Origin of the sequence: Halomonas sp. TP35, from assembly GCF_052375975.1 — a bacterium.
GTDB lineage: Bacteria > Pseudomonadota > Gammaproteobacteria > Pseudomonadales > Halomonadaceae > Vreelandella > Vreelandella citrativorans.
Window position 1 is genome coordinate 1 of sequence record NZ_JBQSUZ010000007.1, and the last position, 55,918, is coordinate 55,918.

Annotated in this window: 56 protein-coding genes and 1 pseudogene (1 of these 57 cut by a window edge); 45 read left to right on the forward strand and 12 right to left on the reverse strand. The window is 51.7% G+C overall.

All coding sequences use genetic code 11. The features are described from left to right. Positions 1 to 520 precede the first annotated feature (520 nt). The 21 genes from ACT3RU_RS10030 (at position 521) to ACT3RU_RS10130 (ending at position 23,621) form a co-directional block, all read left to right on the forward strand. Positions 521 to 994: an RpiB/LacA/LacB family sugar-phosphate isomerase gene (locus ACT3RU_RS10030; protein ID WP_087106447.1), complete on the forward strand. Its 474-nt coding sequence runs from the start codon at positions 521 to 523 to the stop codon at positions 992 to 994. A gap of 106 nt (positions 995 to 1,100) precedes the next feature. After that, the gene (locus ACT3RU_RS10035) at positions 1,101 to 2,831 is read left to right on the forward strand and encodes a dihydroxyacetone kinase family protein (RefSeq protein WP_192528510.1); all 1,731 of its coding nucleotides are present in this window, start codon (positions 1,101 to 1,103) and stop codon (positions 2,829 to 2,831) included. A gap of 87 nt (positions 2,832 to 2,918) precedes the next feature. Beyond that, positions 2,919 to 3,896, forward strand: coding sequence for a sugar-binding transcriptional regulator (locus tag ACT3RU_RS10040; protein WP_087106443.1), 978 nt, complete (start codon positions 2,919 to 2,921; stop codon positions 3,894 to 3,896). 429 nt (positions 3,897 to 4,325) lie between these two features. Continuing rightward, the gene (locus tag ACT3RU_RS10045) at positions 4,326 to 5,432 is read left to right on the forward strand and encodes an MDR/zinc-dependent alcohol dehydrogenase-like family protein (protein ID WP_192528511.1); all 1,107 of its coding nucleotides are present in this window, start codon (positions 4,326 to 4,328) and stop codon (positions 5,430 to 5,432) included. 46 nt (positions 5,433 to 5,478) lie between these two features. Next, positions 5,479 to 6,123, forward strand: a complete 645-nt coding sequence (locus ACT3RU_RS10050; protein WP_225733927.1) for a DUF2291 family protein — start codon at positions 5,479 to 5,481, stop codon at positions 6,121 to 6,123. A 9-nt stretch (positions 6,124 to 6,132) separates the two neighbouring features. After that, entirely contained in the window at positions 6,133 to 7,683 is a 1,551-nt protein-coding gene (locus tag ACT3RU_RS10055; protein ID WP_192528512.1) for a sugar ABC transporter ATP-binding protein, read from the forward strand. A gap of 25 nt (positions 7,684 to 7,708) precedes the next feature. Continuing rightward, positions 7,709 to 8,806, forward strand: a complete 1,098-nt coding sequence (locus ACT3RU_RS10060) for an ABC transporter permease (protein WP_192528513.1) — start codon at positions 7,709 to 7,711, stop codon at positions 8,804 to 8,806. Positions 8,807 to 8,880: 74 nt separating this feature from the next. After that, positions 8,881 to 9,837 (forward strand): D-ribose ABC transporter substrate-binding protein, encoded by a 957-nt coding sequence (locus tag ACT3RU_RS10065; RefSeq protein WP_192528514.1) that lies wholly within the window; start codon positions 8,881 to 8,883, stop codon positions 9,835 to 9,837. Between the two features lie 70 nt (positions 9,838 to 9,907). After that, entirely contained in the window at positions 9,908 to 10,810 is a 903-nt protein-coding gene (locus tag ACT3RU_RS10070; protein WP_192528515.1) for a ribokinase, read from the forward strand. A 509-nt stretch (positions 10,811 to 11,319) separates the two neighbouring features. Next, positions 11,320 to 12,192 carry a transketolase gene (locus tag ACT3RU_RS10075; protein ID WP_192528516.1) on the forward strand — a complete coding sequence of 291 codons (873 nt, stop codon included), beginning with the start codon at positions 11,320 to 11,322 and terminating at the stop codon, positions 12,190 to 12,192. A gap of 1 nt (position 12,193) precedes the next feature. Next, positions 12,194 to 13,189 (forward strand): transketolase family protein, encoded by a 996-nt coding sequence (locus ACT3RU_RS10080; protein WP_192528517.1) that lies wholly within the window; start codon positions 12,194 to 12,196, stop codon positions 13,187 to 13,189. 71 nt (positions 13,190 to 13,260) lie between these two features. Then, positions 13,261 to 14,241: a TRAP transporter substrate-binding protein gene (locus ACT3RU_RS10085; RefSeq protein ID WP_192528518.1), complete on the forward strand. Its 981-nt coding sequence runs from the start codon at positions 13,261 to 13,263 to the stop codon at positions 14,239 to 14,241. A 19-nt stretch (positions 14,242 to 14,260) separates the two neighbouring features. Next, positions 14,261 to 14,824, forward strand: a complete 564-nt coding sequence (locus tag ACT3RU_RS10090; RefSeq protein WP_087106420.1) for a TRAP transporter small permease — start codon at positions 14,261 to 14,263, stop codon at positions 14,822 to 14,824. Continuing rightward, positions 14,821 to 16,080, forward strand: coding sequence for a TRAP transporter large permease (locus tag ACT3RU_RS10095; RefSeq protein ID WP_087106418.1), 1,260 nt, complete (start codon positions 14,821 to 14,823; stop codon positions 16,078 to 16,080). The genes ACT3RU_RS10090 and ACT3RU_RS10095 overlap by 4 nt, the downstream gene beginning before the upstream one ends. A gap of 8 nt (positions 16,081 to 16,088) precedes the next feature. Next, a complete protein-coding gene (locus ACT3RU_RS10100; RefSeq protein WP_087106416.1) occupies positions 16,089 to 16,994 on the forward strand; it encodes an NAD(P)-dependent oxidoreductase in 906 nt (301 codons plus the stop codon). Between the two features lie 14 nt (positions 16,995 to 17,008). Next, a complete protein-coding gene (locus tag ACT3RU_RS10105) occupies positions 17,009 to 17,842 on the forward strand; it encodes a sugar phosphate isomerase/epimerase family protein (RefSeq protein WP_176372168.1) in 834 nt (277 codons plus the stop codon). Between the two features lie 15 nt (positions 17,843 to 17,857). Further along, positions 17,858 to 18,610 (forward strand): SDR family NAD(P)-dependent oxidoreductase, encoded by a 753-nt coding sequence (locus tag ACT3RU_RS10110; RefSeq protein ID WP_087106413.1) that lies wholly within the window; start codon positions 17,858 to 17,860, stop codon positions 18,608 to 18,610. Positions 18,611 to 18,669: 59 nt separating this feature from the next. After that, positions 18,670 to 19,389, forward strand: coding sequence for a FadR/GntR family transcriptional regulator (locus ACT3RU_RS10115; RefSeq protein ID WP_087106411.1), 720 nt, complete (start codon positions 18,670 to 18,672; stop codon positions 19,387 to 19,389). A gap of 225 nt (positions 19,390 to 19,614) precedes the next feature. Beyond that, the gene (locus tag ACT3RU_RS10120; RefSeq protein WP_192528520.1) at positions 19,615 to 20,670 is read left to right on the forward strand and encodes an AbrB family transcriptional regulator; all 1,056 of its coding nucleotides are present in this window, start codon (positions 19,615 to 19,617) and stop codon (positions 20,668 to 20,670) included. 18 nt (positions 20,671 to 20,688) lie between these two features. Continuing rightward, positions 20,689 to 22,557: an ABC transporter ATP-binding protein gene (locus ACT3RU_RS10125; protein ID WP_087106407.1), complete on the forward strand. Its 1,869-nt coding sequence runs from the start codon at positions 20,689 to 20,691 to the stop codon at positions 22,555 to 22,557. A gap of 56 nt (positions 22,558 to 22,613) precedes the next feature. Further along, entirely contained in the window at positions 22,614 to 23,621 is a 1,008-nt protein-coding gene (locus tag ACT3RU_RS10130) for a zinc-dependent alcohol dehydrogenase family protein (protein WP_192528521.1), read from the forward strand. A 62-nt stretch (positions 23,622 to 23,683) separates the two neighbouring features. On the opposite strand, the gene ACT3RU_RS10135 is transcribed toward ACT3RU_RS10130, so the two are convergent. Both ACT3RU_RS10135 and ACT3RU_RS10140 read right to left on the reverse strand, forming a co-directional pair. Then, positions 23,684 to 23,950: a hypothetical protein gene (locus ACT3RU_RS10135; RefSeq protein ID WP_087106403.1), complete on the reverse strand. Its 267-nt coding sequence runs from the start codon at positions 23,948 to 23,950 to the stop codon at positions 23,684 to 23,686. Between the two features lie 389 nt (positions 23,951 to 24,339). Next, positions 24,340 to 25,071, reverse strand: coding sequence for a YebC/PmpR family DNA-binding transcriptional regulator (locus ACT3RU_RS10140; protein ID WP_087106400.1), 732 nt, complete (start codon positions 25,069 to 25,071; stop codon positions 24,340 to 24,342). A gap of 201 nt (positions 25,072 to 25,272) precedes the next feature. On the opposite strand from ACT3RU_RS10140, the gene ACT3RU_RS10145 reads away from it, so the two are divergent. Continuing rightward, positions 25,273 to 25,896, forward strand: a complete 624-nt coding sequence (locus ACT3RU_RS10145; protein ID WP_192528522.1) for a LysE family translocator — start codon at positions 25,273 to 25,275, stop codon at positions 25,894 to 25,896. A 102-nt stretch (positions 25,897 to 25,998) separates the two neighbouring features. Next, positions 25,999 to 26,484 carry a glutathione peroxidase gene (locus ACT3RU_RS10150; RefSeq protein WP_087106396.1) on the forward strand — a complete coding sequence of 162 codons (486 nt, stop codon included), beginning with the start codon at positions 25,999 to 26,001 and terminating at the stop codon, positions 26,482 to 26,484. 38 nt (positions 26,485 to 26,522) lie between these two features. Here ACT3RU_RS10150 and ACT3RU_RS10155 read toward each other — a convergent pair whose 3' ends face one another. Then, on the reverse strand, positions 26,523 to 26,906 hold the full coding sequence (locus ACT3RU_RS10155) for a DUF7079 family protein (protein WP_087106394.1): 384 nt from the start codon (positions 26,904 to 26,906) through the stop codon (positions 26,523 to 26,525). 157 nt (positions 26,907 to 27,063) lie between these two features. Between ACT3RU_RS10155 and fabV the strand changes: the two genes are divergently transcribed. The 4 genes from fabV (at position 27,064) to ACT3RU_RS10175 (ending at position 30,729) form a co-directional block, all read left to right on the forward strand. Beyond that, entirely contained in the window at positions 27,064 to 28,272 is a 1,209-nt protein-coding gene (fabV, locus tag ACT3RU_RS10160) for an enoyl-ACP reductase FabV (RefSeq protein WP_192528523.1), read from the forward strand. Between the two features lie 378 nt (positions 28,273 to 28,650). Further along, the gene (locus ACT3RU_RS10165; protein ID WP_192528524.1) at positions 28,651 to 29,214 is read left to right on the forward strand and encodes a PRC-barrel domain-containing protein; all 564 of its coding nucleotides are present in this window, start codon (positions 28,651 to 28,653) and stop codon (positions 29,212 to 29,214) included. A gap of 229 nt (positions 29,215 to 29,443) precedes the next feature. Next, positions 29,444 to 29,791, forward strand: coding sequence for a hypothetical protein (locus ACT3RU_RS10170; RefSeq protein ID WP_192528525.1), 348 nt, complete (start codon positions 29,444 to 29,446; stop codon positions 29,789 to 29,791). Positions 29,792 to 29,943: 152 nt separating this feature from the next. Further along, a complete protein-coding gene (locus ACT3RU_RS10175) occupies positions 29,944 to 30,729 on the forward strand; it encodes a PRC-barrel domain-containing protein (protein ID WP_192528526.1) in 786 nt (261 codons plus the stop codon). 194 nt (positions 30,730 to 30,923) lie between these two features. Here ACT3RU_RS10175 and ACT3RU_RS10180 read toward each other — a convergent pair whose 3' ends face one another. Further along, positions 30,924 to 31,511 (reverse strand): bactofilin family protein, encoded by a 588-nt coding sequence (locus ACT3RU_RS10180; protein ID WP_192528527.1) that lies wholly within the window; start codon positions 31,509 to 31,511, stop codon positions 30,924 to 30,926. 200 nt (positions 31,512 to 31,711) lie between these two features. Between ACT3RU_RS10180 and ACT3RU_RS10185 the strand changes: the two genes are divergently transcribed. The 8 genes from ACT3RU_RS10185 (at position 31,712) to ACT3RU_RS10220 (ending at position 40,677) form a co-directional block, all read left to right on the forward strand. Next, positions 31,712 to 32,272 carry a bactofilin family protein gene (locus tag ACT3RU_RS10185; protein ID WP_192528528.1) on the forward strand — a complete coding sequence of 187 codons (561 nt, stop codon included), beginning with the start codon at positions 31,712 to 31,714 and terminating at the stop codon, positions 32,270 to 32,272. A 199-nt stretch (positions 32,273 to 32,471) separates the two neighbouring features. Continuing rightward, positions 32,472 to 33,446, forward strand: a complete 975-nt coding sequence (locus tag ACT3RU_RS10190) for a GlxA family transcriptional regulator (RefSeq protein ID WP_192528529.1) — start codon at positions 32,472 to 32,474, stop codon at positions 33,444 to 33,446. Between the two features lie 175 nt (positions 33,447 to 33,621). After that, a complete protein-coding gene (locus ACT3RU_RS10195) occupies positions 33,622 to 34,836 on the forward strand; it encodes an aspartate aminotransferase family protein (RefSeq protein WP_192528530.1) in 1,215 nt (404 codons plus the stop codon). Between the two features lie 37 nt (positions 34,837 to 34,873). Next, the gene (locus ACT3RU_RS10200; protein ID WP_192528540.1) at positions 34,874 to 35,956 is read left to right on the forward strand and encodes an arginine N-succinyltransferase; all 1,083 of its coding nucleotides are present in this window, start codon (positions 34,874 to 34,876) and stop codon (positions 35,954 to 35,956) included. Further along, positions 35,956 to 36,984 (forward strand): arginine N-succinyltransferase, encoded by a 1,029-nt coding sequence (gene astA, locus ACT3RU_RS10205; RefSeq protein WP_087106373.1) that lies wholly within the window; start codon positions 35,956 to 35,958, stop codon positions 36,982 to 36,984. The genes ACT3RU_RS10200 and astA overlap by 1 nt, the downstream gene beginning before the upstream one ends. A 17-nt stretch (positions 36,985 to 37,001) precedes the next feature. Continuing rightward, the gene (gene astD / locus ACT3RU_RS10210; protein ID WP_192528531.1) at positions 37,002 to 38,474 is read left to right on the forward strand and encodes a succinylglutamate-semialdehyde dehydrogenase; all 1,473 of its coding nucleotides are present in this window, start codon (positions 37,002 to 37,004) and stop codon (positions 38,472 to 38,474) included. Further along, positions 38,471 to 39,838 (forward strand): N-succinylarginine dihydrolase, encoded by a 1,368-nt coding sequence (gene astB, locus ACT3RU_RS10215; protein ID WP_318779708.1) that lies wholly within the window; start codon positions 38,471 to 38,473, stop codon positions 39,836 to 39,838. The genes astD and astB overlap by 4 nt, the downstream gene beginning before the upstream one ends. Positions 39,839 to 40,251: 413 nt before the next feature. Further along, positions 40,252 to 40,677 (forward strand): GNAT family N-acetyltransferase, encoded by a 426-nt coding sequence (locus ACT3RU_RS10220; RefSeq protein ID WP_192528532.1) that lies wholly within the window; start codon positions 40,252 to 40,254, stop codon positions 40,675 to 40,677. Between the two features lie 30 nt (positions 40,678 to 40,707). Here ACT3RU_RS10220 and ACT3RU_RS10225 read toward each other — a convergent pair whose 3' ends face one another. Further along, positions 40,708 to 41,634, reverse strand: coding sequence for a DMT family transporter (locus ACT3RU_RS10225; protein WP_192528533.1), 927 nt, complete (start codon positions 41,632 to 41,634; stop codon positions 40,708 to 40,710). A 100-nt stretch (positions 41,635 to 41,734) separates the two neighbouring features. On the opposite strand from ACT3RU_RS10225, the gene ACT3RU_RS10230 reads away from it, so the two are divergent. Beyond that, a complete protein-coding gene (locus ACT3RU_RS10230) occupies positions 41,735 to 42,232 on the forward strand; it encodes a MarR family winged helix-turn-helix transcriptional regulator (protein ID WP_225733928.1) in 498 nt (165 codons plus the stop codon). 18 nt (positions 42,233 to 42,250) lie between these two features. Here ACT3RU_RS10230 and ACT3RU_RS10235 read toward each other — a convergent pair whose 3' ends face one another. Next, positions 42,251 to 43,129, reverse strand: coding sequence for a LysR family transcriptional regulator (locus ACT3RU_RS10235; RefSeq protein ID WP_192528534.1), 879 nt, complete (start codon positions 43,127 to 43,129; stop codon positions 42,251 to 42,253). An 88-nt stretch (positions 43,130 to 43,217) separates the two neighbouring features. Here ACT3RU_RS10235 and ACT3RU_RS10240 point away from each other — a divergent pair, with 88 nt between their 5' ends. Together ACT3RU_RS10240 and ACT3RU_RS10245 are read left to right on the forward strand one after the other, a co-directional pair. Beyond that, positions 43,218 to 43,970 carry an NAD(P)H-dependent oxidoreductase gene (locus ACT3RU_RS10240; protein WP_192528535.1) on the forward strand — a complete coding sequence of 251 codons (753 nt, stop codon included), beginning with the start codon at positions 43,218 to 43,220 and terminating at the stop codon, positions 43,968 to 43,970. Positions 43,971 to 44,069: 99 nt separating this feature from the next. Beyond that, positions 44,070 to 44,519: a GNAT family N-acetyltransferase gene (locus tag ACT3RU_RS10245; RefSeq protein ID WP_192528536.1), complete on the forward strand. Its 450-nt coding sequence runs from the start codon at positions 44,070 to 44,072 to the stop codon at positions 44,517 to 44,519. A gap of 90 nt (positions 44,520 to 44,609) precedes the next feature. Here ACT3RU_RS10245 and ACT3RU_RS10250 read toward each other — a convergent pair whose 3' ends face one another. Continuing rightward, positions 44,610 to 45,452, reverse strand: a complete 843-nt coding sequence (locus ACT3RU_RS10250; RefSeq protein ID WP_192528537.1) for a PhzF family phenazine biosynthesis protein — start codon at positions 45,450 to 45,452, stop codon at positions 44,610 to 44,612. Between the two features lie 103 nt (positions 45,453 to 45,555). On the opposite strand from ACT3RU_RS10250, the gene ACT3RU_RS10255 reads away from it, so the two are divergent. After that, entirely contained in the window at positions 45,556 to 46,488 is a 933-nt protein-coding gene (locus ACT3RU_RS10255) for a LysR substrate-binding domain-containing protein (protein ID WP_483392667.1), read from the forward strand. Positions 46,489 to 46,619: 131 nt separating this feature from the next. Here ACT3RU_RS10255 and ACT3RU_RS10260 read toward each other — a convergent pair. Then, a pseudogene (locus ACT3RU_RS10260) lies at positions 46,620 to 47,313 on the reverse strand (transposase). Positions 47,314 to 47,648: 335 nt separating this feature from the next. On the opposite strand from ACT3RU_RS10260, the gene ACT3RU_RS10265 reads away from it, so the two are divergent. From ACT3RU_RS10265 to ACT3RU_RS10285, 5 genes are all read left to right on the forward strand, one after another. After that, complete coding sequence (locus ACT3RU_RS10265; RefSeq protein WP_225733848.1) at positions 47,649 to 47,921, forward strand: GNAT family N-acetyltransferase; 273 nt, start codon at positions 47,649 to 47,651, stop codon at positions 47,919 to 47,921. A 6-nt stretch (positions 47,922 to 47,927) separates the two neighbouring features. Further along, entirely contained in the window at positions 47,928 to 48,656 is a 729-nt protein-coding gene (gene bluB, locus ACT3RU_RS10270) for a 5,6-dimethylbenzimidazole synthase (RefSeq protein ID WP_192527846.1), read from the forward strand. Positions 48,657 to 48,748: 92 nt separating this feature from the next. Next, entirely contained in the window at positions 48,749 to 49,231 is a 483-nt protein-coding gene (locus tag ACT3RU_RS10275; protein WP_192527845.1) for a GNAT family N-acetyltransferase, read from the forward strand. 82 nt (positions 49,232 to 49,313) lie between these two features. Next, a complete protein-coding gene (locus ACT3RU_RS10280) occupies positions 49,314 to 49,541 on the forward strand; it encodes a hypothetical protein (RefSeq protein ID WP_192527844.1) in 228 nt (75 codons plus the stop codon). Next, positions 49,534 to 51,039 carry a sodium:solute symporter family protein gene (locus ACT3RU_RS10285; protein WP_192527843.1) on the forward strand — a complete coding sequence of 502 codons (1,506 nt, stop codon included), beginning with the start codon at positions 49,534 to 49,536 and terminating at the stop codon, positions 51,037 to 51,039. The genes ACT3RU_RS10280 and ACT3RU_RS10285 overlap by 8 nt, the downstream gene beginning before the upstream one ends. A 98-nt stretch (positions 51,040 to 51,137) precedes the next feature. Here the strand turns inward: ACT3RU_RS10285 and ACT3RU_RS10290 are convergent, their stop codons facing one another. From ACT3RU_RS10290 to ACT3RU_RS10300, 3 genes are all read right to left on the reverse strand, one after another. Then, the gene (locus tag ACT3RU_RS10290; protein ID WP_483392668.1) at positions 51,138 to 52,928 is read right to left on the reverse strand and encodes a GGDEF domain-containing protein; all 1,791 of its coding nucleotides are present in this window, start codon (positions 52,926 to 52,928) and stop codon (positions 51,138 to 51,140) included. Positions 52,929 to 53,287: 359 nt separating this feature from the next. Next, complete coding sequence (locus ACT3RU_RS10295; protein ID WP_172117243.1) at positions 53,288 to 54,346, reverse strand: SPFH domain-containing protein; 1,059 nt, start codon at positions 54,344 to 54,346, stop codon at positions 53,288 to 53,290. Between the two features lie 2 nt (positions 54,347 to 54,348). After that, the gene (locus ACT3RU_RS10300; protein WP_192527841.1) at positions 54,349 to 54,843 is read right to left on the reverse strand and encodes a nodulation efficiency, NfeD-like protein; all 495 of its coding nucleotides are present in this window, start codon (positions 54,841 to 54,843) and stop codon (positions 54,349 to 54,351) included. Positions 54,844 to 55,003: 160 nt separating this feature from the next. On the opposite strand from ACT3RU_RS10300, the gene ACT3RU_RS10305 reads away from it, so the two are divergent. Then, positions 55,004 to 55,717 carry a trimeric intracellular cation channel family protein gene (locus ACT3RU_RS10305; RefSeq protein WP_192527840.1) on the forward strand — a complete coding sequence of 238 codons (714 nt, stop codon included), beginning with the start codon at positions 55,004 to 55,006 and terminating at the stop codon, positions 55,715 to 55,717. On the opposite strand, the gene ACT3RU_RS10310 is transcribed toward ACT3RU_RS10305, so the two are convergent. Further along, positions 55,714 to 55,918 carry the 3' portion of a translocation/assembly module TamB domain-containing protein gene (locus ACT3RU_RS10310; RefSeq protein ID WP_192527839.1) on the reverse strand. The gene runs 2,750 nt beyond the window's last position, so only the last 205 of its 2,955 coding nucleotides appear in the window; the start codon falls outside the window, past its right edge — the gene reads right to left on this strand; it ends in the stop codon at positions 55,714 to 55,716. The two genes, ACT3RU_RS10305 and ACT3RU_RS10310, sit on opposite strands and share 4 nt — an antisense overlap.

The window sequence follows — 55,918 nt, forward strand, 5'->3', positions numbered from 1 at the left end:
GAGGGTAACGCGATTTTTCATAAGGATAATGCCTTGGTTTTGTTGATTAAATGATACTGCGAGTTATAAAGCGCTACGCGATTAATGACGCCAGGTTCTGTTAGTCGCTGTCAAAAGCCGAACGCCATCCGCCAGCGAGTGTTCGCAAAATCTATCTAAAACGTCATTTTTCGCTATTTTTTAAAATGAACAGTGATTGATCAAATGATTGGATAATTAAGCGCCTTTCGTCAAACATGGTGACGGGGTTTTTGAATGGATAGTTACTATACAAAAGTATAAATATTATGTTTTTACAGTTTTATTAGCTATAAATCTATATTATTCAATCGTTTATCATAGGTGTTTTTTATAATATTTTCATGATCTCTGAAATGTGCTTAATGCTCTTATGATCAAGCTATTTACAAATGATCGTCTAGTGGTAGATTGAAGGCATCAGTAGGCGGCTGGATAGAGTGTCTGGATATTTGTTGTTATCAGCCGCTGTGCTTCTATTGCTTGTACGGGGAGAACCTGAATGTCTAATAAAACGCCTGCTCTCAGAATCGCGATTGGTGGCGATGAGGCTGCTTACGACTTAAAAGAAATACTGATCAGCCATGTTCGTGAGCTAGGCTTCGAGGTTGAAGATTTTGGCACGTTTAATGCTGAGCCGGTGCTGTATCCCGACGTCGCCTTTGAGGTGGCAACGGCCATTAAGGAAGGACGTTTTGATCGTGGAGTACTGGTCTGTGGGACGGGTATCGGGGTGGCTATTTCTGCCAATAAAGTGCCAGGTATACGGGCTGCTCAAGCGCATGATGTTTATTCGGCCGCTAAAGCTCAAACCAGTAACAACGCACAAATTGTGACCCTTGGGGCGAGGGTTGTGGGACCAGAATTAGCCAAGTTAATTGTCTCCACTTTTTTGAATCATCATTTTTCTGGTGGTGCTTCCGAATTAAAAATAGCAAAAATTGAAGAGTACGAGTCTCGATTAACAACCCGCTAATCATAAGTTGATGGGATGACGAGACTGATTAATAGCCAGAAATTAACAATAACACCACCATGCAAGCTGTGATGACGCCGTACGTCTTCACTCCGGAGGTATAACAATGACACGCCTGTTTAATGATCCGAGTAATTTTCCTGAAGAAGCGCGCTTAGGGTTAGTAGCTGCTAATCGCGATAAGTTGATGGCTGTGCCCGGTGGTGTTGTGCGCAGTACGCGCAGTGAGCCCGGTACGGTAGCCGTTGTAATTGGAGGCGGGAGCGGCCATTACCCAACCTTTGCTGGTTTGGTGGGGCAAGGGTTAGCGCATGGTGCCGTCATGGGAAACCTGTTCTGCTCTCCTTCATCTCAGCAGGTTTACTCGGTGGCTAAAGCCGCCCATAACGGTGGGGGTGTGCTGCTTTCGTTTGGCAATTATGCGGGTGATGTGCTGCATTTTGGTGAGGCACGAGAGCGCCTCATTGCCGAGGGTATTCCCTGTGAAATCGTGCTGGTGACTGATGATGTAGCCAGTGCACCGCTAGAAGAGATAGATAAGCGTCGTGGCATTGCGGGGGACTTAACCGTTTTTAAGGCCGCTGCTGCCGCTGCTGAAAACGGCTTATCGCTTGAAGCAGTCGTCGTGGTGGCGAAAGAGGCAAACCGTTGCACGCGCTCTTTTGGTGTTGCCTTTGAGGGGTGCACGCTGCCAGGAGCGGATGATTCGCTCTTCCATGTGCCTGAGGGCAGGATGGCTATTGGGTTGGGGATTCATGGCGAGCCTGGCATTAGTGAGGCTGATATTCCCACTGCGGATGAGCTGGCAGACATGCTCGTTAATCGATTGCTGCAAGAGGTTCCTGAAGGTATTGAAATCAGCGGAGCCCGCGTGGCCGTGGTGCTTAATGGTTTAGGCACCGTAAAGTACGAAGAACTATTTGTCATTTATCGTAAAGTCGATGAGCTATTGCAGAGTGCAGGCATACACATTGTAGAGCCGGATGTGGGTGAGCTGGTGACTAGCCTGGATATGGCTGGGGTTTCACTGACATTTTTCTGGCTTGATCAGCAAATGGAACCGCTTTGGACCGCTGCGGCTGATGCGCCTGGTTATCGAAAAGGCAGTGTCAAGCCCGCTGAGGCGTTAGACCCGGCTGAGGTAGAGGTAGTGGTGCAAGATGCTATTCCTGAGGCCAGCGAGTCTTCTCGCAAGTTGGCGCGGGGCGTCATCGAGTCGCTGGAGGTTCTTGCCAATACCGTCAATAGGAATTGTGATTTATTGGGTCAGATTGATGCCGTCGCAGGTGACGGTGATCATGGCATCGGTATGCAGCGCGGTAGTAAAGCGGCGCTAGAAGGTGCTAACGAGGCTTTTAATAAAGGTGCGGGAGCGCAAACAGTGCTGCAATGGGCAGGGCAGCACTGGTCAGATAAAGCGGGCGGTACGTCAGGGGCTATCTGGCGAGTGATTCTGAAATCAATGGGAGAGTCGCTGGGCAATGATAGGCTGCTCTCAGGCCAGCGCCTTGCGGCAGGTGTGATAAATGCGCGTGACCAGGTAATGGCGTTTGGTAAGGCGGAGCTGGGCGATAAGACGCTCGTTGATGTGCTGGCCCCATTCGCCGATGCTTTATCCAGAGAGGTTGAGAAAGGCGGTGAGCTGGTGACTTGCTGGGAGGTTGCCGCACTCACTGCTAGTAAAGCAGCTGATGAAACGGCGAAGCTGTTGCCCCGAGTGGGGCGGGCACGCCCGTTGGCAGAAAAAAGCCTGGGCACGCGTGATGCAGGAGCGGTTTCGCTCGCGCTGATCATTCAAGCGCTTATCCCTGTATTGAAAAAGTGTGAGCCTAGCTGACATTATACGTTCTCGTGCGAGGTGCTTAAGTAGGAGTGCCTCGTTTTTAAGTACGTGCCATGCTTTTAAACAATTCCCGGATGCTGAATGAATAGTCAAGATGTTGCTGACATTGACTTAATGACAGAGATTTCGACTCTCTACTATGTACAGGGGGAAACCCAAGAAGCGATTGCTAATCGACTCGGTCATTCACGAGTACGAATAGGACGTCTGCTTAAAAAGGCGCAAGCAGAGGGAATTGTTGATGTTCGAGTACGAATGCATCCCGCTGTTAGTATTGAAATTGAGCAAGAGCTTAAGCGACGTTTTGGCCTCAAGAGGGCGCTAATTGCCTTGGATAACGCGGATCCGGATGCGCAGCGTTCAGGTGTGGCAAGCCTCGTGGCAGATCACTTATCGCGTAGCCTGATTGATGGCCAGATTGTCGCCGTTGGTATGGGGCGTAATGTAGCCGCCGTGGCAGATAACGTTTTTCAGGCAGAGGTATTAAAGGTTTCTTTTGTCTGTGCAATTGGCGGATCGCTGCGTGCAGGTGAGCATATGAACCCTGACCATATTTGTCGACGCTTGGCGAGCCGGTTTGGCGGCGATAGTGAGACACTTTACGCTCCTGCCTTGGTGCAAAATGGCGATGTAAGGGACGCATTGTACGAAAATTCCACTGTTCGCCAGACGCTGGATCGTGCTCGACGTGCTGATACTGCTTTAATTGGTGTGGGTGACGTAAGTGAAGATAGCAATATGGTGCGCATGGGGTGGTTTTCTGCTCAGGAGATAGCCGAAGCACGCCTGTCTGGAACGGTGGGGGATATGATGGGCTATGACTTTATCGATATCCACGGTCAGCCTTCTGATACACGCATGCAGGGGCGTGTAGTAGGCCTTAATATTCAGGACCTTACGCGAATTCCCGATGTTATTGCTATCGCTAGTGAGAATACCAAAGCTGTAGGTATTTTGGGTGCGCTCCGCACAGGCGTGATTGATACATTAGCGACCAGCGTCACCAATGCACACACTATTCTGCGCCTTGATGAGGCGACTCAGCGCAATGTGACATAAGCAGATGCCTGTCCATTGGCTTTTTGGCTGACCTGAACGCCCAATTTATTCAGGTGCTTGGCGGCTTTGGTTGTCTGCTTAATCCCTTTTTCAGTCTCTTCTTTTGTTTATCGCTTTGTCCATGGCATATGCATTTTGGTATGCCAAGGATGTCGTGAGTTAAGCAATGCATTTAATAAGGCTGTGATCATATGATCGAAGATAATTCATGTATTTCTGATATAGTCATCTTTTATGCCTGATTGATTTTTTGTTTTTTTATTGTTAATAATCAATTTGTTATTGCTTTAGTCTAAAGTATGAGTATGAAAAGTTACATTATAAATTGACTCGACTATCCTTAAAGTACTTAACTCATATGTACACGGTGATATCTTTTGTAATGTACGAAAGGTTGTAAACCATAATAAGAGACATTAGGAGTGAGCAATGCGTAATGCCGATAACAACAAGCACGCTGAATTACCACTAACCATGCAAGCTGTCGTGGCCTATGCTCCAGGTGATTATCGCCTTGAGGAGGTTGCTGTTCCAGAGGCGAAAGAGGGAGAAGTGGTGATTAAGGTCGAAGCATGCGGCATCTGCGCAGGTGACCTCAAGGCATACGAAGGCGCACCCAGCTTTTGGGGAGATGGTACTCAGCCCGCTTATATAAAGGCTCCTATGATTCCTGGGCATGAATTTATAGGTCATGTAATGGCATTGGGTGAAGGCGTTAAACACTTGGAAATTGGTGATCGCGTTATATCTGAGCAAATTGTGCCCTGCTGGGAATGCAGATTCTGTAACCGGGGTCAGTATTGGATGTGTGAAAAGCATGATGTCTATGGGTTTCAGAACAATGTAAATGGTGGTATGGCTGAATACATGGTCTTCCCCAAAGAAGCCATTAACCATAAGCTCCCCGATGAAATCCCGATGGAAAAAGCGGTTCTCATTGAGCCCTATGCTTGCTCACTGCATGCCGTTAAACGTGCACAGGTTGAGCTGGGTGATGTAGTGGTTCTCTCCGGTGCCGGTACGCTTGGACTAGGAATGATCGGCGCGATTAAAAAATCCGGCCCTTCAAAACTAGTGGTCCTGGATCTCAATAATAAACGACTAGAGCTGGCCAAAGAGTTTGGGGCGGATATCGTTCTGAATCCAGCTGAGGTTAATGTTGTCGACTATGTAAAAAGTATTACAGAGGGATACGGCTGCGATATTTATATTGAGGCTACCGGAGCAGTTAAGTCGGTAGAGCAGGGACTTTATATGATTCGTAAACTTGGGCGGTTTATTGAATTTAGTGTTTTTAAAGAACCTGTTACTGTTGATTGGAGTATTATTAGTGACCGTAAAGAGTTGGATATATTGGGTGCTCATTTAGGCCCCTATTGCTATCCATTAGTTATTGACGGTATTGGTAATGATGATTTTCCGACGAGCCGTGTAGTAACCCATAAGCTTCCATTGAATAAGTTTCATGAGGGGCTAGATCTTATGCGCAACGATCCCGATGCATTAAAAGTGGTGTTAATTCCAGACTGGAAGTAAGTCGTGAAAGATTTTTATCATAAGCATAATAATAACTGGAGTGGTCATGCCAGCGACATTAAATTCGTTGCCCGCTAACAAGCGTATGAAGGTTTATGTGGCAGGTGTTTGTGCCCTAGCGCTTATGGCACTAATGGCATTTGATACCAAAGTTTTAAGCCTTGCTGAGCTTGAAGGTGAAGTGGGTTTTTCACCAGAAAACTTTGCACAACAAAGTTTTCCTGAGATCAAAGAGTACATTGAAACCAATGCGGTAGAAGCAAACGTGTTGGCCCCAGAGGCTCTTGAGAGTGCCGGTGCGTCAGGCGAGAAATACGGTGTTCCATCAGGTATTGGCCATGTTATACCGGTGACACTAACAGGCGTGGTCGTAGACGAAAAGTCAGGCATTTACACCGTTAATGTCGCTGATATGTCCGATGAAATTGTTATTCGGGTGCAAGCCGGATCGGCGATTAATGGCACAACGCTTCGCGATACCACTGGTGATATTCAGTTTAGTGATTTTACCAACCAGATTGAGTATCAAAATGCAGGTGCTGCTTTAAATGAAGAAATGAAGCGTCAGATACTTTCGGAAATGGCAGGGCAGGATTTAACGGGAAAAACATTAGTAATCGCTGGCTCCTTTAACATGATTAATCCAAAGAACTGGCTAATTACTCCGGTGAGCATAGCGATCACTGACTAAGGAGTAGCTATGTATAACAATCAGAAATCGAAAGCTAAAACGACTTCACGTGAGGTGATCCTTTCTGCACGTAATGTTGAAAAACGTTTTGGTGCAGTGCAAGCCCTTAAAGAAGTCAATTTCGATATACACCGAGGGCTGGTGACTACGCTTTTTGGCGAAAATGGGGCGGGAAAATCTACACTGATGAAAATTTTGTCTGGCGTCATCCCTCAGACAGCTGGAGATATTGTTCTTGAAGGAAAAAATGTTTGCTTTTCTTCACCATCGGATGCGGAAGCATTAGGTATTACTATCATTCACCAAGAGCTAAGTTTGGCTCCTAATTTGAATGTCCGCGATAACATCTTCATGGGGCGTGAGCTTACTAAAATTAGTGGTAGCGTCGACTATAGCGAAGAGGCACGTCAGGCTGAGTTGTTAATGAAAGAGCTGGATGAGCCCATTCACCCCTTGACGCCGGTCGAAGATCTGCGTGTGGGTCAACAACAGATTGTTGAAATCGCTAGAGCGCTGTCCAAAAAATCCCGCATTCTCATCATGGATGAGCCGACTTCTGCATTAAGCGCGTCGGAGGTTGAGACACTATTCAAAGTAGTCCGGGATCTCAAAAGCAAGGGGGTATCGATTGTCTATATCTCACACCACTTAGAGGAAGCGCTGCAAATTACAGACCATGCTGTTGTTCTGCGTGATGGCGTTATGACCGCCTATGCCCCGCGCTGCGAAATCGATCTTCAATGGATTGTAAGGCACATGGTGGGCGAGAGTTTTGATCTTGGCTCACCCCCGGAAGGGTATGAGCAAGGAGACATAGCGCTTTCTATTCAGCACCTTTGCGTAAGTGACGATAATGTCGCAGATCGCTATGTGGTGGATGACTTGTCACTTGATGTTCGTGCGGGAGAAATAGTCTGTATTTATGGATTGATGGGGGCAGGAAGAACAGAGCTACTAGAGTGTGTTGCTGGGCGAGTAAGGCAGTCGGAAGGGAAAATATTGCTCCAGTCACAAGAGGTATCGCATTACAACATTGCACAGCGAATAGAAAGAGGTTTGGTGCTAGTACCGGAGGACCGCCAACGGGATGGATTGGTGGCAACCATGACAGTCGGGCGTAATTTGTCGCTGGCTAGCATCAATGCATTTACTCGCAAAGGACTTACTTCATCCAGCTTAGAGGAGGGAATGGTTGCTTCAGCCATCAATAAGGTACATATCAAAACAGATGGTGGTGAGGCTGAAATTGGCTCGTTGTCTGGAGGCAATCAGCAGAAAGTTGTTATCGGTAAAATGCTGGCAACCAATCCTGACGTCTTCATGCTTGATGAACCGAGCCGAGGTATTGATATTGGCGCGAAAGCAGAGGTCTTCAAGCTGCTCAGTGAAGGGGCACGCGAGGGCTTGGCAGTCGTTTTTACAACATCTGAAGTAAGCGAGTGCTTAAGCATACCGCATAGGGTTGTAGTGATGAGCAAGGGGCGAATCTCTGCTGAATTCGGACCTGGCGTATCAAAGGAAGAAATTATGGCCGCTTCAGGCGAATCAGTTGCCGCGTGAGTATTCAATCGGATAGGTGTTTAACATGTCTCATTACAACAACGGATCACAAGGCAAAAAGGGCGGCATTGATATCATCAAGATATTATTGGAAGGCAGGGCCTTTTTTGCATTGATCGCGATTATTATCGTCTTTTCTATTCTCTCGCCTGTTTATTTCTCGACGGGCAATTTTTTGACGATGTCCTCGCACGTAGCCGTTTTCGGTTTGCTAGGTATAGGAATGCTGTTTGTCATCCTAACAGGCGGTATAGATTTGTCGGTAGGCTCTACATTGGCGCTGTGCGGAGTATTTGCCGGCATGCTGCTAGAAGGGGTTGAGATTGAGGCGCTTAATTTAGCGTTCTTTCCCTCCGTGTGGGTTGTTGTAGTGCTTACGTGTTTACTAGGTGGGTTGGTCGGAAGTATTAACGGTGTTCTGGTTGCCTATTTTAAAGTGCCTGCTTTTGTTGCCACCTTGGGCATGTTGTATGTTGCCCGCGGCGCAGCATTGTTATTGACTGATGGCCTGACTTTTAATCGCTTGAGTGGCGATCCTGCATTAGGTAATACGGGATTCGAGTGGCTTGGTTTTAACAAATTATTGGGGATTCCTGTGGGAGTTCTGATCCTCTTTTTTGTGGCTATTGTATGCATGCTGGCGTTAAGTCGCACACCGTTTGGGCGCTGGATCTACTCAACGGGTGGTAATGCACGGGCGGCAGAGTTATCGGGTGTGCCTGTTAATAGAGTGAAGCTCTCTGTTTACATTATTTCCGGTGTATGTGCTGCCTTGGCTGGGATTGTTCTTGCCTCTCAATTAACGTCAGCAGGACCCACCGCCGGAACAACCTATGAATTAACGGCAATCGCTGCAGTCGTTATAGGGGGTGCTTCACTAATGGGTGGGCGCGGCTCAGTAAGAAATACTCTGCTGGGTGCATTTGTAATTGGCTTCTTGGCAGATGGCCTGGTAATCATTGGGGTTTCTGCCTACTGGCAAATGGTGTTTACAGGAAGTGTTATTGTTTTTGCCGTCATGCTTAATAACATTCAGTACAGTGCCAAAAATAAGTCTTCTAAAAAGTTAGAGACAAAACAAATTGATTCAAAAGATAAAAATTCTGAAGCAACAGCCGCTTAGCGTGGTTTTGCTTAGAAGTATGGCCTGCTAAGGGCTACGCAGAAGCTCTAATAATCATAACTATGAGGTGATGTATGTTTCCAAAAAGCAAAAAGCTAGCTCTAACAGCGCTTGCCAGCATATCAATGCTAGTAAGTGGCTCTATTGTGGCTCAGGATAAAGGGTTAATATCTATTATTGTGAATGATATGTCTAACCCCTACTGGCAAACAGAAGGAGCAATTGCTGAGCGCACCGCACAAGAATTAGGGTACACAGCAAATGTCAGTTCACATGTAGGTGATACTAATACGGAAAGCAATCAGGTGGACACGGCTATTACCAATGGGGCTGAGGCTATAATTTTGGATCCTGCTAATGCAGATGGCTCCATTGGCGCTGTCCGTAGGGCTGTCGACGCAGGAATTCCTGTATTTATAATTAATGCTGAAATAAATCAGCAAGGATTAGCTAAGGCGCAGCTAGTTTCAAACAATGCTCAAGGGGCTGCACTAGGAGCACAAGAATGGGCAATGCAGTTGAACGGGGAAGGGACCTATATAGAATTAGAAGGTCCGCCTTCAGATAATAATGCCGCAACCCGCTCTAATGGGTATGAGACTGTCTTGAGCCAGTACCCTGATCTAACCCAAGTAGCCTCTGATATTGCTAATTGGGATCGTACCCAAGGGCGTAATAAGATGCAGAGTATGCTGCGTTCTCACCCAGATATTAGTGGTGTCATCAGCGGTAACGATGAAATGGCGCTAGGGGCTATCGTGGCTCTCAAACAAGAGGGCCTGCTGGACGGTGTGTTGGTTGGCGGGTTCGATGGTTCTCCTGATGCCGTTGATGCAGTTCGTTCTGGTGAGTTGGCTTATACAGTCTTGCAGCCAGTAGCTGTCTTTGCAGAAGATGCCGTTAGAATTGCTGATAATTATATTAATACAGGTGAGACTGGCCTGGATAATGAAAAGCAACTTTATGACTGTATCCTTATTACACCAGATAATGTTGATGACTATATCGCACCCTTCGTACTAGAAGGATAAGTGGTCAGAAAGTGACCTAAAGGCCAGCCAGTTTTATACTGGCTGGCCTTTTTAATAAAGAGAAGAGTTGATGATTTATAATTATGGTTCGATTAATATCGATTATATCTATCACGTTCCATATTTTGTTCGGCCCGGAGAAACACAAAGGTGCGACGGGCACAGTGTTGGATTAGGCGGTAAGGGCGCAAATCAATCGCTGTCGATAGCATGCGCTAACGGTTTAGTAAGCCATTGGGGTAGAGTGTCTTCAAAAGATGCTTGGGCGGTTGAAGAGCTAAAAAGGGCGGGAGTAAATGTATGTGATATAGAGCTAACCCAGCAGCCTAGTGGGCATGCTGTTGTTCAGATTGATGAGCAAGGGGAGAACTCTATAATTTTGTTTCCTGGTGTTAATCACGGAGCTGAAAAAGAGCGATTGGCATTTTTGCTATCTAAAGTGAAGTCGGGAGATACGTTGCTTGTTCAAAACGAGTGTGATGGACTTGGCTATATTATTCCGCTTGCAGTTAGCCATGGTTGTAACGTTATATTTAATCCCGCACCCATGACCGCAGATGTATCAGAATTACCCCTGGATCAATGCAAGTTGCTTTTTTTTAATCGCACTGAAGCCGCTTCTTTATTAGAAATACCGATAGAGTCGAGTGCATCAGACTTGCTCCGAAAGTTAAGAAATAAACTGGGCAGTGCCGAGATAGTACTGACCTTGGGAAGCGAGGGTGCATGGTACTTATATAATAGTGAAACTTATTTTCAAGCTGCTTTACCGGTGAGAGCTATTGATACCACAGCGGCGGGTGATACCTTTGTGGGCTATTTTCTCGCAGCTCGCCAGGCGGGCGCTGAGCCATTTGAGTGCCTCAAAAGAGCAACGGCAGCTGCCGCGTTAGCCGTTCAATACCGGGGCGCTGCCAGCAGTATCCCAAAGGCAGAAGAGGTCGATCGGCTGATGCGACAAGAAGGGATGTAAAGTGCTTTTTTAATATTTTAATGGCTAAGGTTTATCCGCCCTGTGCACGCGTAGGGATGCGGTTGTTACGTGTATTGGTGACTAACATTCATTGGATGCGATGATATCTCGCTCGTTGGCTTTTTATTTTTTCGCTGATCTTCCGGCCTTTTTCTTCCTCTCAGTATTTCCACATCATGGGTTTGAGGATGTGTTTATCTCGTACATGCTCAGAACTTGAGAGCACCCTGGCTTTCTCTCTCTTTCGCTATTGGTTGACCATTTTTTTATAGTTTTATTTATATTGTCTGCGGTTGTTGATACGGCATTGATTTTGCGTGCCTGCCTTATATAACTAAGCGATATTTTTCATTCAGCTGGTTGTTTTTATTGTATTTTTTCATTTTTTTAATTATTTTAATTTTCTATATTTATTAAAGTTAATGTAATTTACCATAGACTAAAGTTCTGTTTCGAGGAATATAAATTGCCTATATCTTCAATTGGTCAACCAATTGGAGGTGACTTGCATGAGTCAAACAGCTACCGCATCGAAGGCCAGCACCGTAGAGGCGCTTCGGAAGCGGACTTACAATATTCGCCGTCACGCCCTACGTATGGGCGAGGTGCAAGGTCAGGGCTATGTGGGTCAAGCTCTGGGAATCGCCGATGTACTGGCCGTTTCCTACTTCCACGCTTTAAAAATCGATCCTAAAAATCCCGAGTGGGAAGAGCGGGATCGCTTTCTGCTGTCCATTGGCCACTATGCCATCGCTCTTTATGCCGCTCTGATTGAGGCAGGCGTTATCAGCGAAGACGAAATCGAAGACTACGGCAGCGATGACAGCATCCTGCCCATGTCCGGTATGGCTGCTTATACCCCGGGCATGGAAATCACCGGCGGTTCCTTGGGGCACGGTTTAGGTATCGGTGTTGGCATGGCGCTTGGCCTTAAGCGCAAACAGAGCACTTCACGGATTTTCAATCTGTTATCCGATGGCGAGTTGAACGAAGGCTCCACTTGGGAAGCGGTAGCCTCAGCGGCGCACTGGAAGCTGGATAACCTGATTGCCATCGTTGATGTTAACGACCAGCAAGCCGACGACAAGTCTTCAATGGTGCTTAATTACGAGCCCATCGCAGATAAGTGGACGGCGTTTGGCTGGGAAACCTACCGCGTTGATGGCAACGATCTTGAAGCCGTACTTGAAGCCTTCGATAGCGCCTTGGCAAGTAACTCCGACAAGCCTCGCGTGATTATCTGCGACACCTTGATGGGCTGCGGCGTACCCTTTTTGGAAAGGCGGGACAAGACTCACTTTATTCGTGTTGATGAGAACGAATGGAGCCTGGCGCTCAAAGAGCTTGATGACGTTTACGGTATTCAGTCAGGAGAGAAATAAAATGAGCGCCAAGAAGAAGCTAAAAACGTCGGCAATGATTGCCTCTATTGCCGGTGAAGGTCAAGCCACTACGTCAGCACCGTTTGGTCACGCGTTGGTAGAGGCTGCCGAGAAAAACGACAAAATTGTCGGCATGACGGCGGATCTGGGCAAGTACACCGATCTGCATATTTTTGCACAAGCCTACCCTGAGCGTTATTACCAAATGGGCATGGCGGAACAGCTGCTAATGATGGCAGGAGCGGGTATGGCACGCGAAGGCTTTATTCCCTTCGTGACTACCTACAGCGTGTTTGCTTCACGTCGCGCCTACGACTTTATCTGCTTGGCGATTGCTGAGGAGAACCTCAACGTCAAAATCATCAGTGCGCTGCCCGGCCTTACCACTGGTTACGGCCCAAGCCACCAGGCCACTGAAGATGTCGCTATCTTTCGCGGCATGCCGAATCTGACCATTCTTGACCCGTGCGATGCGGTGGATATCGAGCAGTCGGTACAGGCGATGGTTGATTTTAACGGGCCGGTATATCTGCGCTTGCTGCGTGGCAAGGTCCCTCGCGTTCTGGACCGCTTTGAAGGTTATCGTTTTGAAATTGGTAAAGCCAAACAACTGATCGACGGTAAAGACGCGTTGGTTATCGCTTCTGGCCTGATGACTATGCGTGCCATTGAAGCGTCCGACGAGCTGAAAGAGAAAGGCGTTGACGTTGGTGTGATGCACTGCGCGACGATCAAGCCACTGGATACTGCTGCGATACTTGAAGAAGTTCGCCGATATCCTGACCGCCCCGTTTTTGTCGCCGAAAACCACTCGGTAGTGGGTGGCTTGGGAGAAAGCATCGCTTCGCTGCTGATGAAAGAAGGCGTGTCCGTCAAGTTTTATCAGATCGGCCTGCCGGATGAGTTTTTAGATGCCGGCGCGCTACCCACTCTGCATGACCGCTACGGTATTTCTACCAAGGAGGTTGTCAAGACCATCAAGCAACACGTTGTTTGATACGTGAGTTTTCTCACTCGTTGATATGCCAGCCACAACCTACAACAATTAATTTAAATGAGACAAACGCCATGAAAAAAACTGTACTTGCTACTGCCATCGCCGGCGCTGTTTTCTTTGCAGGCAGTGCCACCGCCCAACAGACCCTTCAACTAACGCACAATGCGGCAGAGGGAAACCCCAAGTGGGAGGCATCCGAGCTTTTTGCCGAATTGGTTGAGGAAAAAACCGGTGGTGAGTTGAGAGTTGATGTTGGCGGTAACGCCCAGTACGGCGACGACATGGAAGCCTTGACGCTCATGCGTATGGGTACACTAGCGTTCAGTACCAATAGCCAAGGGGCAACCTCCAGCGTAGTGCCCCAGTTCTCTGTGCTGGGTCTACCTTTTCTCTTCGACTCGCTGCCCGCCGCTTGGGAGGTCATGGATGGAGAAGTGGGTGAGGAGCTGAAACGCTTGGCCGAAGAGCAGAACCTGGTACTGCTCGGGCTGTGGGATAATGGAATTCGTCACGTTAGCAATAACGTGCGGCCAATCGAAACGCCAGCCAACCTGCAAGGCCTCAAAATTCGTACGCCGCCGGATGAAATGACGGTGGATATTTTTGAGGCATTGGGTGCCAACCCTACCCCCATGAATTTCTCCGAGCTTTACATCGCGCTTGAACAGGGAGTGGTAGACGGTCAGGAAAATCCTTTGATGAATACCTACTCGTCAAGGCTCCACGAAGTTCAGGACTATATCTCGCTGACCGGACACAAGTATGAGTCTACTCCACTGCTCATGAGCAAGATGATGTGGGACATGCTCTCTGCTGAGCAGCAGCAGGCGGTTCAGGAAGCGGCTAACGAGGCAGGTGAATTCAATCGCCAAGCTTCTCTTGAAGCCGATGAACGGCTTCGTGGCTTGATCGAAGACGCCGGAGTGAGCATTAACGAGGTTGATAAGGCGCCTTTTGTCGAAGCGACCTCCTCGGTTTACGATCTGTGGCGGGAAGAATATCCCGAGCTTGTGGACATGGTAGTTAACGCCGCTCAAAACGGGCAGCAGTAACGAACCGGAGGGGCTTTTCATGACGCTCTCAGACGAGAGCCGCAACAGCGAAGCCGGTAAGCCGGTTTCGCTGTTAATCGGCTCGAAGAACTTGATTTATCAAGTATCCAAGTGGTTGGCGATCATTTCGATCGTGACCATTTTCGTGTCTCTGCTCTCTGGGGTGGTAGTTCGCTATCTTTTCTCGACAAACCTTGGCTGGGTGACGGAAATTCCCAACCTGTTCTTTCCTTGGTTAACCATGGGCGCCATCGTGGCGGCTGCGGCCAGAAACGAACATATCGGGATTGAGCTGGTGGTGGAGAAGCTACCAAGGCTACCCCGAAAAGTGGTGACACTCACTGTGAATGTGATCGCGCTGGTTGCTTTCAGCACTATGGCTTATCACGGCTTGAATGTGGTGGAGATTGCAGGCGGACAGCGTTTTCCCATTACTCGTCTTGGCATGTCTTGGGCGTATTGGTCGGTGGTTGCTGGGTTTGCAGGGCTCGCGCTTGTCTCGCTGATCAATAGTGCATTGGTGCTGGTGGGCGGTGAGGAGCAGTCAGGCCCGCAGGTATCGCACGGGGAGGAAGGAATATGACAGTTCAAATGCTAGTGGCGTTTGTTCTCTTCTTGCTGATGGCAATGCCCGTGGGGTATTCGCTAGTCATTAGCGGTTGGGCGGCATTGTCGGTCTTCGGGCCTATGCCTTCCAGCATGGCGCTGATGAAGATTTTTCAACCAACGCAGAGCTTCCCACTTCTGGCGATTCCTTTCTTTATTCTTTCCGGTAGTCTGATGATGTCGGGCAAGTTGGGTCAGAAGCTGGTCGGTCTAGCGTCAATGCTGGTGGGTAAGTATCACGGCGGGCTGGGGCAGGTAAGCGTGGTGGGCTCGACGGTGTTCGGGGGCGTATCCGGCTCGTCGGTGGCGGAAGCCTCGGCACTGGGTTCGATGCTCATTCCGTGGCAGAAAAGGGAAGGCTATCCTGGAGCATTTGGAGCCGCGGTCACATCGGCTTCCTCGGTCATTGCTGGTCTGATGCCGCCCTCGATTCCGCTGATTTTGTTTGCCACGGTATCCAACAGTTCCATTGCCTCGCTGTTTATCGCCGCCGTTATTCCCGCCCTGATGCTGGCGGCCGGTATGATGCTGGCCTGTTACTTTGTGGGCAAGCGCCGCGAGTTTCCTCGTCTTAAACTCAAGCACACGCGCGCCGAGATGCGCAGCACGCTGTTCACCGCGCTGCCTGCGCTGCTGATGCCGGTGTTTATCGTGGTACTGCTAAGAGCCGGTATTGCCACGCCCACTGAGGTCAGCATCATCGCCGTGGCCTACGCGCTGATGGTCAGCGGTATCATCTATCGCGATTTGACCGGCGAGCGGGTTATGGCGGCGCTGGTCAATACGGTCATCACCACGGGCATCGTGATGCTGATCATCGCAGCGGCCAATATCATCGCCTATATCTTGACCTCGGGTGGTGTGCCGCAAGCAGTTGCCCAGTGGGCCGTTGAGTATCTGAAACACCCGCTTCTGATAATCCTGGCGATCAACCTGCTGCTGCTTTTCATCGGCATGTTCCTGGACTTGCCTGCAGCCATCCTGCTCTTGGGCCCCACACTTGTCTCCATTGCCAACGCTATTGGGCTGGATCTGGTGCAACTGGGCATCATGATGTGCGTGAACCTGAGTATTGGCCTGTTTACGCCGCCTATTGGCACAACACTGTTCGTCTCGGCGGCGATCGCCCGCGAGCGTATCGGAGCGGTAGTAAAGGAGCTCGCACCTTTCTATCTGGTGGCCATTATCGTGCTGCTGCTTGTTTCTTACGTACCGGCACTGATCATCTACTGAGGTTTGATATGCATAACATAGCTTTTGCTGGGCTTGGCGCTATGGGCCGACCCATGGCGACGTGCTTGAAAAACGCAGGCTTCAACGTGCTGGGTATTGACGCGTTTGAGCAGGTTGAAACAACCTTCAACGATCAGGCCACTTCGAGCGACGCAAAGCATCGTTATCTCGCCGATTGTAATGCACTTTTTATCATGGTGGTTAACGCCGAACAGGTGCGCGCCGTGTTGTTTGGCAACAACGCAGGTGACGGCACCACTTCAAGCGTCGTGTCGTCGCTAAAAGAAGGTGCCTGTATCGTGCAGATGTCGACGATTGCGCCAAGCGACGCCGCTGGTATCGCCAGCGAAGTGGCAGCGGTTCGACCGGGTCTTCATTACATCGATGCGCCGGTCTCCGGCGGGGTCGTAGGCGCCCAAGCCGGTGAACTGACTATCATGGCCGCCGGTAGCGAGGAGGCCCTTGGCCGTTGTTCGAAAGCGTTCGAGGTGATGGGAAAGGCGGTGTTCGTCGCCGGGCCCACGGCGGGCCAGGGTGCGGCCATGAAAGCCGTTAACCAGTTGCTGTGCGGCGTGCATATCGCCGCGGCCGCCGAGGCGCTGTCGCTTGCTGAAAAGAGCGGAATCGAGTCATCGGTCATGCTTTCGATGGTGCAGGGCTCGGCCGCTTCGAGCTGGATGCTGGGCGACCGCGGCCCACGCATGATTGCCGAACCCGGCGAGGTCACCAGCGTCGTCGATATCTTCTGTAAGGACATGGGCATTGTCTGCGACTCCGCCAAGGTCGCCAAAGCGTTCACGCCGCTGGCGGAGACCGCCCGGCAGATGTTCGTGGCAAGCTCCGAGCGGGGGGAGGGCAAGCTTGATGATAGCCAGGTCATCCGCACCTACCGCCTGCTCAACGGCAAGGGATGAGGCGACCTATGGCAATGAGTTTTATATCCGTCAGTACCGCTGCCTACGATGGCTATGGGTTCGATGTGATCTTGCCTTCGCTTGCGCGGTGCGGGGTAAAAAATGTTGAGTTCGCTTTTATCGATGGCTACGTAGAGGCGTTTACTGATAGCGACTTTACCGAGTCATTTGCCAGCGATTTGAAAAGCGAGATGCGCCGCTATGGCCAGCAGTGTCGTTACTTCTCAGGCCATATTGATCTGGGGCTTGAAAACGCTGCTGCCAGGCTTGAGGCGCGCTGCCGTTTTGCGGCTTCGCTAGGCGCAGGTTTTGTCATTACCAACGCGGCCACGAGTGAGCATGAGAGCACGTTCTTTAAGCAGGCCGATACACTGGCCGCCATTGCGCGTGAGTACGGCGTGCGTATTTTGCTTGAAAACCCCGGTAACGGGGCGCCCAACGTGTTCGATAGCTCAGCGGATGCGTCGGCGTTACTTGAACGGTTGGGTGATGAGGCCTTTGGCATTAACTACGACATGGGCAATTTGCTTTCCCACTGCCTAAATAAGAACGCCCTTGATGATGCTCTGGCGGCCATGTCTATCGCCGATCACTTTCATCTCAAGCCCTGTGCTCGACGTAGCGATGGGTTCGATTTTGTTCCGTTCGGCGAAGGTGATACGGATGATAAAGCGCTCGCTGCTTCGCTGCTTGACCAAGGTAAGCCGTTCTCGCTGGAACTTCCATTTCGACTGCATCGCGATGCTGGTGCTCAGCCGTGGCGCGATGAACAACCACTGCCGCTCGATAGGATCGAGTCGCAAATTTTACGCTCCCTTGAGGAGTTGGCTTTACTGACCCAACATTAATAAAAGGAAAACGTCATGCTGCTTAAAGGTAAAGTATGTATCGTGACTGGCGCTGCCGGTGAAAAAGGTATTGGTCTTAGAACGGCGCGTCTCTTCTACGAGCACGGTGCTTCCATTGTTATTTCCGACATCAATGAGGCAGCCTGCGAGAAAGTACGCAGCGAGTTTGACGCTGACCGCTCGATGGTCGTAACAGGTAACGTGGTAAGCCGTGATGACTGCTTCAGTCTGGCGAAAGCCGTGATGGAAAAGTTTGGTAGAATTGATGTGCTGGTCAATAACGCAGGCATCACTCAGCCGGTTAAGTTTGAAGAGATTACGCCAGAAGATTACGACCGTATTTTAGACGTTAACCTGCGTGGCATGATGTATATGTCGCAAGCTGTCGTGCCGCACATGAAACAGGGCGGAGCTGGGTCTATCATTAATACATCTTCGGTTTCTGCACAACGCGGCGGTGGTATCTTCGGTGGCCCACATTATAGTGCGGCCAAGGCCGGTATGCTGGGGCTTGGAAAAGCCATGGCGCGCGAGCTCGGTGCATCCGGTATTCGTGTTAACTCCGTAACGCCTGGCTTGATTGCCACCGACATTACTGCTGGCAAACTTGATGATCAAATGAAAGCAAAAATCCTGGAAGGTATTCCGCTCGCCCGCTTGGGTGGACCCGCCGATGTTGCCAATGCTTTCCTTTTCCTGGCAAGTGATCTCTCAAGCTACATGACAGGGACTACTCTGGATGTGAACGGCGGTATGCACATTCACTGACTATGATAAGCTACCCTTATACTTAAAATACGGTATAGGGGTAGCACTTGGATGACGCTATGAGCCAAATGGATCCGAATCTTTTGGATAGGCTTAAGGAGTTTGTTTCTGTCTCCGAACTTTCCAAGGATGGCCGGTTAAAGCTCCCTCCAGAAAGAGCGCTCTGCGAGCACTTTGATATGCACCGCTCATCGGTACGAAATGTACTTTCAGTATTGCATAGCCTTGGGTTCATTGAGCGCAAGCAGGGCAGTGGCACCTTTCTCAAAATGCCGGAGCCGGTGTTTATTCAGCTCTACTTTGAGCTGGCGCTAAAACTTAATTATATCTCTGTTGATCATCTTGAAACTGCCCGGGAAATGTTTGAAAAAGAGATTGTCCAGGCAGCCGCGGTCAACCATCAAGCCCATGAGCTAGAGCAGCTTGAAAGGCTCTGCAGCAAGATCGTTAATTCCACCGATGTACTTGAAGGTATTCAGGCGGATTACGAGTTTCATGAGCTGTTGGCGATTATGGCCAAAAATCCCGCTGTGTTGATTATTTTTCAAGGACTGTCATCGGTGCTTAAAAAAGTACTTCATCAGCGCAGGGTTCTTGCCAGGCAGTCAAAGGGCGCACAAAAGAAAACCAACGAGACGCATATCGCGCTTGTTGATGCTGTTAAAACCCGTGATCGCGAGTTGGCACGCCAAGCTATGCACGACCACTTTGAGACCTGGAATCAGCAGACATTACGCTCCTTCCCTCAAAAGAAAGCGCCTGCTTTTTCGATAGAGTAAGCGCTTATATTCCAAGGCAGCGGAGCTATTTTGATAGCCAGCGTAGCGTTGCTGCCTGCCTGATACACGTCAGTCTTCACCGCGTTAGCGCTGGCAATCCTGCAAGCAGCGTCGGCTTCCTTGCTATTGGTGTCCTTGTATAGCCTGGTCAGTGATAAACTATCGTTATATTTAGCGGGTTAATAAATTAACCCGCTAGCGCAGATTTCGGTAGCGAGGGCTGGTGTGAAAGGTGTTGTAAGTACAAGAAGTGCAAAAGGGCTGTTAACGTCGCTCATCGTTGGCGCGATAGGCGGCACGATTTTCCAACTTACCGGTTTACCGCTTGCCTGGATGCTTGGCCCTCTGGTTGCCAATTTGCTGGTTTCCTCTCGGGGCGTTAACGTTGTAGTGCCGGAGCGACTGCGTAATGTTTTTCTCGCTGTTATGGGGTTGGTGTTAGGCAGCCAGGTAACACCGGAACTCGCTCAGCGGGTGGTCGATTGGCCAATATCAGCCGTGCTGTTGTTAGCGGGCATTAGCGCCTCTACGGTGGCGGCCTCGGCCTGGTATCGGCGCTGTGGGTTTGATTCCGTCAGCGCTTGGTTTGCCGCCGCTCCCGGCGCCATGACCGCGATGATTATTCTGGGCGACAAATGTGGCGGCGACCCTCAGCGTATTGCTATTGCCCAGTCGATTCGCGTGATTTTGGTGATTTTAGTGTTACCTCCTCTTTTTTGGGCCTACGAGGGCGGGGACGGTGACATGGCGTTGCGGGCAAATGAGTTTGAACATGCCTGGATGCTGTTGCTTATCCCTCTGCTACTGCCGCTCGGGCGCTGGCTACGCTTTCCTACCCCCGCCTTATTGGTACCGTTGCTTACCGCTGCACTGCTTTCAGGGTTTGATATTGCAAGTCTTCGGTTGCCTGACTGGGGGATGAACCTGATGCTTTGGGTATTGGGCAGCGCAATCGGTTCTCGCTTTAAAGGCATGACGCGACGGTTATGGGGGCGCTATTTATGGCAGTCAGGCATTGCCACGCTGTTGGCGCTTATGGTGTTGGCCCTGTTTGCTGAGTTGATTCATCAGTTTGTGGGCGTTGGCCGTGATGTAGCCCTGCTGGCGCTGGCACCCGGCGGGGTTGGCGAGATGGCCATTTTGGCGGTGGCGCTTAATATTGATCCGGTATTTGTCGCATTTCACCACCTTCTTCGCATGGTGACGTTGATGGTCTTTGCGCCATTTTGGGCTCGCTGGCTTTTACGGCATCAGGCATCTAACCCTACTAATGATCGATAAGTAACGTAAGGAACGTTCATGTTTTCTCGTATGCTGCAGCCGCTATTTCGTTACTTTGAAACGCGCGTAGATCCTTACCCCATGGAGGATGTTCAAACACCGCCTAAAGGCCTATTGCCCTTCATCAAGCACTTCTCGCGCCCGGTATTGCCGTTGCTGATTGCCATGACGCTGTTTACTGCGCTGGTGTCATCCGCGGAGGTGCTTTTCTTTAACTACATGGGGCAACTGATTGATTGGCTGGGCAATGTAGAGCGTGAAGGCTTTTGGGCTGCGAATGGGCTTTGGTTGACCGGGGTCGGTGTGTTGATGCTTGTGGGGCTGCCGCTGTTGGTGCTGGCTCAATCGTTGATTACTCATCAAAGCATCTTCGGTAATTATCCGATGATTGGCCGTTGGCTCTCGCATCGTCATATGCTTAACCAAAGCCTGGCTTTTTATCAGGACGAGTTTGCCGGGCGGGTATCCCAAAAAGTGATGCAAACCGCCTTGGCGATCCGCGAAACGGTCACTAAGGTGATGGGCCTTTTGGTCTACGCGATTGTGTATTTTACCGGTGCGGCGATTTTGTTGGGGCGGGCCGATTTATGGCTATTGCTCCCTTTGGGGCTTTGGCTCATTGGGTATTTGGCCATCATGCGCTTTTTTGTTCCTCGGCTGCGTGATGTGTCCATGGCGCAGGCCGACGCCCGCGCGCAGATGACCGGGCGCGTGGTCGACAGCTACAGCAATATTCAAACCATAAAGCTATTTGCGGATACCGAGCGTGAGCAGCGCTATGCACGCGATGCCATGGAAGGATTCATGGAAACCGTGCATCAGCAGATGCGTTTGGTCACCATTATGAGTGTCTGCCTGACGCTGCTAAATACCGCGCTGCTGGTAGGCACGGCAGGTATGGCGATTAGCACCTGGTATTACGATGCCATTTCGCTAGGCGTATTAACCATCGCGATTGCGCTGGTGATGCGGATCCGCTTTATGTCTGACTGGATTTTATGGGAAGTGGCGGGCTTGTTTGAAAATATTGGTACGGTACAGGATGGCATGAACACTATCGCCCGCGAACCGACCATCAGTGATGTGCCCAATGCGCCAGCCCTCCATGTACCGGCGGGTAAAATTCATTTTGACGCGCTGCGTTTTGGCTATGAGCAGGCCAAAGGCGAAAGCCGAACCGTGTTTGATGGACTGAATCTGACAATCGCCCCCGGTGAGAAAATTGGCCTGATTGGTCGTTCAGGCGCGGGTAAATCGACCCTCGCTAACCTGCTGCTGCGTTTTTATGATGTTCAGGGCGGGCGCATTCTTATCGATGATCAGGACATCGCTCAGGTCACGCAAACCTCATTGCGTCACCAGATTGGCATGGTGACCCAGGATACCTCGCTTTTGCACCGTTCGCTGCGCGATAACATTCGCTACGGCACTCCGCAGGCAGACGATGAGGCAGTATGGGCCGCCGTATGCCGCGCCCATGCGGATGCGTTCATTAACGACCTGGTGGATCCTCAGGGGCGTCGTGGGTTGGACGCACATGTGGGCGAGCGCGGCGTTAAGCTGTCGGGTGGCCAGCGCCAACGTATTGCCATCGCGCGCGTGCTGTTGAAAAACGCGCCTATTTTGGTATTGGATGAAGCCACGTCGGCGCTGGACTCTGAAGTGGAAGCCGCCATTCAAGAGCAGTTGGATACGTTAATGGAAGGCAAAACGGTTATTGCCATTGCCCACCGTCTTTCCACCATCGCAATGCTTGATCGGCTGATCGTGGTTGAGCAGGGGCGTATTGTAGAAAGCGGCACGCATACGGAATTGCTCGCTCAAGACGGTATTTATGCCGGGCTATGGAAGCGCCAGTCGGGCGGCTTTCTTGGGGTTGATATGTGAATTTTCTGATCCTCTGCTAACGTGTTCCAGACGACAGCTAAACCGGGAGATCGACAATGCAAGTGGTAACGCTACAAGCCCCAGGTGGGCTGGATAAACTTAATGTGCAGGATGCCACGGCACCTGGCGCACCTGCAGCGGGTGAGGTTCGCGTACGCATTCATGCAAGCTCGCTGAATTTTCATGATTACGGCGTAGTGGCGGGCAAAATGCCGACCACTGACGGCCGTATTCCCATGTCGGATGGAGCGGGTATTGTTGAAGAGGTAGGTGAGGGAGTATCCGAGTTTTCAGTGGGTGATCGCGTAGTATCGACATTCTTCCCTCACTGGCTGGAAGGCCCTGCACGCGTTGCGGATTTTACGACGACGCCTGGCGATGGTGTCGATGGCTACGCCTGTGAACAGGTGGTTCGCCCTGCGCAGTGGTTTACCCATCAGCCGAAGGGGTATAGCCATGCTGAGTCGGCAACGCTCACTACTGCAGGGTTAACGGCATGGCGTGCGCTTGTGGTGGATGGCGGCTTAAAAGCAGGCGATACGGTATTGGTGCTGGGCTCTGGCGGTGTATCCATATTTGCGCTGCAGTTTGCACGCATGATGGGCGCCCACGTTATCGCGACGTCGTCTTCCAACGCGAAACGTGAGCGGTTACGTGAATTGGGCGCTACCCATACGATTAACTACAAGGAAACCCCTGAATGGGGCAAGCAGGTTAATGAACTGACGGATGGGCAAGGTGTTGATCATATTGTCGAAGTAGGCGGACCTGGAACGCTGCCGCAATCTATCGAAGCGATCAAAATTGGTGGGCATATCTCATTGATTGGTGTGCTGACTGGCCGCCAGGGAGACATTCCAACCGCGAAGCTAATGGCAAAACAGGCGCGTTTGCAGGGCCTGATTGTGGGCAGTCGCCGCCATCAGATAGAGATGATCAAGGCTATTGAAGCTAACGATATGCGCCCCATTATTGATCGAGAGTTTGAATTAGCCGAGATTGCGGATGCCTTTCGCTACCAGGAGGCGGGCAAGCATTTAGGAAAAATTTGTTTAACGTTCTAAAGGCCTTCGCTTGCGATCTTTACCAGCACTGCCCGTAAGGGGGTGCTGGTAGAACGATGCGATTATTCTGCTAAACGGCTATACACCACGCCCTTAATTTCAAGCTCCCAGATATGCTCATAAGGCACGGTGATGCTATCCACTTCATCAGGATCATCGTGACTTTTGTGTAGCTGTTTTTCGGGAATGACCGTTGCATCCATTTTACGGGCGAGCTGAATGCGCGCGCTAAACCGGTTGCCAGCCTGGTCAATGAGAACGCGCTCTCCCGACATACATTTTTCAAGCTTGGCGTAGAGCTCTGCCTCGCTAACATGAACAATACTCATGGTCGCCTCCTGCGTAACATGAAATGGTTGCGGATAATGGTTATCTCTGAAGATGTCATTTTAGTCGATAAGTTCGAATAGCTCCGCAGTGATTTATCCTCAAAATACTAACCTTGTTCTTGTTTAGTGTATCGACCGTAAACCTCAGGGCGTTCGTTGTTTGATGGCGCCTCCTCATCAAGCGCTTGTCCATAAAGAGCGACAGCGTTTAGCGGTGTACTGTCGGGGCTGTTGGGTGTGGCAGCAGTTTTGGTTTATTACCGATCTAACCGTGCGGGGGAAGCAGGTGCTGAGCGATGCCGGTATTAAGCCTGCGCTGTTGTCACCAAATGCTGCGCTGGCCGTCAGCAATACGCTGACGGCCACTTTAAACGTACCGATCGTGCTATTTACGCTGTCTCTTCTGGCAACTCAGCGCTGTGGAAGACGTTTTGTACATCGTCCAGATCGGTGAGCATGCCCACAAATTTTTCAAATAGCGCCACGTCATCGCCTTCGAGCGGCGTGGTGTTTTGCGGCAGAAACTGAATCTCATCAATTTCAAAATCGAGCTCACCGAACGCATTCAGCAGGGCTTGCTTGGCTTTAGAATATTCGGTGTGTGGCGCATAAACCGTAATACGCGCTTCTTCCTGCTCAATGTCGGTCACATCAACATCGGCTTCCATCAGCGCTTCAAGCACCGCCTCTTCTTCCTGGCCGACAAACGCAAAAATCGCGCAGTGATCGAACATGTGGCTAACGCTGCCGGGGGTGCCAATCTTGCTTTTCGTTTTGGTAAAGCAACCGCGTACATCGCCAAAGGTGCGGTTAGGGTTATCGGTTAAGCAGTCGACAATCACCATGGCGTTACCGGGGCCAAAGCCTTCGTAGCGTGCTGGAGAGAAGTCTTCGCCACCTGCGCCGCTGGCCTTGTCTAGCGCTTTATCAATAACGTGCGAGGGAACCTGATCTCTTTTCGCACGCTCTATTAAACCGCGCAGGGCAAGGTTACCGTTCGGGTCTGAGCCGCCTGCTTTTGCAACGACATAAATTTCACGCCCGTATTTGCTATAAACCTTGGTTTTTGCGTCGGCCGTTTTAGCCATCGATTCTTTACGGTTTTGAAACGCCCTACCCATATCGGAGTCCTTTATTAGCCGTGCCACGCCTGTTTTGACAGCAGGCGTCATTTTCATCGAAAAAGGGGCAAATTTTACCCAACAGCGTACCATGCTAACAGCGTTATTTAAGAGAGACGACGTTATACAGCAAGCAACTCAGCCGGTAACGGCATTGGCGCATGTAGACGACGATTCATTAACAAGTACAAAGAGGAAAAAATGCCGTTTTCACTCTGGTTGTCACTCGCGGCTATCTGCGCCATGGGGGCTATGTCGCCCGGGCCCAGCCTCGCTCTGGTTTTAAAACACACGTTGGGCGGTGGGCGGTTGCCAGGTATTACCGCTGCTTTATTTCATGCGGCTGGCGTCGGGTTTTATGCGCTTTTGACTGTCTGGGGGCTGGGCGCGTTAGTTACTCGTTCGCCTGACGTTTTTCAACTGATTACCTGGGCGGGCGCCGCCTATTTAGCCTGGTTAGGCATCAAGGCGTTACGGGCTGGCAGGGCGGGGGTGATGAGTCAACAGGGGGTGGTAACCACTCGCCGTCAGGCGGCCAAAGAGGGGATGCTCGTGGCGCTGGGTAATCCCAAGCTGATTATCTTTTTTGTAGCGTTGCTGAGCCAGTTTGTTACTCCTGATATGAGTAGTATGGCAAAGATGATCGTCGTACTAACCGCTATGCTTATTGATGGTGGTTGGTACGTGCTGGTGGCGGTCGGCTTGTCGCATTCGCGGGTACTGCCTTGGTTGCAGCGCCATGCGCACTGGATAAATCGATTAACCGGCGTGCTACTGATTGCGCTGGCGCTGCGCGTTGTCATGGGGCCCATTACCATAGGTTAATAGGCCGTTGTGCTTGGCAATAATCGATATAAGGCGCTGGTGCCATCCCTGTAGCCGTGGCAAGGTAGTGTTTATATCGCCTGGAAGGTGTAAGGCTTAATAATGACGATTTACGATCAAGACTGTTACACCCACCAAGGGCAGCCGTTTAATTTACGCGCGCTGCGTGGGCAAGTGCTGTTGGTAGTTAATGTGGCCAGCCAGTGCGGATTTACGCCGCAATTAAAAGAGCTTGAGGCGTTATACCAGCGTTATCGTGACCGCGGCTTCACCGTGCTGGGGTTTCCCTGCAACCAGTTTGGCCGTCAGTCGCCAGAAAGTGCCGAAGCATTTTGTGCGTTTGGTGAGCAAACGTACGGGATAAGCTTCCCTCTGATGGAAAAAATCAGTGTTAATGGCAACCACGCACACCCGCTATTTGTCATGCTGAAACAACAGGCGCCCGGGGTTTTGGGTACCCAAGCCATTAAGTGGAATTTCACCAAGTTTCTGGTTGGGCGCGATGGCAGGGTCATTGCCCGTTTTGGCCCGCGAGATCATGGGCAACCCTTACGCTTGGCATTGGAAGCGGCGCTGGATCGTGAATAGGTCATTGGCCATCAACGAATCAGAGTGTTGACGGCGGCTTAATGCTCTCCACGGGCAACCTTAACGCGGTTCATAAGCTCGACCCAGCGGTGGCGTACCATCATGGTGGTTAGCCCGGAAAAAAGCGCCCAGCCTTTGCGCCGCCACCCCTTTAAGCGCAGGTTATGACTCACTAGCTGTTGCATCAGCTTATGGTCATCAAATTTTCGCCATTCGCTGGCAATCGAAAGTTGATGGCGCGACATCACCGGGGCTAGCTCCAGGCGAAACATCCACTCAAGCTCCATCAGCGGCATGTCGTACTGGTTAATGACCTCGACCATGCGGGCGTAATCCCGTTCGCTGGGTTCGCGGTCTAGCCATAAGGGGGCCAAGGCAAGCCAAAGGTCGCCGCGCTCGTCGACTAGTTGCTGTGCGTTCATGATGGCCTCGCAGGCATTTAAAAGAAGGGGCACTATCCTGCCGTGAAAGGCAAATAAGCTCAAGAGCGGACAGCGCCCGCCTGGCAAGCTAAAATAGCCGCCATGCTTACAGCATTGTCATGCTGATAATGAAATCAATCCGATAGTGAGGTTCGATGTGATTATTAAACCCAAAGTACGCGGCTTTATCTGCACGACTACTCACCCTAAAGGCTGCGAGCAAAACGTGCTCGAGCAGATTGAAGCAACCCGCGCGCGTGGTTTGGATAAAAGCGCCGGCCCCAAAAAAGTGTTGGTGATCGGGGCTTCCAGCGGTTACGGCTTGGCTGCTCGGATTACCGCTGCCTTTGGTTACGGTGCTGATACGCTGGGCGTGTTTTTTGAAAAGCCCAGCAGTGAAACCAAAACCGGTACGGCGGGATGGTACAACAGCGCAGCGTTTGACAAGTTTGCCAAGCAGGAAGGCCTTTACAGTAAGTCTATCAATGGCGACGCCTTCTCTAACGAAGCGCGTGAAAAAGCCATTGAACTGATCAAACAGGATATGGGCGAAATCGACCTGGTGGTGTACTCACTGGCATCCCCCGTGCGTAAGCTGCCGGATAGCGGTGAACTCAAGCGCTCAAGCCTGAAGCCGATCGGTGAGACCTACCGCGCTACGGCTATTGATACCAATAAAGACCGGATTATCGAGGCAGAAGTGGAGCCTGCCACCCAGCAGGAAATCGACGATACCATCACCGTGATGGGTGGCGAAGATTGGGAATTGTGGATGGACGCACTGGACCAGGCGGGCGTATTGGCCAAAGGCGCACGCAGCGTGGCGTTTAGCTATATCGGTACGGAAATTACCTGGCCGATTTACTGGCACGGCGCCTTGGGTAAAGCCAAGGAAGACTTGGATCGCGCGGCCACGGCGATTGATGACAAGCTTAAAACTAGCGGCGGCGGCGCTAATGTCGCGGTACTCAAATCTGTTGTTACCCAGGCCAGTGCAGCTATTCCGGTGATGCCGCTGTATATCGCCATGGTGTATCGCATCATGAAAGAGCAGGGCGTACACGAAGGCACCATTGATCAGCTCAATCGACTCTTCGGTGAACGGCTCTATGCTGCAGGTCAGAGCGGTGATATGGCCACTGATGATAAAGGCCGTCTGCGTCTGGATGATTGGGAGCTGCGCGACGATATCCAACAGGCTTGCCAGGATCTGTGGCCGGAAGTGACTACCGAGAATCTGTTTGATATCACTGATTACGCTGGCTATAAGCATGAATTCTTAAAACTGTTCGGCTTTGAGCGTGATGATGTCGATTACGACGCCGACGTGAACCCTAATGTTGAGTTCGATGTGATTAATCTATAAACCGTTAAATCTGTAAGCGACTCGCTTACCGCTTTAACGAATTGCCGGGCCTTTGTGCCCGGCAATTTGCGTTTGACGCGTAAAGTCCGTTAGCAGCAGGCATAAAATCAATCACTGTTAAATGTTTACTGCTGGATACGCAAGTCCTCTGGTTTAGCGCCTGATGACACTCAGGATTACGACGCGTCTGACCCCAACGCAGGCAAAGGCGTTTCGTAACAGAGTCGTTTCAGCTGCGGGCCAGAAGATGCCATGAACAGACGATGTTATGAAACTGATTTGATAAACAGGCAGCGACTACCCCGCAACTGGCGGGTATTGGTGATTTTCAATTTGGTCAACTAACTTGTAAGAGTGTGGCATTCAAGGAGAGACAGCATGAAACGGACTACATTAGCTATTGCAATTGCAGCTCTTTGCACTGGAATGTCCAGTGGCGTGCTCGCTGAGGATAACCAGGAAGAAAATGGTCAACCAGAAGGCGCGCTGGAACAACAGGAAGAGGCGGTCGATGAACAGGACGACGCTCAGGGTGAGCAGCCCGCTGCTATGAAAGGCGACAACGCGGAGTCTTCTTCGGATGCTGACCAGGATGAGAGTGATGATCCGAACGACCTAATGTCTCGCCAAATAAGTGATATCGAAGGCATGACAGTGGTCAACATGCAGGATGAAGAAATTGGCGATATTGACCGGATCGTTGAGCATAAAGAGTCTGGTGACTTGTATGCGGTTATTTCCATTGGTGGCGTATGGGGAATTGGTGCCGATGAAGTGGCGCTGCCATTAGGTGAAATTGAGATGAAGGACGACCAACTGGTTACCAGCACCACCTACGGTAGTGAAGAGATAGAAGCGACGGCAGAACAGTATGACGAAGACAATTTCAGCCAGATAGATAACAGTATGACCTTAACGCAGGCCCAGCAACATCCTAATTAAGATACTGTAATGGGAATGGCTATCTAATGTCTGAAAGGCCATGACCGCTTTATTCATGAGTTCGCCTTGCCTTATCTTGTATGATGAAGCAAGGCTTTTTTTGGTCATTAAATGATTATTAAAATTGTCATTAACTTTCATACAAGTTTTAAGAAGGATGGTTTTTTATTGTTACTTTTTCCTCCGTTGACTAGCTTTTGAAGAGTGATTCATCCAAGGAGGACATTATATGAGCCGGACAATAGTAGCCATTGCTATCGGTGCTATCTTTACGAGCATTTCAGCAGTCGTGCTGGCCAATGAAAATGATGCATCACAGAGCGGCGGTCAGATGACCCAGCAGCAGGACAGTTCGACAGCGGGACAGCAGCAAAGTACGGACACTCCCCGTAACCAGAAGCAGGGTGATACCAAGCGCGAAACCGGCACTCAAGGGCCTCAACAGAGTTCCGAAAGCGACGACTTGGATATGCCTGACCAGGCCGATATAGACAGCGACGATACACAGAATGAACAAGGTGGTAATCGTTTGGAAGTTTTGAAAGATGAGGGTTCCGACCAGACCACGGTTGAATAATATAAAACTTCACCATTGTGTCTTGTCGAGTTTTACTAAGTAGGCGGTGATAATATATGTGTTAATTTTTATTATAATTCATCGTTAGCTTTGATCTGAGGCGCTTAGGTCTACTAGCTTTTTAAGTGCAAGCCAACACAAGGAGCAATATTATGAAACGGACAACACTTACGATTGCCATTGGTGCGATTTGTGCAGGACTTTCAGGTGGCGCTCTGGCTCAAGACGCTAACCAGAACGACACTGATAATGCCGATCAAATGACGCAGCAGCAAGATGCTACGGCGCAAACGCCGCCACAAGGCACAGCAACCGATAGCCGTGCTCAGTCTCAGCCTAATGGCGACGAAACGATGGACGTTGAAGTCGACCAGGAGCCTGCTGAGGTAAGCGTTGAACAAGACTCTCCCAATATTCGAGTAGAGCAGCCTGAACCCAACGTTACCGTTGAAGAAGCTGAGCCCAACGTTACCGTTGAGCAGGGTGGCGAGCCTGAGGTTAATGTCGAGCAAGCCGATGATGCACAGGTCGACGTTAATAGCGATGACGATCAAGAACGCCAGCAGGCCGCCCAGGATAATCGTAGCGACCAGGATGGCGATAATTCATTGATGTCTCACCCGGTTAGTGAGCTGGAAGGCATGGTCGTCATTAACCAGGATGGCGAAGAGGTCGGTGATATTCACCATATCGCTCAGCACAACGACTCTGGTGACCTGTTTGCCATTATCTCAGTCGGTGGTATCTGGGGCTTCGGCGCGACAGAAATCGCTTTACCGATGGATGAAGTGCAGCTCCAGGATGAACAGCTCGTCATGAATACCACGTATGGCAGTGACGAGATTGAAGCGTCCTCAGAGGATTATGTCGAGGATAATTATACGCAGGTCGATAGCGATATGACGCTATCCGAAGCGAAGCAGAATCAACACCAATAAGCGATTTTATCGATAAGCGGCTTAGATGCTGACAGGAAGGGCAGGGCATTCGCGCCTTGCCCTTTTTCTATTGATGGCTCTGTTATCAATACGATGTATAACTATGCCCATCACTTCGGTCCTCAGCTGCGGTCCTCAAATACGGCCCTCAACTACGATCAGCGCTAGCCAGGTGCGATTGCGCGTTTCGATACTTATGCTTTTACCTCTTCCTGCTCTGCAAGGCTGGTCTCTTTGTCAGCAGATGTCTCTTTGGTGGTCGCTCGCGTACTAACACCTGATGCATTGCCTTTCGCCGGTAACGTTTTGGTATGGGTGGGCGCGTCATTAAAACTGTTTTTTAGCATTTCATTGTCGGCGCTCATATCAATGCTGCCGTGGAAAACGCTGCCATCTTCAAGCACAAGGCAGGGCGATACGATGGTGCCAGTCACTTGGGCGCCCTTGTGGATCGTTGCGCGGTGTAAAGCGATTAAATTACCTTCTACTTCGCCGGATACGTGCAAGGTATGAGCAAACACATCGCCTTTAAAATAGCTATTTGCGCCTAATGTGACGGTGTGCTGTTTGCAGGTGATAGTGCCGCTAACACGCCCTTTTACGGTCAAATCCTCATCACTATTGATGTCGCCTTCTACTTGCGTATGGCTACCGATAATGGAGGTGCTGGGGCGTGCATTGCTGCTGGTTGGCGTGCTCGATAGAAGCGTGTCACTTGAGTCTGGTGAGCTGGGCGGCGTCGTTTTTTGCTCGGCAGTTGCATTCTTGGCTTTATTAAACATCGTTAACTCCTGGTAAATGTCGGCCTAGCGCTTTTAAGACGCACGCGTTGGGCATAAAAAGTCATTGAATACTTTAATCTGCTTAACGGCTGGATAAAGCTCAGAATTAAGCCGAGTGGGGGAGGTTATTCGCGCCGCCATAAAAATAAATCGCGTATAACCTTAGTCTGGGCAAAATTTGACAGTGGCGGGACCGGTGTATGGGTATTCAAGCATGGTTTATTCTTATTGGTGTTAGCGCAATGACACTGATTGTATGGGATGGCAGGCGCCGTAAGGCAAGGCAGCGCGCTGAAGGCTCATACTCTTCAGGTGACGTGCCTCAACCGTCGCCTGCTGTCTCTCTCGTTTCTGACATCGCTGTTGAACAGTCACCACCTAAAGCCACCGTTACACCACTGGTGGCCCCGTTAAAAGAGGGCAGCCGAATTGGGGCGGCCACATCGATTACAGGGAATATCACCGCCAACGAGCCCGTGCTGGTTAAAGGGAACGTGCAGGGCAGAGTCGTCGCGTCGCAGCATTCTTTAACCGTGAATGCATCAGGGCAGGTAGCACCCTATATAGAAGGTGGTTTTATCACCGTTGATGGCCATGTTTCAGGCACGCTGAAAGCGCACTCCAGGGCCACCCTTCTTCCACAAGCCATTGTACAGGGTGTGATTGATACGCCATGTTTAGAGTGTGAGGCGGGTGCCTGGCTTCAAGCAAATGTTAGGCATCGCGCCGTTCAGCAGAACGTTACTGCGATGGTTTCCTAATACGTTTTCCCAGAACGGGCCTCAAGACCGTTTTAAAGAGTAGGCTATTGATCGCTACGGCCTCCCGGGCCTCAGCTCTTTATCTTCATAGCCTCAGCCCAGCGTACGGCGATGCCTTTTTCTATTGGGTGCTATCAGGCACTGCCCAAAACGTCACAATTGGGTAAGATGACGTTTCATTTACTGATGGCGTTTTGGCATGCAGCTCAGCTCTTTGTCTCCCCCGTTAACACTTGCGCGTCAGCGCATTGGGGTATTACTGCTGCCTGGTTTTTCCATGCTCTCACACGCCAGTGCCGTCGAACCGCTGCTGATGGCCAATCAGCTTAGCGGCCAGGTTCTCTATCAGGTGTTTACGCTCAGTACCGATGAGCAGCCGGTGCGAAGCAGCGCTCAATTATCCTGTCATGCTGACTACCCCCTGGAAGGGGCACCGCCTCATCTGGACATGGTGCTTATCTGCGCGCCTTCGCCTCTGCCCTATGCGTTACCGGCCAAACTAATGGAGTGGCTGCGCCACCAGCCAAGCCGTACGATGCTGGGCGGATTAGCGGGAGGAGCTGAAGTATTGGCCCGCACGGGATTGCTGGAAGGCTATCGAGCGACCTTACCCTGGCAACGTTTTGCGGCCTTTGCCCAAGCGTATCCTCAAGTGACACTGTCGCAACAGCTTTTTGAGATCGACCGCAACCGGATCACCTGTGCCAGCGGTACGGCGGCCATGGACATGATGCTGACGCTGGTGCGCCAACAGCAGAGCAGTCATCTGGTTGAGCAGGTGTCAGAGCACTTTATGTGTGAGCGAATCCGCATGGCCGATGAGCGCCAACATGTGCCGCTTCGCCACCGCTTGGGCCACGCCCCGCAGAGCTTGATAGACGCTGTGACGCTGATGGAAGCCAACATAGAAGAGCCACTTTCGACCCTGGAGCTGGCTGAGCATTTGGGCATTTCCCGCCGCCAGTTGGAGCGCCTGTTTAAAAAATATCTTCAGGCTGTGCCTAGCCGCTATTACCTCAATTTGCGTTTGCAGGATGCCCGTAAACAGCTGCGTGAAAGTGATCGCTCGGTAGGCGATATCGCGTTTGCGACGGGATTCTCCTCGGCGGCTCATTTCTCAACGGCTTACCGCAATCATTTTGGATTAACCCCACGGGAAGAGCGTTTGAGCTGATGCTCGTCCACGTCGCAACATCTGCAGTAACGCATTAGCACCAGAGACCTCCCTTCGGAAATAATCTGAAATATGGGCAGCATTACATAATTTACCGTCACATTACTGAAAGCGGGTGAGCTTGCTCGCCCCGTATACTGATATAACTGATTGACTCAACGAGAGGGACTGACCCATGAGCACGACCCCAACCCGGCAGGATTTCGATCACTACATGACCCCCAACTATGCGCCGCAGCAGATTATTCCGGTGCGCGGAGAAGGTAGCCGCTTGTGGGATCAGCAGGGGCGTGAATATATTGATTTTGCGGGCGGTATCGCGGTGAACTCGCTGGGTCATTGCCATCCCGTGTTGGTGAATGCCTTAAAAGAGCAGGGGGAAAAACTCTGGCATCTCTCCAATATCTATACCAATGAACCCGCGCTTAAGTTGGCTAAAAAGCTGGTTGAGCGGACCTTCGCTGACAAGGTGTACTTGTGCTCTTCCGGCGGTGAAGCCAACGAGGCCGCACTGAAGCTGGCGCGCCGTTACGCGGTAGACCATTACGGCGAAAAGAAAGACAAGATCATCTCCTTCAACCAATCCTTCCACGGCCGCACGCTGTTTACCGTGAGCGTGGGTGGTCAGCCCAAGTACTCCCAGGGTTTTGGTCCAGTGCCTGGCGGTATTTTGCACGCTGAGTTTAATGATCTTGAAAGTGTGCGTGCCTTAATGGGCGATGACACGTGTGCGGTGATGGTCGAACCCATGCAGGGAGAAGGCGGCATTTTGCCCGCGACGCCCGAGTTTCTAGAAGGCCTGCGCGAACTGTGCGATCAGCACAATGCGCTGCTGGTGTTTGATGAAGTGCAAACCGGGGTTGGCCGTTGCGGTACGTTGTATGCCTATGAGCGTTATGGCGTAACGCCCGATATTCTCACCAGTGCCAAGTCGCTGGGTGGCGGCTTCCCGGTTGGCGCGATGCTGGCAACCGACAGCGTCGCCAAATCCCTCGCGTTTGGAACCCATGGTTCTACCTACGGCGGTAACGCCTTGGGCTCAGCGATTGCGTTGGCTGCGCTGGAATTTATCGATACGCCAGACGTACTGGAAGGCATTCAAAAGCGCCACGACCTGTTCCGTGAGCAGTTGGAAACCATTAATCGCAAGCATGGCGTGTTTAAAGAAATTCGCGGCATGGGGCTGTTGATAGGTGCCCAGATGTCGGACGCCTATGAAGGCCGCGCCAAGGATATTCTGCCGCTGGCCATCGAAGAAGGCGTAATGGCACTGATTGCAGGTCCTAACGTGCTTCGCCTGGCGCCTTCACTGGTAGTGCCGGAGGCAGACATTGCTGAAGGTATGGCCCGTTTGGAGCGTGCGATTGAGCGCCTTGTTGCCAACGCATGAATTCGCCCACGGCGACATTGAGAGAGGGGCGTTAAGAATGCTGGTCATTCGTCCGGTAAAAATGGCGGATCTCGAAGCGCTGGTCATGTTGGCAGAGCATGCGACGCCCAAGCTTACCAACCTGCCCGCTAACCGCGAACGTTTAGAGGAGCGCATTGGGCGCTCCCTGGCGGCGTTTAATGATGAAATCGAGTTTCCGGGTAACGAGCACTACACCTTTGTGCTTGAAAATAGCGCGCTGGTGGATGAGGCGGGGCATGGTGAAATACTGGGAACGGCCACTATTCGTGCCCAAGCGGGCGCTAATGAGGCCTACTACACCTACCGCCAGGAAACGTTGATTCATGCGTCTCAACAGCTCAACGTACGTCGCGAAGTACAAACCCTGGCGCTCTCTCATGAGGTTTCTGACGCTACGCTGCTGTGCGCGTATTCACTAAATCCGCGTTACAAGGGGACCAGCGCCGAAAGCCTGCTGCGGCGTGCTCGGCTGATGTTTATTGCCCAGTACCCTGAGCGTTTTTCGCGCATATTGGCCGTGGCGTTTCCCGGTTACCTGGATGCGCAGAACGAATCGCCCTTTTGGGAAAGTGTGGGCCACCACTTTTTTGCGCGCAGTTTTCACGATATCAACCACATCGCAGGTGTGCGCTCCAAAAGCTTTATTGCCGAGGTGATGCCTCAGTTCCCGCTCTATTTGCCGCTGTTGACGCCACCGGCCCGGGCGGCGATTGGCCGGGAGCATCCTGCGCATGAAGAAGCTTTGCAGGAGATGCTTGCCGAAGGCTTCGTACGCTCGCGCCATGTGGACATTTTCGACGCGGGGCCGCTTGTGAAAGCCGAACGCGAGCGCTTGGCGACATTCAACCGTGCCGCTTGGCATCCGGTACGCCTTCGCCCGGACGAAACGCTTCCCGATGCCGAACCTGCCTTGATCGCTAATCAGGCGCTGGGTGATTTTCGCTGCATTGTCGCCCGTTACGCGCTTTCAGCCACTGGGCAACTGATGCTTTCAGAGGCGGATGCCAAACGCTTGGGAGTAGAGGAGGGGCGAGCTGTATTTGCCGCGCCACTCACTCTGCCCAGCGCGGTGGATGCCTTTGATGAAGGAGAAATATGATGCGCATTCGTCCTATCGCCCGTGCAGATGTTGATGGGTTGCTGGCGCTTGCGCAGCAGGCGGGCGTGGGCTTTACCTCGCTGCCCAATAACCGAGAATTTCTGGCAGAAAAAATTGAAACGTCTGTCCGCGCGTTTGAAGAGCGTACCCCGGTTAACAATCGGCTCTACTTCTTTGTGCTGGAAGATGAGGCCAATGGCGAGCTGGCTGGCTGCTGTGCCATTGAAGGCCAGGTAGGGCACGAAGTGCCTTTTTATAACTATCGGTTGGGCACGCTGGCGCACTCGTCGGTACAGCTGGATTTACACCGCACCATCGATACGCTGTTTTTAAGCTCTGACCATACCGGCGATGCCGAAGTATGCTCACTGTTTTTGCGCCCAGAATACCGCGGCGAGGCCAATAAACACCTGCGCAACGGTGCGCTGCTCTCCAAGGCGCGCTGGCTGTTTATTGCACAGTTTCGTGATCGTTTTCCTGAGAAAGTGCTCGCCGAAATGCGCGGCGTGTTCGATGAGCAGAACCGCAGCCCCTTCTGGGAGAGCCTGGGAAAACACTTTTTTCCCATGGATTTCAGCGAAGCCGACCGCTTGACCGGTCTTGGGCAGAAAAGCTTTATCGGTGAATTAATGCCGCGCTTTCCCATTTACACCACGTTTATGGCCGAGGAGGCGCGCGCGTGTATTGGTCAAGTGCATCGGCATACTCGGCCCGCCCTTGAAATGCTCAAAAAAGAGGGGCTGCGCTGGGAAGGCTATATCGATATTTTTGACGGTGGCCCGACGGTTGAAGCCTATATCGACGATGTGCGGGCTGTGCGCAATTCGCAGCTATATCACGTTGAAGTATCGACCAAGGCGCCTGATGAGAGCGTTAGCCGCTGGTTGGCCGCGACCACCACCATGCAGGCCTTTACCGCCGCGTGGATAGGCCGTGCACCCACCCGCGATACGATTGTTTTAAGCCACACAGAAGCCGAGCGTCTAGGGGTTACCACAGGTGATGCCGTGCGGCTTCTGGAAACCTGAACAGGTAGGAGAGCATGATGCACGCCCAACAACAGCAGCTTATCAACGGCGCCTGGGTGAATGGCGCTGCAGCATCGTTTAGTAAGTTTGACCCCGTCTCAGGCGGGCTGCTCTGGCAAGGGGCATCAGCCAGTGATACGCAGGTTGAAGAAGCGGTAGCCGCTGCGCGTAAGGCGTTTCCCGAATGGGCAAAAACGCCCTTTAGCGAACGCCAAGCGCTGGTCGAGCGTTTTGCTGAGGTACTTAAATCGCGCAGTGAAGCGCTGGCTGTCGCCATTGCCTCTGAAACCGGCAAGCCGCTTTGGGAAGCGCGTACGGAAGCGGGCGCTATGGTGGGGAAAATAGCGCTCTCACTCAAGGCGTACAAGGAGCGCACCGGCGAACGCGAAAAAGCTGTAGGCAGTGCCAAAGCGGTGCTGCGCCACCGTCCGCATGGCGTGATGGCAGTGTTTGGCCCCTATAATTTCCCGGGCCACTTGCCTAACGGTCATATGGTGCCGGCTCTCCTGGCAGGCAACACGGTGGTCTTCAAACCGAGCGATCAAACACCGCTAACCGCGGACTTGGCGCTGCAGTGCTGGCAAGAAGCCGGGCTGCCTGCTGGCGTCATCAATCTTGTTCAAGGCGGTGTACCGGTGGGGCAGGCGCTTTCTGCACACCCTGGGATCGATGGCCTGCTGTTTACCGGCAGTGCAAAGGTTGGCGGTATGCTGCAACAGCAGTTTGCCGGGCAGTTGGATAAAATCCTCGCGCTGGAGCTTGGGGGCAACAATCCGCTGGTGGTCAAGGACGTGGATGATGAGCGCGCCGCCGTGCTGGCCATTTTGCAATCCGCCTTTCTGTCCGGCGGCCAGCGCTGCACTTGTGCACGCCGTTTAATCGTACCCCAGGGCGAGGTTGGCGACCGGCTAATTGACGCGCTTTCCGAAGCGATTGCCAGGCTTCATGTGGCCGGGCAGTTTGATGAGTCGCCCACACCGTTTTACGGCGGCCTGGTCAGTGTGGCGGCGGCTGATGGTCTGCTAAAAGCACAGGATGAGCTGGAAACACTGGGTGGCACGGTGATTAACCGTATGCAGCGTGTTAAAGACAATACCAGTCTGCTCACGCCTGCGTTAATCGATGTGACGGGCTTGGAAGTGCCTGACGAGGAGTACTTTGGCCCGTTATTGAAGGTGCACCGTTACCACGATTGGGACGAGGCGTTAACGCTTGCCAATAACACGCGCTATGGCCTCTCGGCGGGTTTGATTGGCGGTGAAAAGGCCGACTGGGACGATTTTCTGCTGCGCATCCGTGCGGGTATTGTGAACTGGAATCGCCAGACTACCGGGGCTTCGGGTGATGCGCCGTTCGGCGGCGTCGGCGACAGCGGCAACCATCGCCCCAGCGCGTACTATGCGGCGGACTACTGCGCCTATCCGGTGGCTTCCATGGAAGCCGAGGCGTTGGAGATGCCCGATACTCTGCCGCCGGGAGTTAGTCTGTGAGAACACCTGTGATCAGTAACGTTAGGGAAGTCAATTTCGACGGCCTGGTAGGCCCGACGCATAACTACTCAGGGCTCGCCGTAGGCAATGTGGCTTCCATGAGTCACGGCGGCCTTGAGTCCAATCCTAAAGAGGGGGCGCTACAAGGGCTTTTAAAAATGAAATCCTTGATGGAGGCAGGCTACGCCCAAGGCGTTCTGCCGCCTCAACAGCGCCCGGATATCGGCGCGCTGCGCGACTTGGGTTTTAGCGGCAGCAATCATGATGTGCTGGCCCGTGCTGCCGCCGATGCACCGCAGCTGTTGCGGGCTGTATGCTCCGCTTCGAGCATGTGGACGGCCAATGCGGGCACCGTTACCCCCAGCATCGACGCGCCGGACCGCCGGGTGCACTTCACTCCGGCCAACCTGCAATCAAGCTTTCATCGCTTTCTTGAGCCGCAAACCACGGGCCGTGTGCTGCAGGCCATTTTTCACAGCGAACAGCACTTCGCCCACCACCCAGTGCTGCCCGCCACGCCTGCATTTTCCGATGAAGGTGCGGCCAATCATACTCGCCTGTGTGGTGAGTACGGTGAGCCGGGCGTTCATCTGTTTGTGTATGGCCGCCAAGCGTTTGGTGACGTGCGTAGCGGCGAGCGCGAACCTGTTCGTTACCCCGCCCGCCAAACGCTGGAAGCCAGCCAAGCGGTAGCCCGTCAGCATGGGCTTGTTGAGTCGCAAACGGTATTTGCTCAGCAGCATCCGGACGCTATTGATGCGGGCGTATTTCATAACGACGTCATTGCCGTGGGTAACGGAGCCGTGCTGCTGTATCACGAAATGGCTTTCCTGGACGAAGAGGGCACGCTCGACGAGCTGCGCCGCAAAATGACGACGCCCTTGATTCCTGTCCGCGTACCCATTGAAGCAGTGAGCCTGGAAGATGCAGTGGCATCGTACCTGTTTAACTCGCAGCTGCTTTCCAACCCCGATGGCACCATGACGCTAGTCGTGCCCAGCGAATGTCAGGAGCGTGAAGCCGTCTGGCGCACCGTTCAAGACTACCTGTTGGCAGGCAATAACCCCATCTGTGACGTGGTGGTGAAAGACGTCAAGCAAAGCATGCGCAACGGCGGCGGCCCCGCTTGCCTGCGCCTGCGCGTTGCTCTTTCAGAAGCCGAGCGCGCAGCACTGACCGGCCGCGTATTGCTCACCAATGATCTTTACGAAGACCTTACTGCTTGGGTCAACCGCCACTACCGGGATCGCTTGGCACCTGATGACCTCGCCGATCCGCAGTTGGCAGAAGAGTCGCTCAGCGCACTGGATGAGTTAACGCAGCTTCTGCAAATAGGGTCGGTTTACCCGTTTCAGTTGGGGTAGGAATATCGTAGGAGCAGCTTCAGCTAGCGATGCAGCGCGAAGCACTGCCGGGTTTAGTGGCGGAACATGCTCAAGGGCGGCTAGCGCCGCCATCGCCGAGTGAACTCAGCTCCCACAGCTTCAATGCGTTGGCTACCGTTGTAGGAGCAGCTTCAGCTAGCGATGCAGCGCGAAGCGCTGCCGGGTTTAGTGGCGGCACATATTCAAGGACGGCTAGCGCCGCCATCGCCGAGTGAACTCAGCTCCCACAACTTCAATGCGTTGGCTACTGTTGTAGGAGCAGCTTCAGCTAGCGATGCAGCGCGAAGCACTGCCTGAGTCAGGGATTTACGTGTGCAGTCCGTATAAAATAATAGCCAAAGCCAAATTAAGTGCTTTCGCAACAGGTGCCGACAGGAGCGCCGGGAGTAAATATGACGCCGCTCTTTCAGCCGACCAGCGATAGGGATTTTGCAGAGCAACTGATCCGCCAGAATATGTCCGGCTACTATGAACAGCTGGATATGCACTGGGACAGCGCTTTGTTTGAAAGCGAGTGGCGTACCCTGGAAAGCTATCAGTTGGTCATCAACACGCACCCGGTGGGCTTGCTGTGTATCAACCAGGCTACCGAGGCTTGCTATATTCGCGAGCTGCAAATCGCGCCGCAGTGGCAGCGTCAGGGTTTTGGTACGGCAGCCATCCACCATATGGTAAACAGGGCGCGGCAATCGAATATCGATACGCTGCGCCTTCGGGTGTTCTGCATTAATCCTGCCGTCGCGCTCTACGAACGCATGGGCTTTCACATTCGTAAAACGGAAGTCAATACTCACTACATGGAACGGCTTATTGTTTAAGTGATGCCTGCCAGATATGCCTTTGTTTATTTAGGCAAGTTGCCTGGCTTTGCCAATATTAAGCAGAGCGATACCTGTGCCTATCAGCAGGGCGCCGGGTAGTAAGCCCTCCGGCGCGGCTTCTCCTTGGAGCACTATCGCCACCGGAACGCCAACCACGGCGCCGACGGAACCCAGCAGGCTGAGAAGCACCGGCCCGCCGGTTTTCTGAAGCAGAAATAGCAGTAAAAACTGGCCTGCAAATACCATTGATTGAAGGGCAATTAGGAGAAGTGGAAGGCGTTGCCCGCTTGGAATACCAAGCGAAAACCCAGGCAGCAGGCCGACGCTGAACAGAAGAGCCGCCGCAGCGACTAGCATACCGGGCGCAAGAGCGTCGCCTGAGACACCCGCTGGCCAGCGCAACGTTCGGTAAAGATTGCCGATGGCCAACAGTACCGGCCCCGCCAACGCCAGCAAAATCCACACATAGTCGGCATCAGGCGCGGAAAGCTTGTGAGCTGCCAAAGTGACGGCGCCCGCAAGCGCTGACATAACGCCTATCGCCCGCGTCATCTGAAAGCGTTCCAGCTTTACTATCAGCGCACCAACGTAGGTAAGCAGCGGCGGCAATGTAATCACAAGGGCGACAAAACCTGCACCAATATGCGGAATGGCCGAGAAGAAAATCAGGTTAGAACCCGCCACGCCAACAAAGGCCGAAACAAGATAGTACTCAAGTGTGCGCCCCGTGACAGGCGGCAAATTGCTGCGTAGTGCTGCTACGGCCAGCAGAATTAAAGCCGCGCCAGTAATCGACCAAAATAGAAAGGCGAGAGGCGACAGCTGCGCATCACCGGCCAGTTTGGCCACGTTGGTCGAAAGCCCCAGTAGCGCGCCACCTGCCACAAGATAGATAAATGCGGCAAGTCGCTTCTGTTTGGGAAGTGCCCCTGATCTTGCCTTGGATGGTTGCATAGTGTGGCTCTTGTGGTTGCTCTTTAACATGATTTTTAAAATACCTTGATATCAAGGTATATGGTTTTTTATCTTGACGTCAAGCTAAAAAGCGGTAAGCATGAACCCCATGGATCATGTCGATAAAATACTCACACAGTGGCAGCAACAGCGGCCCGACCTGAACGTGGCCCCAATGGCCACGCTGGGCCGACTCAAACGACTGAATCATAGCGTGATGCGGCGCATGGAGCAGACGTGGGCGGCGTACGGCCTTAACGACTCAAGCTTTGACGTACTGGCCACGCTGCGCCGTGAAGGCCCACCTTACGCGCTTTCTCCCAGCGACTTAATGGCCTCCACCATGGTGACGTCCGGCACCATGACACATCGGCTTCAGCAGTTGGAAAAAGCGGAGTTGATTGAGCGTGTCAAAAACCCCGCCGACGGGCGAGGATTTCTGATTTCGCTATCTGAGAAAGGGTTTGCGTTAATTGATGAAGCCGTTGCTGCTCATGTGGCGACACAGGAAGAGCTGGTCAGTGGTTTGAGTGATGACCAGCGGGCGCAGCTTGATGAACTGCTCAAGCAGTTTTTGGCAGGGCTTGAGCCAACATAAGGCGTATTAGCTGTTTGGTTAGTCTGTCTGCTCGCGCACTGCTTCCGTTATCGCTTTCATGAAAACCTGCACTCTGGCCGCATAGCGCAAATCGGGGTGAGTCAGGAACCAGAGCTGGGTAGTCAGTTCTTCCACTGGCTTGGTAAGCCTGATTAGCTCCTCGTCACTATCCCCAAGGTAGCAAGGAAGTACCGCGATACCTGCTCCCTGACGCACTGCCAGTTGTATTCCCAGCATGCTATCTAATTTGTAGCCCGTGCTTTTACCCACCATCCATTTTTCGAGCGTTGCGTCGCCCATATGCGTATCTGGCCCTATCCAGCTTTCACCGTCGAGCGATGTAGGATCCAGCGGTACAGGTGCCATTTGCCAACGGTTTTTCTGGCCGTAAATGGCTAAGCGGATATCGCTTAGCTTGCGGCCTACAAGAGTTTCCGGTGGGCTGAGTGTCGGTCGAATGGCAATGTCCGCTTCTCTTCGCGATAGGCTTTGCAACTGGTTTGAGATCACCACTTCCAGCGTAATATCAGGATACTGTTGACGAAACTTTGTTAATAGAGGGCATAGCCATCCTGCAAAAAGCGTGTCGGTAGTGGTGATGCGAAGGCTTCCACAAAGCTTCAGATCTTGCCCAATAAGGCGGCGTTCAGCGCTATCAACCTCTATTTGAACACACGTTGCCGTTGCCGCCAGATCTTCTCCTGCCAGTGTCGGGGTATAGCCATGCCGATGACGCTCAAACAAAGTGACGTTCAGGCGTTTTTCAATCGCGTTGAGACGGCGAAATACGGTGGCGTGGCTGATACGCAGGTGCCGGCTGGCGCCGGATAAAGAGCCTGTTTGAGCGATAGCCAATATCACTTGAAGATCGTCCCACTTTAGCTGCTGTTCATTCATGCAAAGTTAATTCTCATAATTAGGGGATTTTTGAGCAAATATGAACAGGGTAGCCTGTCATTCAATCCAGCGACAGGTGTGAAGCTTCATGAACGTATTGATTGTCACGGCTCACCCAGAGCCACATTCGTTTAATGGTGGGTTGGTCGATACCGCCGTCAATCAATTGAAAAAAGCAGGGCATTCGGTTGATGTGGATGATCTTTATGCTGAACGCTTCAACGCGATAGAGCACGCCGAACACTATTCCCAACGAGTTGATCAAGACTATTTCGCACCACTAGATGAGCAGCGCCATCATCACAAAAATGCAGCACTGCCCGCGGATATCCAGCGCGAGTTGGCAAGGCTGGAGTGGGCCGATCTGGTGATCTTTCAGTTCCCGCTATGGTGGCATGCACAGCCTGCTGTACTAAAAGGATGGTTTGATCGGGTATTGGTTTATGGCGGGCGCTACACAAGTCGCATGCGTTACGATCAAGGTTACTTTAAAGGTAAACGCGCCATGCTGTCGGTGACCGCAGGCTCACCGGAAGCCGCTTTTCAACCCTTTGGCCGGGCGGGCAATATGGCGGCCTGGCTATGGCCCATTCACTCATCGCTTTATTACGTAGGGTTTGACGTACTGGCGCCTCAACTGAGTTACGGCGTGCAGGGTGGCGGCATTAAGTATCAGAATGAGGAAGCTCTACGCAAACATCTCAATGTCTGTAAACAGCGCTGGGCCGAGCGTCTAACGCACTGGGAGCGTGAAAAGCCGATACCGTTTGCCGGATGGGAAGACTGGGATGAAGAAGGCATGCTAAGTAAAACGGCACCTCTTCGCTGGCGGCTAGGCTAGGTACATATACTGGTCGATGTCCGTGCTAAAGGCTTCGCTACTTAATCTTGTGTACACTTGGCGTTCGCAAAATAACGCCACGGGTAAAAGGTAGCTGGTATGTCCTTGGATTTTCGCTGGTCACGGTTTGATGAGCTCAGCACGCGCGAATTTTATGAAATCGTAAAGGCACGCATAGCGGTGTTTGTGGTGGAACAGCGGTGTGCCTATCAGGAAGTTGATGAGCTGGACCCGCTTGCCTGGCATCTTTCCGCAACGGTTGATGGTCAGCTCGCGGCGTATATCCGGGTAGTGGGGCCGGGTGATAAGTTTTCTGAGCCCTCGATTGGCCGGGTGATGACCCTTAAGGCTTTTCGAGGGCATCAGTATGGCCGAGCGCTTATGGGCGAGGCGATTCGTTTTACCGAGCAAACCTATCCTGATCTGGGCATTAAGATCGGCGCACAAGTCTATTTAAACGCTTTCTACGAGTCGTTTGGGTTCGAGCGCATCAGTGAGCCCTACGATGAAGACGGCATACCGCATATTGATATGGTGAAACCGCGATAATACCTGTTGCTATCGACCGCTCTGTTCCGTCTCTAAGATGGTGTTGCTGGGTATCGCTGGAGCAACATCACCGTAGGGCAGCGTAGTAGACTATTGAGTAGTAATCTCTACGGCTGTGCCAGCCACTACGACTCCTCCTTGCACTGGTACTTCAACTTGCAGCAGACTTAACCGTCCCATTTCTTCACCCTGCTTTATGAGAAATTTCTCAGGAACGTTAATCAGCTTGGCTTCGCGTAGATATCCTCCTAGCGCTGCAGCCGCAGCTCCAGTCGCCGGGTCTTCTACTACGCCACCGACTGGAAAGGGGTTTCGCGAATGGAAAAGGTTATTACTCTCGCGGAAAACAAGCTGTAGCGTTGTTAGCCCTTCTCGTAACATCAGAGATTTCAGCTCATTAAAATCGTAATCAAGTTGACTTAATGTGTGTCGAGAACCAACTGCCAGCACAAGATGCCATGCTCCTCCATAGGCTAAAGCTGGAGGGATAGATGGATCCATTTTGTCAAGAGACCAATTAAGCCGTTCTAATACCTCATTAACAAGCTCTACAGGAGCAGGCCTATGGTCAGGTTCAACTGAGGTTAACGCTGCCTGAATTTGACCATCGATCATATCGACTTTCACTGGCACGCGCCCCACCGATGTATTCAGTTGATAAATGCCCATACCACTTAAGCGGCCCAGCATTACGGCGCTTGCAATCGTTGCATGCCCACAAAAGCTAACTTCTGCCAGTGGGCTATAGTAACGAATAGTTCTAACTTCTCCTGTTGATGGTGCAATAAATGCTGTTTCCGAGTATCCAACCTCTGCAGCGATATTTTGCATTTCCTTTTTTTTAGGTAGCTCATCTCCAATCCATACTCCTGCAGGGTTACCACCAGAAGGAACATCAGAAAAGGCAGTTAATCGATATAACAGGCTACTCATGAGGCTTTTCCTCTTGAAGGTGGGGAAGGTAGTATCATTTTGACGTCAAAAAAAATAATGGAAACTTCTTTTTTCTCACCTATAGGGTTACTAAAATTTAGCCATGAGTAGTGTCAATTTCCCTCCTTTAAACGCTTTTCGCGCCTTTGAAACTGCTGCACGATTAGGCAGCTTTGCCTCTGCTGCTCAGGAGCTTAACCTGACACCAGCCGCTGTTAGCCACCGTATAAAAGAGCTGGAAAGTAGGCTCGATATTTTGTTATTTGTACGTCAACCCCGTGGAGTAGTTCTGACAAATGCAGGACGTCGTTACTATGAGCGTTTATCGAGTATTTTTACCCAAATCGAACGAGCAACAAAAGAGCTTAGACAGGAGGGGATTGATGGTCTGTTGACGCTATCAGCACCTTCTTCTTTTATCCGTTGCTGGCTGATTCCGCGGCTTGCAAGCTTCCAGGCTCTTTATCCTGGTCTGCAACTGAAGTTGCGCGGTGAAAGTGATTTATTGAGCTTTCGAAATAATCAGGCAGATATTGGAATTCGTTTTGGTACAGGTAACTACCCAAACCTACATACTGAACAGCTAATGAGCGATGCCGTGACGATACTGGCTCCTTCAAAACGAGTAAGCGGCCTTCGCGATATTCGTCCTGAAAGTTTATTGCGTACTCAGTTTTTGTTGGAAGATAGTAGTATTCAACCAACAGAACCCTGGAATACATGGCAGCCTTGGCTCCGTGAAATTGGGGTTGAGTTTCATCCATCTCTACGTAAATTACAGTTTTCTGACAGTAATCTGACCTTGGCAGCCTGTGCAGAGGGGCTTGGCCTTTGTGTCGGGCGTTACTCTATTGCTAGTCAGCTTATTTTGGATAGAAAAGTACAAGCAATTATGCCATGGCGTATTCATGAGTTTGCCTATTATCTAGTTTTAAATCCGGCTGAAGTTGAAAATCTTCGTGTTATCGCATTTAAGCAGTGGTTAATGGGGCAGGTTGAAAGTTTTGAAAGTATGCGCGCAGATAATAATATTTGAAAAAAACAGCTATATTTATTGGGATGACGAAAATATAGGGCCAGGTTATTGATTTGTCTAAAAGTTAAAAACGTTGTTGGGTATGTGGAGGTATCCTGCATCTCTATAAAAGCGTGTCGCATACTAATTGCTTATTCAAAACTAATCGTGCGGTCAGTTCCATAGCTATCCAATAGCCGGTGTGTACCTCTTCACAGAGGTGGCCAAATAAAAGGTAAGCACTCAACGGCAGCCATGTGTACTTCATCTAACGCCACAGTATCCCAACCAGACTCAGCTCCGGCGAGTAGGCCGACAGGTAAAATAGATGCATACGGTGTGACATCCACTCTATTATCTTTCGCCGAAGGCCTGCGAGCGATGCATGCTGGCATTTTCGAGCAACACAACAGCGAAGGTATCCGGTTTTTCTGTACGTCAAACGCTTCGATAACCGTCTCGGAGGTCACCGATACGGTAGTGGTTCGGTAGATCTGTTTTCCAGCGCGGCTGAGGAAACCCAATGTGTTCAGACTTCGGCCGGGTGAGTGGACGGTCACCTCAAAGGGCTGTTCGATAGGGCTCCACGCATAGGGTATCGATGACGATTGTGAAAGCCGGACTCACCAAAGTAATAGAACTCATGCTCACCCAGGTTTGTTTTAGCCATCGTGATATGGCGTCGCGGCGAACCTGTAGTATCTGGCTGATTTGACTAATTGTATGACCCTGATTGCTCAGCAGGATGGCATGCGCACGACGGCGTAGTGCATGTTTCTCACTGTAGTGATAGGCGAGTGCGCTCTATTCAGGGTCAGTAAGCGGAGCAATGAAGCGTTTTAACATGGCTTCATCCGTGATAGCTACCTGACAACACGACACTTCAGATCAAGCACTTAGTACAGAACAATTGCTGCTTGATTCTCGTTCAGCGTGTAAAATGTTAACAAAGTTAAGTGTTTGTTGTTAGGTGGCTTTTCTTGTAGGCAAAACTATTAACGCTGCACCCATTTTATTCAGGCTAGTAACTACTTATTTATGAGAACCTTTGATCCACAACATTATGTTTTATCTGGTCGCGGCTGGATGAATTAAGTACGCACGTTTTTTATGACATCGTAAGGGCACGTGAAGCGGTGTTAGTGGTGGAGCAGTAATGTGTCTATCAAGAGGTTGATGATTTGGATCCGCTTGCTAGGTATCTTTCCGCTACGGTTGATGGCCTGCTTGTGGCGTATATCCGGGTGGGGCGGCCGGGTGGTAAATTCGCTGAGCCTTCTATTGGATGGGTGATGACACTTAAGGCTTTTCGGGGCCGCCAATATAGCCGGGCGTTTATGAGCGAAGCTATCCGTTTCACCGAAAAAACCTATCCTGGCATGGGCATCAGTGAGCCCTACGATGAGGACGGCATACCGCATATTGATATGGTCAAACCCGCCTCCCACGCATAAACGATCATGGAACAGGAGTTTAATCCCGTGACCGCTTCAGATGCCTGCTTTTCAGAGAGTGAACGCCACGGGCTTTATCGTGCCATTTATGAGCGCCGTGATGTGCGTTCACAGTTTCTTCCTGACTCGATTCCCGCTGACGTGCTGGCACGTCTATTGCAGGCTGCCCACCATGCGCCTTCGGTAGGGTTCATGCAGCCTTGGGATTTTATGGTCATTGAAGGTGACGAGGTCAGGGCGTCTATCCTTGCGTTATTTGAGCAGGAAAACCAGAAAGCCGCTGAGTGTTTTGAGGGGGAGCGTAATGATCTTTACCGCAGCCTCAAGCTTCAAGGGATTGTCGAAAGCCCGCTGAATCTATGCATCACCTGCGACCGCAGCCGGGGTGGGCCACACGTGCTAGGCCGTAACAGTATTGTCGAAACGGACTTGTTCAGCACGTGCCTGGCGGTACAAAACCTGTGGTTGGCTGCGCGGGCCGAAGGGGTTGGCGTTGGCTGGGTAAGCATTCTGGATCAGGCGCAGTTAAGTGACGCCTTGAACCTGCCTGATCACGTATATCCCGTGGCCTATCTATGCCTTGGTTATGTCAGCGAGTTTCTGGATCAGCCGGAGCTTGAAGCCAAAGGCTGGCGCTCCAGGCTACCGTTAAGTGAGTTGGTACATGGCGATAGTTGGGGGCAGCCGCTTGAGAATGGTCCTCTTGATGCGCTGCTGCGCGATCAGTCACGCTAATCGCCGCAGGTGCGCGCTTTTGCATGATGGTGCGAGGCGGGCTACAGGGTTGCCGTGACGGTGTTAATTTCAGCAAAATAAGGTAAATAGTGATGCGGGACACCACTATCCAGCGACTTAGCGCAGATAGTCCTCATCTTCCCACCGTAGTGCGCTGGACGTTTGCAGCGTGGGGGAATTTATACCCAGGGCTAACGCTAGAAGAAGCCATTGATGACACGATGTCTGAGTGCGGTATCTCGGGTGTACCCTCCGTATTTATTGCTTTGCAAGACGACGTACCTGTCGGCACTGCCTGCTTAATTGATGATGATATGAGCATTCGGCGCGAATTAACGCCGTGGCTGGCCTCTGTTTTCGTAGCGCCTGAGTGGCGCGGGCAGGGTATTGCTTCCGCGCTGGTGCAGTGCGTGGAAGCAGAAGTACGCAATAGCGGTATTCACCAATGTTATCTCTATACCCCTGACCAGCAGTCGCTTTATCAGCGGCTAGGTTGGCAGGCGATAGAAACGCTTGAGTACCGAGGCGAAACCGTGACGCTCATGCGACGCCTCTTAACGGAGTCAAGCCGTTGATCGACCGACGATTTGCCGATCACACAACATGAAAATAGGTAGGCCAGTGGTACGACGGCTAACAAAATTTTAGGGAATCACCATGCGGCGTTTACTGGTACTGCCCACCTCGCGTGCGGGTTGGGGTTTATTAATTGCGTTTTTAACACTCATCGCTATGGGAACGTGGCCGATGATTGGTTGGGTAAACCGGGCAACGTTAGTGCTAGGCCTGCCCCTGATGGTGGTATGGAGCTATTTGGTTATTTTTTCTTGCGTGGTGGTCATGCTGATAGGCAACCGTATCGTAGAGCGAGATAACCATGAATAGCCTCTGGCCTCTGCTGATTACGCTTATCTATGTGGCCATTGCCATGATGATTGGCTTACGCGCCCGCGGTGGTCAGGCCACCCGTGCCAATATGAACAGCCTGGAAGAGTGGGGGGTTGCTGGGCGTAGCATGGGGCCGGTCACGCTGTATCTGCTGATTGCCGCAGGGAGCGTCAGTGCTTATACCTTTATGGGCGCACCGGGCTGGGCTTATTCGAAAGGGGTTGCGGTCTTTTACGTCGCTATCTATTTGGCATATCTGGCCCTGATCGCCTGGTACTTTGGCCCAAAGGTATGGCAGTTTGGCGCTGAATTTGGCCACGTTACTCAGGCAAGCGCGATTGCTGACCGTTATCAAAGCCCTGCCTTGGGGGCGCTGGCATCGCTGGTAATGGCGGTTGGCTCAATTGCTTACGCGGTGCTTCAAACGGTTGGTTCGGCCTATATTCTGTTTGTGATGAGCGGTGGTATCATTCCTGTTTGGTTAGGCGTTGTGCTAGTGCTTGCCTCTATTGCTGTCTATTTATACGCCAGCGGTCAGCGGGCGATTGGGCGTACCAACGCTTTTCAGGGCGTATTAATGTTGGTCGTTGCCTGGGCTGTAGGCTTGTGGGCAGTGCATAGCGCCACCGGCGGTTTAAGTTTTGCAGCGGTATTTGAGCGTATTCAGGCTGAGCATGTGGCGTTTTTAACCCTACCAGGGGCTGGCGGGGATATGAGTTTTAGCTTCTGGACCACCTCGATTATTGTCTCGATGTTCTCGTTTATGCCCCCGGTATGGACCCAGTGGATGAGTGCGTCTTCCGCACGCACCATCCGGCGCAGCGCTACCTGGCTGCCAACGTACTATGTGGTGATTTTACCCATGGTGATTGTGGGCTTTATCGGTATTTACTCGCTACCTGACCTGGCCCGAGCAGACACGGTGGCGCTTGAATATGCCATGCAGCATTTGCCCGTTGTGCTGGTCGGGCTACTGGGGGCGGGAACCCTGGCGGCTTCCATGTCATCAAGTGAGCCGTTTATTCATTCGGTGTCGCTGTCATTAAGTAAGGATGTACTGCAACCGCTGTTAAAGCTTTCAAATGCTACTACTGGTCGACTTGCCAGGCGTATGATCTTACCCATCATGGCCTTGGTGATTGCACCGCTCGCGATTGCTGAACCGGGCAGTCTGGTGATGATTTTGCTGGTAGGGCTGGGGTTTGCCTCGCAAGTCTTGCCTGCTTTTGTTGGCATGTTCTTCTGGCCGCGCGCGTCACGCTTGGGCGTTATGGCGGGCATTGTGGCAGGGTTTTTGGTTACCGTGGCGTTTACTACGCTATGGCCACACCCGCTGGGAATCCACGCGGGGTTCTGGGGGCTAATCATCAACTTGCCGATATTTGTGGGGGTGTCGTTAGTGACTCCGGCCACACAAGCGGATGTCGTGGAGCGTTTTTTTCGTATTGCGGCGCCGCGTGGTTTAACCCGGCTTGGGAAAAAGGCAGCACTGTAGCGTCTCAGGTCATATCAACCTGTAGCATGGCGTGTTTACTGATTGCCTTTTGGCAATCAGCTTATCGCTGGACAGCGAGAGGGGGATTTTATGCTGGGCTACGACTGCCCCAGCATAAAATCGCGCGTTTTAGGCGTTTCAGGCCACACAATGCAGCGATTGCGGCCGCCGTTTTTAGCTTGATATAGCATCTCATCAGCCATTTTTAGCAGTTTGAATGGGTCCTGGGTATGGTCTGGATAAGTCGCTACTCCGCAAGAAAGCGTCACTTTTGTTAGTGGCGCTCCCTGGTATGCTAGAGAGAGTTCTGATGCCAGTGTCAATAGCGCGTTAGCACGAGACTCGGCAGCATGAACTGATGTCCCAGGTAGTAGAGCAACGAACTCTTCGCCTCCAAACCGACAAACGATATCAAGGCCACGAAAGTGATGCTTTAGCAGTTCCGCCATTTCCACCAGCACGCTATCGCCTGCATCATGGCCAAAGTGATCGTTGATCTGCTTAAAGTGGTCAATATCCAGCATGAGTAGCGATAGTTGGCTGGCGTTTTGCTGCGCGCGGAGGCATTCATGCTCGAGCACTCTATCAAAATGACGTCGGTTATATAGGTTAGTGAGAGGGTCTTTAAAAGAGAGGTTTTCTAGCTCCTGGACGAGGCGGCCAAGCTTCTTGGTCCTTGATGCCACTTGATATTCCAGAGTTTCATTCGCAAGTGACATCTGCTGCTGAGTATGCCGGTAGTGCCAAAGAAAGATCGCCGCGTTAGCCAGTGAAAAGATCAGCGTGCCGTAGCTTAACGGTATGGTGCGCCAGGCAATAAAGCCGTGGGCTACCAGCATGTCAGTCAATAAGAGTGGTATGAACAAAGTGAAGCAAAGTGCTAATAATCGCTGCTCAGTACTTAGTTCTCGGAACCTAAACAGGGCGAGTATTAGCATGGTGGGCAGCGTGACGGTGAGTAATGCATCAAATACGGGAAAAGTGATAGAAAGGCTAACAAGCCCTAATTGAACCAGGCTGATCGCTATGGCGAGATAGGCTAAGTGTAGCGCCCAAATACTGGTCAGCCAGCGCTTTGTTTTTCCGTTAAACCAATGGCTTAGTAGTAGCCCAAGAGCAATGGGTAGCGTGTAGTAACTGCCCGCGCGCAATGTGTCCCAAGCCAGAGCATTATCAACGATCAACTGGCGAGCTGGCGCTTCAGCCAACAACATTAGGCCAGAGGCATAGGCAAACAGAGCAATAGCTGAAAAGCCGCGCCTTTCAGGGCCAATAACGGCGAATATAGTCGCTATAAACGCTAAAACAAATACCAGGGCACTGACTGCAAGGTCTTGGACGGACATGTGGATGATACTTTCCAATACCTCAAGACGCTCCATGACCTTTACTTCGCCCCACAGGCCGATATTGGTGTAATAGGAAAATACTCGGATGTTGAGCGGTTTGCCGGAAAAATTCTCAGGCAGTTCAACCATGTGCCACGGCCAGCCTGCAAAATCTCCCCGCCCTTGGGCATCGAATTCGCCGTACTGGTAGATCAGTGCATCATCCAGATAGATCTGGCCAATCAGGTTAATACTGGTGATGTAGAGTACGGGGTCATTCCAGTTACCGTCTGGCAATACACCGCGGAACCATACCTGTTCCTGGCCGTTTCTTTCCGGTGGATCGGCAGGAAAGTTGATGGGGTTCCAGGTGAGTGATGTATCGGGCGGCTGGGAAAGAGTGCCTTGAGTTCCCGCAGGAAGGTCTCCCCAGTGGTACTCCCAGCTATGCAGAGGTTGAGGGGCTGAGTCAGCCTGTAAAACACCCGAATACAGCACCCACACGCAAAGTGTAATGCTCCACAGAATAGCCTTATATTTGCCATCCCCAAGCGGCAACAAAATTCTATCCTGGTCGCTGTTATGCGGCTGTTAAACGCATCATCACTGATGATAAGTCAATGAAGTGATGCTAAAACCCGCTCGGCCAGCCAGTGTATACATAGTGAAAGCGGCTGATGATGCTCGGCTTGGCAGGGGGAGGAGCCCCTGTTAGCTTAAAAACCGGCTGATAAACCTCATTTCCTCGTGGTGAAATGAAGTTTGTCATTCTGCGGGCTGTATAAAAAGGCGCGTATCGAAGTTTTGTTATTGCGCAAATTAAAGCAACTTTATGTCATGTTGGCTACGAAAAAAAGTCGGGTGTATTGTTACCCGACTTGGCCTGGGCTTTTTTAATGAGTGTTATCAGCTAATCGTTATTAACTGCTAATACTTCCGCCTACCACGCCGCTGCGAAAGCTGTTGGATGGGTTAGTATTGCCGGTGCGGTGTTTTAGATGTTCTCCTACCGCATCCTCAGGTGAGCCTGCCAGTTCGCGGAACATGCCCATGGAACCCAGCAGAGCAGAAGATTCATAAGGCACAAAGACGCGCTCGCCGTCTTTCGCCATGTTGGGCAAACCCTTGATATAGCTCTGGCCGAGTAAATAACCCACCACGGTGCGTTTGTTTTCCTCGCTGTCGCCAATAGCATTCAATACCAGTTTGATGGACTCCTGCTCGCCCTGGGCGCGCAGAATGGCCGATTCCTTATCACCCTGGGCGTTAAGAATGGACGATTCACGCTGGCCCTGAGCCATGGCGATAGCGGCAGATTTTTCACCTTCGGCTTCGGTAACGGTGGCGCGGCGTTTACGCTCGGCAGCCATTTGTAGGCGCATGGCCGTTTCTACTTCTTCAGGCATGGCGATGTCCTGTACCTCGACGCGAGATATTTTGACCCCCCATTTGGATGCAGGCTCTTCCATGGCAGCCTGAATCTCATTGTTCACTTCCGCGCGGGATTCAAATAGTTTATCCAGCTCCATTTTGCCGACCACCGAGCGTAGCGTGGTTTTCGCCAGAACCTCGACGGCCTGGCTCATGTTGACGACTTCGTAAACTGCGCGCTTAGGATCAATAATTTGGTAATAAAGCGCGCCATTGATACGAACCGTTACGTTATCGGTGGTCACGACCGGCTGGCCGGGGAAATCCATCACCGTTTCACGGCGGTCAATGCGAATCTCATCCGTGGTAATTGCCTGGTACTCTTCGCCCATTTTGCGATAGCGCAGCATGGTGATCGCGCGAGGCTGCTCAATAAAGGGAACGATGATATTGATGCCACTTTCGAGCACACGATTAAATGAGCCGAGGCGCTCAACTACCATTACTTCCGACTGACGTACAATCACCAGTCCTTTGGAAATAATCACAATGCCGATAACGACAATAATCAGGCTTATTAATAAACCGGGGCTAATAGGTAAATCCATTATTAAGACTCCTTGCGTGGGGGGGGATCGTCTTGCAAAGGGTTAGGGGCTGACGAGGGGAGGGCAACCAGCGCTGTGGTACCTTCAAAGCGCTGGAAGATAACGGACGTATCGGGTGGAAGCTCTGTGGCACCTGTGTCCATAACGCGCAAGCGGTAAAAGTCGCCGTTAATTTTGATACCGGTCGCATCGTCATAATCGCGGCGCAACGTATGGTAATGATTGCCTTTTTCGACCCCAGTGCCGGTGGTGCCGTAGGCAACGCCGCGAGGAGAAAAGCGCGGACGAATCACCATCACACCCAAGGGAACTAATAGGCCAGAAAAAATGCCCATGCTCAGCAATTGCCAAGGTAGAGAGAGTCCAAGGGCAGTGACCGCCGCGGTAAGCGCGGCAGCAATACCCAGTGCCAGTAGTACCATTGCACCTGAGGTTAACTCCCCTAAACTGAGAAGTAGCGCCAGTACTAACCATGTATAAGCAGGATTCCAATCCATAGCACCTCCTTTTTAAAAGTTCTCACAAGCGTACCCTAAGCCACGGCGTTAAGTCGGGTTAATTAGCGAATGAGTAAGCGATAGACGAAAAACGTATTAGTGATATTCTGCCTGCTTTAAGAAACCGCTTTAAGAAACATAGCGCACAAAGGGGAATCACGTGACGGGTGTGGTGTATTGGTTGGACATGATGGGTGTGATTGTTTTTGCGCTATCGGGCGTTATTCTTGCGTGTCGGTCAAAAATGGACCCGTTTGGCATGCTGGTGTTGGCCGCTGTGACCGGGATTGGTGGCGGTACACTGCGTGATTTAGTGCTGGGCTTGCGGCCTGTCTTTTGGGTCGCTGATCCCACTTACTTATGGGTTATCCTGGCAACGGTGGGCATTTCGCTGGTGGGGTTCCACTATATTCATCGCTTGTCGCGAAGATTTTTGCCTATTGCGGATGCCTTTGGCCTTGCCTTGTTTACGGTCATCGGCACCCATAAAGCGCTGTTGCTGGGAACCTCCGGTGTAGTGGCGGTATTGATGGGGATGATGACCGGTGTCGCCGGCGGAATGATCCGCGACATGCTGGCTCAGCGCGTACCGATGGTGTTGCGTGAAGAGATCTACGCTACCGCTGCCATGGCTGGCGGCACTGTATATGTCGCGCTGAACACCTTGAATACGCCGCTGAGCGTTAGTATCGCCATGGCCTTGGCGATTACGCTGGGGCTGCGGTTAGCCGCGATTCGCTGGCACTTGGCGTTGCCGGTGTTTGCTTGGGTCACTTTGCCGCCCAAAGAGACGGGTTCAGCAGCGCCGCTTTCGACGCCGGCTAAAGCCAGAGAGCGGGTCAGGATGATTCGGCGCCAGCGCAAACAGCGCTAATCAGGACGAGGGTAACGAACCGCTTGCCGCCAGCGGTCAAACCAGCGCTTGGGTTGCAGTACGTGTAACCTGGGTTCGCTGTTAACAAGCTCCACGCCTATGCCAAGTGCGCCAAGACGGGCATAGAGCGCTCCATTGGCGCTCTGCTCTTCAAGCGTGACATCGGAAAGCAGCAGTAGAGGGCCGCCGGTGAGTACCAGG

What these genes read in the sequence shown, in the direction of transcription:
- ACT3RU_RS10235 (WP_192528534.1), bottom strand. Translation starts at nt 43,129, where the DNA reads ATGAATGAACAGCAGCTAAAGTGGGACGATCTTCAAGTGATATTGGCT.
- ACT3RU_RS10155 (WP_087106394.1), bottom strand. Translation starts at nt 26,906, where the DNA reads ATGAACGCACAGCAACTAGTCGACGAGCGCGGCGACCTTTGGCTTGCC.
- ACT3RU_RS10295 (WP_172117243.1), bottom strand. Translation starts at nt 54,346, where the DNA reads ATGGATTTACCTATTAGCCCCGGTTTATTAATAAGCCTGATTATTGTC.
- ACT3RU_RS10075 (WP_192528516.1), top strand. Translation starts at nt 11,320, where the DNA reads ATGAGTCAAACAGCTACCGCATCGAAGGCCAGCACCGTAGAGGCGCTT.
- ACT3RU_RS10225 (WP_192528533.1), bottom strand. Translation starts at nt 41,634, where the DNA reads ATGCAACCATCCAAGGCAAGATCAGGGGCACTTCCCAAACAGAAGCGA.
- ACT3RU_RS10055 (WP_192528512.1), top strand. Translation starts at nt 6,133, where the DNA reads ATGTATAACAATCAGAAATCGAAAGCTAAAACGACTTCACGTGAGGTG.
- ACT3RU_RS10115 (WP_087106411.1), top strand. Translation starts at nt 18,670, where the DNA reads ATGAGCCAAATGGATCCGAATCTTTTGGATAGGCTTAAGGAGTTTGTT.
- ACT3RU_RS10175 (WP_192528526.1), top strand. Translation starts at nt 29,944, where the DNA reads ATGAAACGGACAACACTTACGATTGCCATTGGTGCGATTTGTGCAGGA.
- ACT3RU_RS10255 (WP_483392667.1), top strand. Translation starts at nt 45,556, where the DNA reads ATGAGTAGTGTCAATTTCCCTCCTTTAAACGCTTTTCGCGCCTTTGAA.
- ACT3RU_RS10170 (WP_192528525.1), top strand. Translation starts at nt 29,444, where the DNA reads ATGAGCCGGACAATAGTAGCCATTGCTATCGGTGCTATCTTTACGAGC.
- ACT3RU_RS10040 (WP_087106443.1), top strand. Translation starts at nt 2,919, where the DNA reads ATGAATAGTCAAGATGTTGCTGACATTGACTTAATGACAGAGATTTCG.
- ACT3RU_RS10045 (WP_192528511.1), top strand. Translation starts at nt 4,326, where the DNA reads ATGCGTAATGCCGATAACAACAAGCACGCTGAATTACCACTAACCATG.
- ACT3RU_RS10245 (WP_192528536.1), top strand. Translation starts at nt 44,070, where the DNA reads ATGTCCTTGGATTTTCGCTGGTCACGGTTTGATGAGCTCAGCACGCGC.
- ACT3RU_RS10035 (WP_192528510.1), top strand. Translation starts at nt 1,101, where the DNA reads ATGACACGCCTGTTTAATGATCCGAGTAATTTTCCTGAAGAAGCGCGC.
- ACT3RU_RS10190 (WP_192528529.1), top strand. Translation starts at nt 32,472, where the DNA reads ATGCAGCTCAGCTCTTTGTCTCCCCCGTTAACACTTGCGCGTCAGCGC.
- ACT3RU_RS10080 (WP_192528517.1), top strand. Translation starts at nt 12,194, where the DNA reads ATGAGCGCCAAGAAGAAGCTAAAAACGTCGGCAATGATTGCCTCTATT.
- ACT3RU_RS10220 (WP_192528532.1), top strand. Translation starts at nt 40,252, where the DNA reads ATGACGCCGCTCTTTCAGCCGACCAGCGATAGGGATTTTGCAGAGCAA.
- ACT3RU_RS10125 (WP_087106407.1), top strand. Translation starts at nt 20,689, where the DNA reads ATGTTTTCTCGTATGCTGCAGCCGCTATTTCGTTACTTTGAAACGCGC.
- ACT3RU_RS10090 (WP_087106420.1), top strand. Translation starts at nt 14,261, where the DNA reads ATGACGCTCTCAGACGAGAGCCGCAACAGCGAAGCCGGTAAGCCGGTT.
- ACT3RU_RS10300 (WP_192527841.1), bottom strand. Translation starts at nt 54,843, where the DNA reads ATGGATTGGAATCCTGCTTATACATGGTTAGTACTGGCGCTACTTCTC.
- ACT3RU_RS10105 (WP_176372168.1), top strand. Translation starts at nt 17,009, where the DNA reads ATGAGTTTTATATCCGTCAGTACCGCTGCCTACGATGGCTATGGGTTC.
- ACT3RU_RS10180 (WP_192528527.1), bottom strand. Translation starts at nt 31,511, where the DNA reads ATGTTTAATAAAGCCAAGAATGCAACTGCCGAGCAAAAAACGACGCCG.
- ACT3RU_RS10110 (WP_087106413.1), top strand. Translation starts at nt 17,858, where the DNA reads ATGCTGCTTAAAGGTAAAGTATGTATCGTGACTGGCGCTGCCGGTGAA.
- ACT3RU_RS10285 (WP_192527843.1), top strand. Translation starts at nt 49,534, where the DNA reads ATGAATAGCCTCTGGCCTCTGCTGATTACGCTTATCTATGTGGCCATT.
- ACT3RU_RS10030 (WP_087106447.1), top strand. Translation starts at nt 521, where the DNA reads ATGTCTAATAAAACGCCTGCTCTCAGAATCGCGATTGGTGGCGATGAG.
- astA (WP_087106373.1), top strand. Translation starts at nt 35,956, where the DNA reads ATGCGCATTCGTCCTATCGCCCGTGCAGATGTTGATGGGTTGCTGGCG.
- ACT3RU_RS10165 (WP_192528524.1), top strand. Translation starts at nt 28,651, where the DNA reads ATGAAACGGACTACATTAGCTATTGCAATTGCAGCTCTTTGCACTGGA.
- bluB (WP_192527846.1), top strand. Translation starts at nt 47,928, where the DNA reads ATGGAACAGGAGTTTAATCCCGTGACCGCTTCAGATGCCTGCTTTTCA.
- ACT3RU_RS10145 (WP_192528522.1), top strand. Translation starts at nt 25,273, where the DNA reads ATGCCGTTTTCACTCTGGTTGTCACTCGCGGCTATCTGCGCCATGGGG.
- ACT3RU_RS10060 (WP_192528513.1), top strand. Translation starts at nt 7,709, where the DNA reads ATGTCTCATTACAACAACGGATCACAAGGCAAAAAGGGCGGCATTGAT.
- ACT3RU_RS10230 (WP_225733928.1), top strand. Translation starts at nt 41,735, where the DNA reads ATGAACCCCATGGATCATGTCGATAAAATACTCACACAGTGGCAGCAA.
- ACT3RU_RS10100 (WP_087106416.1), top strand. Translation starts at nt 16,089, where the DNA reads ATGCATAACATAGCTTTTGCTGGGCTTGGCGCTATGGGCCGACCCATG.
- ACT3RU_RS10065 (WP_192528514.1), top strand. Translation starts at nt 8,881, where the DNA reads ATGTTTCCAAAAAGCAAAAAGCTAGCTCTAACAGCGCTTGCCAGCATA.
- ACT3RU_RS10135 (WP_087106403.1), bottom strand. Translation starts at nt 23,950, where the DNA reads ATGAGTATTGTTCATGTTAGCGAGGCAGAGCTCTACGCCAAGCTTGAA.
- ACT3RU_RS10095 (WP_087106418.1), top strand. Translation starts at nt 14,821, where the DNA reads ATGACAGTTCAAATGCTAGTGGCGTTTGTTCTCTTCTTGCTGATGGCA.
- ACT3RU_RS10275 (WP_192527845.1), top strand. Translation starts at nt 48,749, where the DNA reads ATGCGGGACACCACTATCCAGCGACTTAGCGCAGATAGTCCTCATCTT.
- ACT3RU_RS10070 (WP_192528515.1), top strand. Translation starts at nt 9,908, where the DNA reads ATGATTTATAATTATGGTTCGATTAATATCGATTATATCTATCACGTT.
- ACT3RU_RS10050 (WP_225733927.1), top strand. Translation starts at nt 5,479, where the DNA reads ATGCCAGCGACATTAAATTCGTTGCCCGCTAACAAGCGTATGAAGGTT.
- ACT3RU_RS10250 (WP_192528537.1), bottom strand. Translation starts at nt 45,452, where the DNA reads ATGAGTAGCCTGTTATATCGATTAACTGCCTTTTCTGATGTTCCTTCT.
- ACT3RU_RS10130 (WP_192528521.1), top strand. Translation starts at nt 22,614, where the DNA reads ATGCAAGTGGTAACGCTACAAGCCCCAGGTGGGCTGGATAAACTTAAT.
- ACT3RU_RS10240 (WP_192528535.1), top strand. Translation starts at nt 43,218, where the DNA reads ATGAACGTATTGATTGTCACGGCTCACCCAGAGCCACATTCGTTTAAT.
- ACT3RU_RS10200 (WP_192528540.1), top strand. Translation starts at nt 34,874, where the DNA reads ATGCTGGTCATTCGTCCGGTAAAAATGGCGGATCTCGAAGCGCTGGTC.
- astD (WP_192528531.1), top strand. Translation starts at nt 37,002, where the DNA reads ATGCACGCCCAACAACAGCAGCTTATCAACGGCGCCTGGGTGAATGGC.
- ACT3RU_RS10150 (WP_087106396.1), top strand. Translation starts at nt 25,999, where the DNA reads ATGACGATTTACGATCAAGACTGTTACACCCACCAAGGGCAGCCGTTT.
- ACT3RU_RS10140 (WP_087106400.1), bottom strand. Translation starts at nt 25,071, where the DNA reads ATGGGTAGGGCGTTTCAAAACCGTAAAGAATCGATGGCTAAAACGGCC.
- ACT3RU_RS10195 (WP_192528530.1), top strand. Translation starts at nt 33,622, where the DNA reads ATGAGCACGACCCCAACCCGGCAGGATTTCGATCACTACATGACCCCC.
- ACT3RU_RS10280 (WP_192527844.1), top strand. Translation starts at nt 49,314, where the DNA reads ATGCGGCGTTTACTGGTACTGCCCACCTCGCGTGCGGGTTGGGGTTTA.
- ACT3RU_RS10085 (WP_192528518.1), top strand. Translation starts at nt 13,261, where the DNA reads ATGAAAAAAACTGTACTTGCTACTGCCATCGCCGGCGCTGTTTTCTTT.
- ACT3RU_RS10185 (WP_192528528.1), top strand. Translation starts at nt 31,712, where the DNA reads ATGGGTATTCAAGCATGGTTTATTCTTATTGGTGTTAGCGCAATGACA.